This window comes from Pseudorhodoferax sp. Leaf274 (assembly GCF_001422445.1).
GTDB lineage: Bacteria > Pseudomonadota > Gammaproteobacteria > Burkholderiales > Burkholderiaceae_C > Pseudorhodoferax.
On the sequence record NZ_LMNA01000027.1, the window covers coordinates 279,142 to 333,240 of the forward strand.

Annotated in this window: 65 protein-coding genes (2 of these 65 cut by a window edge); 23 read left to right on the forward strand and 42 right to left on the reverse strand. The window is 67.1% G+C overall.

The window, feature by feature from the left end:
• Both ASF44_RS23605 and ASF44_RS23610 read left to right on the forward strand, forming a co-directional pair.
• Positions 1-1,290: the 3' portion of an MFS transporter gene (locus tag ASF44_RS23605; protein ID WP_056901692.1), read on the forward strand. The gene continues 306 nt to the left of window position 1, outside the view; 1,290 of the gene's 1,596 nt are visible here — the last part of the coding sequence; its start codon lies off the left edge, out of view; the stop codon is at positions 1,288-1,290.
• Positions 1,287-2,231: an ornithine cyclodeaminase family protein gene (locus tag ASF44_RS23610; protein ID WP_056901693.1), complete on the forward strand. Its 945-nt coding sequence runs from the start codon at positions 1,287-1,289 to the stop codon at positions 2,229-2,231. Before ASF44_RS23605 ends, ASF44_RS23610 begins: the two co-directional genes overlap by 4 nt.
• On the opposite strand, the gene ASF44_RS23615 is transcribed toward ASF44_RS23610, so the two are convergent.
• The gene (locus ASF44_RS23615; RefSeq protein ID WP_056901694.1) at positions 2,215-3,192 is read right to left on the reverse strand and encodes a tripartite tricarboxylate transporter substrate binding protein; all 978 of its coding nucleotides are present in this window, start codon (positions 3,190-3,192) and stop codon (positions 2,215-2,217) included. The genes ASF44_RS23610 and ASF44_RS23615 overlap by 17 nt on opposite strands.
• Before the next feature lie 37 nt (positions 3,193-3,229).
• Positions 3,230-4,471, reverse strand: coding sequence for an alanine--glyoxylate aminotransferase family protein (locus ASF44_RS23620; protein ID WP_056901695.1), 1,242 nt, complete (start codon positions 4,469-4,471; stop codon positions 3,230-3,232).
• Between the two features lie 125 nt (positions 4,472-4,596).
• On the opposite strand from ASF44_RS23620, the gene ASF44_RS23625 reads away from it, so the two are divergent.
• Together ASF44_RS23625 and ASF44_RS23630 are read left to right on the forward strand one after the other, a co-directional pair.
• Positions 4,597-5,295, forward strand: coding sequence for a GntR family transcriptional regulator (locus ASF44_RS23625; protein WP_056901776.1), 699 nt, complete (start codon positions 4,597-4,599; stop codon positions 5,293-5,295).
• Between the two features lie 9 nt (positions 5,296-5,304).
• Positions 5,305-8,358 (forward strand): FAD-binding and (Fe-S)-binding domain-containing protein, encoded by a 3,054-nt coding sequence (locus ASF44_RS23630; protein WP_056901696.1) that lies wholly within the window; start codon positions 5,305-5,307, stop codon positions 8,356-8,358.
• A 9-nt stretch (positions 8,359-8,367) separates the two neighbouring features.
• Here the strand turns inward: ASF44_RS23630 and ASF44_RS23635 are convergent, their stop codons facing one another.
• The 7 genes from ASF44_RS23635 to dusA form a co-directional block, all read right to left on the reverse strand.
• Positions 8,368-9,141 (reverse strand): enoyl-CoA hydratase, encoded by a 774-nt coding sequence (locus ASF44_RS23635; RefSeq protein ID WP_082524992.1) that lies wholly within the window; start codon positions 9,139-9,141, stop codon positions 8,368-8,370.
• An 87-nt stretch (positions 9,142-9,228) separates the two neighbouring features.
• Complete coding sequence (locus tag ASF44_RS23640; RefSeq protein ID WP_056901698.1) at positions 9,229-9,873, reverse strand: bifunctional 2-polyprenyl-6-hydroxyphenol methylase/3-demethylubiquinol 3-O-methyltransferase UbiG; 645 nt, start codon at positions 9,871-9,873, stop codon at positions 9,229-9,231.
• Between the two features lie 18 nt (positions 9,874-9,891).
• Complete coding sequence (locus ASF44_RS23645; protein ID WP_056901699.1) at positions 9,892-10,296, reverse strand: Zn-ribbon domain-containing OB-fold protein; 405 nt, start codon at positions 10,294-10,296, stop codon at positions 9,892-9,894.
• Between the two features lie 2 nt (positions 10,297-10,298).
• Complete coding sequence (locus tag ASF44_RS23650; protein WP_056901700.1) at positions 10,299-11,465, reverse strand: thiolase domain-containing protein; 1,167 nt, start codon at positions 11,463-11,465, stop codon at positions 10,299-10,301.
• A 100-nt stretch (positions 11,466-11,565) separates the two neighbouring features.
• Entirely contained in the window at positions 11,566-13,323 is a 1,758-nt protein-coding gene (locus tag ASF44_RS23655; protein WP_056901701.1) for a dipeptidase, read from the reverse strand.
• Between the two features lie 43 nt (positions 13,324-13,366).
• Positions 13,367-14,305, reverse strand: coding sequence for a 2-hydroxyacid dehydrogenase (locus ASF44_RS23660; RefSeq protein ID WP_056901702.1), 939 nt, complete (start codon positions 14,303-14,305; stop codon positions 13,367-13,369).
• A 41-nt stretch (positions 14,306-14,346) separates the two neighbouring features.
• Positions 14,347-15,330, reverse strand: a complete 984-nt coding sequence (gene dusA, locus ASF44_RS23665) for a tRNA dihydrouridine(20/20a) synthase DusA (protein WP_255358223.1) — start codon at positions 15,328-15,330, stop codon at positions 14,347-14,349.
• Between the two features lie 126 nt (positions 15,331-15,456).
• Here dusA and ASF44_RS23670 point away from each other — a divergent pair, with 126 nt between their 5' ends.
• The 3 genes from ASF44_RS23670 (at position 15,457) to ASF44_RS23675 (ending at position 18,636) form a co-directional block, all read left to right on the forward strand.
• On the forward strand, positions 15,457-16,524 hold the full coding sequence (locus ASF44_RS23670; RefSeq protein ID WP_235579321.1) for a tyrosine-type recombinase/integrase: 1,068 nt from the start codon (positions 15,457-15,459) through the stop codon (positions 16,522-16,524).
• Between the two features lie 37 nt (positions 16,525-16,561).
• The gene (locus ASF44_RS32035; RefSeq protein ID WP_156374643.1) at positions 16,562-18,010 is read left to right on the forward strand and encodes a PIN-like domain-containing protein; all 1,449 of its coding nucleotides are present in this window, start codon (positions 16,562-16,564) and stop codon (positions 18,008-18,010) included.
• 182 nt (positions 18,011-18,192) lie between these two features.
• Positions 18,193-18,636, forward strand: a complete 444-nt coding sequence (locus tag ASF44_RS23675; RefSeq protein WP_156374644.1) for a hypothetical protein — start codon at positions 18,193-18,195, stop codon at positions 18,634-18,636.
• A 29-nt stretch (positions 18,637-18,665) separates the two neighbouring features.
• Here ASF44_RS23675 and ASF44_RS23680 read toward each other — a convergent pair whose 3' ends face one another.
• The 32 genes from ASF44_RS23680 to ASF44_RS23830 all read right to left on the reverse strand — a co-directional run bounded on the left by ASF44_RS23680 (position 18,666) and on the right by ASF44_RS23830 (position 46,526).
• Positions 18,666-19,082, reverse strand: a complete 417-nt coding sequence (locus tag ASF44_RS23680) for a hypothetical protein (RefSeq protein ID WP_056901705.1) — start codon at positions 19,080-19,082, stop codon at positions 18,666-18,668.
• 111 nt (positions 19,083-19,193) lie between these two features.
• Positions 19,194-19,577 carry a hypothetical protein gene (locus ASF44_RS23685; RefSeq protein ID WP_056901706.1) on the reverse strand — a complete coding sequence of 128 codons (384 nt, stop codon included), beginning with the start codon at positions 19,575-19,577 and terminating at the stop codon, positions 19,194-19,196.
• Positions 19,570-20,031: a hypothetical protein gene (locus ASF44_RS23690; protein WP_056901707.1), complete on the reverse strand. Its 462-nt coding sequence runs from the start codon at positions 20,029-20,031 to the stop codon at positions 19,570-19,572. Before ASF44_RS23690 ends, ASF44_RS23685 begins: the two co-directional genes overlap by 8 nt.
• A gap of 38 nt (positions 20,032-20,069) precedes the next feature.
• Positions 20,070-20,603, reverse strand: coding sequence for a hypothetical protein (locus ASF44_RS23695; RefSeq protein WP_056901708.1), 534 nt, complete (start codon positions 20,601-20,603; stop codon positions 20,070-20,072).
• Positions 20,603-21,097: a hypothetical protein gene (locus ASF44_RS23700; protein ID WP_056901709.1), complete on the reverse strand. Its 495-nt coding sequence runs from the start codon at positions 21,095-21,097 to the stop codon at positions 20,603-20,605. Before ASF44_RS23700 ends, ASF44_RS23695 begins: the two co-directional genes overlap by 1 nt.
• Complete coding sequence (locus tag ASF44_RS23705; protein WP_056901710.1) at positions 21,081-21,590, reverse strand: hypothetical protein; 510 nt, start codon at positions 21,588-21,590, stop codon at positions 21,081-21,083. Before ASF44_RS23705 ends, ASF44_RS23700 begins: the two co-directional genes overlap by 17 nt.
• A 113-nt stretch (positions 21,591-21,703) precedes the next feature.
• The gene (locus ASF44_RS23710; RefSeq protein ID WP_056901711.1) at positions 21,704-22,306 is read right to left on the reverse strand and encodes a DUF4376 domain-containing protein; all 603 of its coding nucleotides are present in this window, start codon (positions 22,304-22,306) and stop codon (positions 21,704-21,706) included.
• Entirely contained in the window at positions 22,303-27,384 is a 5,082-nt protein-coding gene (locus tag ASF44_RS23715; protein ID WP_156374645.1) for a hypothetical protein, read from the reverse strand. Before ASF44_RS23715 ends, ASF44_RS23710 begins: the two co-directional genes overlap by 4 nt.
• A complete protein-coding gene (locus ASF44_RS23720; RefSeq protein WP_056901713.1) occupies positions 27,375-27,725 on the reverse strand; it encodes a hypothetical protein in 351 nt (116 codons plus the stop codon). The genes ASF44_RS23715 and ASF44_RS23720 overlap by 10 nt, the downstream gene beginning before the upstream one ends.
• Before the next feature lie 46 nt (positions 27,726-27,771).
• Positions 27,772-28,233, reverse strand: coding sequence for a DUF1833 family protein (locus tag ASF44_RS23725; protein ID WP_056901714.1), 462 nt, complete (start codon positions 28,231-28,233; stop codon positions 27,772-27,774).
• Positions 28,230-28,493, reverse strand: a complete 264-nt coding sequence (locus ASF44_RS23730) for a hypothetical protein (protein WP_235579322.1) — start codon at positions 28,491-28,493, stop codon at positions 28,230-28,232. Before ASF44_RS23730 ends, ASF44_RS23725 begins: the two co-directional genes overlap by 4 nt.
• A gap of 92 nt (positions 28,494-28,585) precedes the next feature.
• Positions 28,586-31,237: a phage tail length tape measure family protein gene (locus ASF44_RS23735; RefSeq protein ID WP_056901716.1), complete on the reverse strand. Its 2,652-nt coding sequence runs from the start codon at positions 31,235-31,237 to the stop codon at positions 28,586-28,588.
• Between the two features lie 61 nt (positions 31,238-31,298).
• Positions 31,299-31,535, reverse strand: coding sequence for a hypothetical protein (locus ASF44_RS23740; RefSeq protein WP_056901717.1), 237 nt, complete (start codon positions 31,533-31,535; stop codon positions 31,299-31,301).
• 14 nt (positions 31,536-31,549) lie between these two features.
• The gene (locus tag ASF44_RS23745; RefSeq protein ID WP_082524996.1) at positions 31,550-31,966 is read right to left on the reverse strand and encodes a phage tail assembly chaperone family protein, TAC; all 417 of its coding nucleotides are present in this window, start codon (positions 31,964-31,966) and stop codon (positions 31,550-31,552) included.
• A 74-nt stretch (positions 31,967-32,040) separates the two neighbouring features.
• A complete protein-coding gene (locus ASF44_RS23750) occupies positions 32,041-33,165 on the reverse strand; it encodes a glycoside hydrolase family 26 protein (protein WP_056901719.1) in 1,125 nt (374 codons plus the stop codon).
• Positions 33,162-35,006: a hypothetical protein gene (locus ASF44_RS23755; RefSeq protein ID WP_056901720.1), complete on the reverse strand. Its 1,845-nt coding sequence runs from the start codon at positions 35,004-35,006 to the stop codon at positions 33,162-33,164. Before ASF44_RS23755 ends, ASF44_RS23750 begins: the two co-directional genes overlap by 4 nt.
• 12 nt (positions 35,007-35,018) lie before the next feature.
• Complete coding sequence (locus ASF44_RS31280) at positions 35,019-35,891, reverse strand: phage tail tube protein (protein WP_082524997.1); 873 nt, start codon at positions 35,889-35,891, stop codon at positions 35,019-35,021.
• Positions 35,892-35,994: 103 nt separating this feature from the next.
• Complete coding sequence (locus tag ASF44_RS23765) at positions 35,995-36,372, reverse strand: DUF3168 domain-containing protein (RefSeq protein WP_056901721.1); 378 nt, start codon at positions 36,370-36,372, stop codon at positions 35,995-35,997.
• Positions 36,372-36,842, reverse strand: a complete 471-nt coding sequence (locus ASF44_RS23770) for an HK97-gp10 family putative phage morphogenesis protein (protein ID WP_056901722.1) — start codon at positions 36,840-36,842, stop codon at positions 36,372-36,374. Before ASF44_RS23770 ends, ASF44_RS23765 begins: the two co-directional genes overlap by 1 nt.
• Complete coding sequence (locus ASF44_RS23775) at positions 36,842-37,219, reverse strand: phage head closure protein (protein ID WP_156374646.1); 378 nt, start codon at positions 37,217-37,219, stop codon at positions 36,842-36,844. The genes ASF44_RS23770 and ASF44_RS23775 overlap by 1 nt, the downstream gene beginning before the upstream one ends.
• Entirely contained in the window at positions 37,219-37,818 is a 600-nt protein-coding gene (locus ASF44_RS23780) for a head-tail connector protein (RefSeq protein WP_156374647.1), read from the reverse strand. Before ASF44_RS23780 ends, ASF44_RS23775 begins: the two co-directional genes overlap by 1 nt.
• Before the next feature lie 8 nt (positions 37,819-37,826).
• Positions 37,827-38,129, reverse strand: coding sequence for a hypothetical protein (locus tag ASF44_RS23785; protein ID WP_056901724.1), 303 nt, complete (start codon positions 38,127-38,129; stop codon positions 37,827-37,829).
• Between the two features lie 57 nt (positions 38,130-38,186).
• Positions 38,187-39,530, reverse strand: a complete 1,344-nt coding sequence (locus ASF44_RS23790) for a phage major capsid protein (RefSeq protein WP_082524998.1) — start codon at positions 39,528-39,530, stop codon at positions 38,187-38,189.
• 10 nt (positions 39,531-39,540) lie between these two features.
• Complete coding sequence (locus ASF44_RS23795; RefSeq protein ID WP_056901725.1) at positions 39,541-40,422, reverse strand: head maturation protease, ClpP-related; 882 nt, start codon at positions 40,420-40,422, stop codon at positions 39,541-39,543.
• A gap of 3 nt (positions 40,423-40,425) precedes the next feature.
• Entirely contained in the window at positions 40,426-41,706 is a 1,281-nt protein-coding gene (locus tag ASF44_RS23800; protein WP_056901726.1) for a phage portal protein, read from the reverse strand.
• A 13-nt stretch (positions 41,707-41,719) separates the two neighbouring features.
• Positions 41,720-43,363: a terminase large subunit gene (locus ASF44_RS23805; protein WP_235579330.1), complete on the reverse strand. Its 1,644-nt coding sequence runs from the start codon at positions 43,361-43,363 to the stop codon at positions 41,720-41,722.
• Between the two features lie 77 nt (positions 43,364-43,440).
• Positions 43,441-43,926, reverse strand: a complete 486-nt coding sequence (locus ASF44_RS32980) for a P27 family phage terminase small subunit (protein WP_056901727.1) — start codon at positions 43,924-43,926, stop codon at positions 43,441-43,443.
• A gap of 124 nt (positions 43,927-44,050) precedes the next feature.
• On the reverse strand, positions 44,051-44,308 hold the full coding sequence (locus ASF44_RS23815; RefSeq protein WP_235579323.1) for an HNH endonuclease: 258 nt from the start codon (positions 44,306-44,308) through the stop codon (positions 44,051-44,053).
• 106 nt (positions 44,309-44,414) lie between these two features.
• Positions 44,415-44,603 carry a hypothetical protein gene (locus ASF44_RS23820; protein WP_056901729.1) on the reverse strand — a complete coding sequence of 63 codons (189 nt, stop codon included), beginning with the start codon at positions 44,601-44,603 and terminating at the stop codon, positions 44,415-44,417.
• Positions 44,604-44,807: 204 nt separating this feature from the next.
• Entirely contained in the window at positions 44,808-45,230 is a 423-nt protein-coding gene (locus ASF44_RS23825) for a hypothetical protein (RefSeq protein ID WP_056901730.1), read from the reverse strand.
• On the reverse strand, positions 45,224-46,039 hold the full coding sequence (locus ASF44_RS32040) for a helix-turn-helix domain-containing protein (RefSeq protein WP_235579324.1): 816 nt from the start codon (positions 46,037-46,039) through the stop codon (positions 45,224-45,226). The genes ASF44_RS23825 and ASF44_RS32040 overlap by 7 nt, the downstream gene beginning before the upstream one ends.
• Before the next feature lie 13 nt (positions 46,040-46,052).
• The gene (locus ASF44_RS23830) at positions 46,053-46,526 is read right to left on the reverse strand and encodes a phage regulatory CII family protein (RefSeq protein ID WP_056901731.1); all 474 of its coding nucleotides are present in this window, start codon (positions 46,524-46,526) and stop codon (positions 46,053-46,055) included.
• Positions 46,527-46,781: 255 nt separating this feature from the next.
• On the opposite strand from ASF44_RS23830, the gene ASF44_RS23835 reads away from it, so the two are divergent.
• Positions 46,782-47,018 carry a hypothetical protein gene (locus tag ASF44_RS23835; RefSeq protein WP_056901732.1) on the forward strand — a complete coding sequence of 79 codons (237 nt, stop codon included), beginning with the start codon at positions 46,782-46,784 and terminating at the stop codon, positions 47,016-47,018.
• Between the two features lie 104 nt (positions 47,019-47,122).
• Here ASF44_RS23835 and ASF44_RS33295 read toward each other — a convergent pair whose 3' ends face one another.
• Entirely contained in the window at positions 47,123-47,380 is a 258-nt protein-coding gene (locus ASF44_RS33295; RefSeq protein ID WP_082525000.1) for a Cro/CI family transcriptional regulator, read from the reverse strand.
• A 73-nt stretch (positions 47,381-47,453) separates the two neighbouring features.
• Here ASF44_RS33295 and ASF44_RS31290 point away from each other — a divergent pair, with 73 nt between their 5' ends.
• The 15 genes from ASF44_RS31290 to ASF44_RS23900 form a co-directional block, all read left to right on the forward strand.
• On the forward strand, positions 47,454-47,915 hold the full coding sequence (locus tag ASF44_RS31290; protein ID WP_162243865.1) for a helix-turn-helix domain-containing protein: 462 nt from the start codon (positions 47,454-47,456) through the stop codon (positions 47,913-47,915).
• Between the two features lie 395 nt (positions 47,916-48,310).
• Positions 48,311-48,664, forward strand: a complete 354-nt coding sequence (locus tag ASF44_RS32045) for a hypothetical protein (RefSeq protein WP_156374648.1) — start codon at positions 48,311-48,313, stop codon at positions 48,662-48,664.
• A gap of 89 nt (positions 48,665-48,753) precedes the next feature.
• Entirely contained in the window at positions 48,754-49,065 is a 312-nt protein-coding gene (locus tag ASF44_RS23845) for a hypothetical protein (protein ID WP_056901734.1), read from the forward strand.
• 102 nt (positions 49,066-49,167) lie between these two features.
• Complete coding sequence (locus ASF44_RS23850) at positions 49,168-49,485, forward strand: hypothetical protein (protein WP_056901735.1); 318 nt, start codon at positions 49,168-49,170, stop codon at positions 49,483-49,485.
• Positions 49,482-49,745: a hypothetical protein gene (locus ASF44_RS23855; RefSeq protein WP_056901736.1), complete on the forward strand. Its 264-nt coding sequence runs from the start codon at positions 49,482-49,484 to the stop codon at positions 49,743-49,745. Before ASF44_RS23850 ends, ASF44_RS23855 begins: the two co-directional genes overlap by 4 nt.
• 96 nt (positions 49,746-49,841) lie before the next feature.
• Positions 49,842-50,162, forward strand: coding sequence for a hypothetical protein (locus ASF44_RS23860; protein ID WP_056901737.1), 321 nt, complete (start codon positions 49,842-49,844; stop codon positions 50,160-50,162).
• Complete coding sequence (locus ASF44_RS23865; RefSeq protein ID WP_056901738.1) at positions 50,159-50,419, forward strand: hypothetical protein; 261 nt, start codon at positions 50,159-50,161, stop codon at positions 50,417-50,419. The genes ASF44_RS23860 and ASF44_RS23865 overlap by 4 nt, the downstream gene beginning before the upstream one ends.
• Before the next feature lie 52 nt (positions 50,420-50,471).
• A complete protein-coding gene (locus ASF44_RS23870) occupies positions 50,472-50,750 on the forward strand; it encodes a hypothetical protein (RefSeq protein ID WP_056901739.1) in 279 nt (92 codons plus the stop codon).
• Positions 50,747-51,235, forward strand: coding sequence for a hypothetical protein (locus tag ASF44_RS23875; RefSeq protein WP_056901740.1), 489 nt, complete (start codon positions 50,747-50,749; stop codon positions 51,233-51,235). The genes ASF44_RS23870 and ASF44_RS23875 overlap by 4 nt, the downstream gene beginning before the upstream one ends.
• 23 nt (positions 51,236-51,258) lie before the next feature.
• A complete protein-coding gene (locus ASF44_RS23880) occupies positions 51,259-52,167 on the forward strand; it encodes a DUF2303 family protein (protein ID WP_056901741.1) in 909 nt (302 codons plus the stop codon).
• Positions 52,121-52,309 carry a hypothetical protein gene (locus ASF44_RS23885; protein ID WP_056901742.1) on the forward strand — a complete coding sequence of 63 codons (189 nt, stop codon included), beginning with the start codon at positions 52,121-52,123 and terminating at the stop codon, positions 52,307-52,309. Before ASF44_RS23880 ends, ASF44_RS23885 begins: the two co-directional genes overlap by 47 nt.
• Positions 52,310-52,635: 326 nt before the next feature.
• Positions 52,636-52,761, forward strand: a complete 126-nt coding sequence (locus tag ASF44_RS33125; protein WP_255358219.1) for a hypothetical protein — start codon at positions 52,636-52,638, stop codon at positions 52,759-52,761.
• Positions 52,758-53,474 (forward strand): hypothetical protein, encoded by a 717-nt coding sequence (locus tag ASF44_RS23890; protein ID WP_156374649.1) that lies wholly within the window; start codon positions 52,758-52,760, stop codon positions 53,472-53,474. The genes ASF44_RS33125 and ASF44_RS23890 overlap by 4 nt, the downstream gene beginning before the upstream one ends.
• On the forward strand, positions 53,471-53,971 hold the full coding sequence (locus tag ASF44_RS23895) for a hypothetical protein (RefSeq protein ID WP_056901744.1): 501 nt from the start codon (positions 53,471-53,473) through the stop codon (positions 53,969-53,971). The genes ASF44_RS23890 and ASF44_RS23895 overlap by 4 nt, the downstream gene beginning before the upstream one ends.
• A protein-coding gene (locus tag ASF44_RS23900) for a hypothetical protein (protein ID WP_056901745.1) crosses the window boundary here: on the forward strand, positions 53,968-54,099 show its 5' portion. 351 nt of this gene lie beyond the right edge of the window; the window shows 132 of its 483 coding nt (coding positions 1-132); its start codon is at positions 53,968-53,970; its stop codon lies beyond the right edge, outside the window. Before ASF44_RS23895 ends, ASF44_RS23900 begins: the two co-directional genes overlap by 4 nt.

Here is a 54,099-nt window from a genome sequence, read left to right on the forward strand (position 1 = left end):
GTGCTGCTGCTGGCCGGCATCGGCGGGCCCGGCACGCTGCTGTTCATGATCTTCGTGGCGGGCTGCTGCACGGCACTGCTGTCGCCGGCCTGGAACTCCACCATCGCCGATTCGGTCACGCGTGCGGACCTGCCCCAGGCCATCACCTGCGTCTCCATCGCCTACAACGCGGCGCGCGCGGTCGGCCCGGCCCTGGCCGGCCTGGTGTTCACGCTGGTGGGCGGCGCCTGGAACTTCGCGCTGGCTGTTGTCGCCGTGGTGGTGATGGCGCTGGCCATCCGGCGCTATCCGCCCAAGCCGCACCCGCCCTCGCGGCTGCCGGCCGAACGCCTGTGGGGCGGCATGATGGCCGCGCTGCGATTCGCCTGGCATTCGCAGACGGTGCTGGCGCAGCTGGTGCGCACCGTGGCCTACGCCGGCGCGGGTTCGGCGCTGTGGGCGCTGCTGCCCACCATCGGCGCGCAGAAGCTGGGCCTGGGCGCCACCGGCTACGGCATGCTGATGGGCTGCCTGGGCACCGGTGCCGTGCTGATCGGCCTGGTGGTCGGCCAGCTGCGCCACCGCGTGGGGCTGGAGAAGCTGGTCGCCATCGGCTGCATCGTCTATGCCGTGGTGAACCTGATCGCCGCCTTCGCGCCCTGGCCGGCGCTGGTCTACCTCTCGCTGGTGGCCGGCGGCGCGGCCTGGATGGCCGTGATGTCCACCTTCAACACCGCCACCCAGACCAGCGTGCCGCCCTGGGTGCGCTCGCGTGCGGTGGCCATGCACACCTTGTGCGCGCTGGGCTCGTTCGCGCTGGGCTCGGCCTTCTGGGGCGCCATGGCCGACATCACGGGCTTGACCTTCACGCTGGTGGTGGCGGCAGCCACGATGGCCGGCGGCCTGCTGCTGGGCAAGCCCTTCCCGCTGCGCATGGGCGAGGCGCAGGAGGTGACGCAGACCACACCCTGGGACGAGCTCTACGTCTCCAAGGAGCCCGCGCCCGAGGCCGGCCCCGTGGCCATCGAGATCGGCTACCGCATCCGGCCCGAGGAGGCCGCCACCTTCCTGGAGGCCACCAGCCTGCTGCGCGCGCACCGCAAGCGCGATGGCGCCACCTTCTGGCGTGTCTACCGCGACCTGGCCGATCCCTCGCGCTACGTGGAGCGCTTCATCGTGAGTTCCTGGGCCGACTACTTGCACCAGCGCGCGCGCCACACGCAGGCCGACCACGAGCTGGAGGCCACGGTGCGTGCCTTCGTGCTGCCGGGCGAGGCGGTGGAGATGAAGCACTACCTGGCCGAGGCATGAGGTCCATCGACGCGGCCGCGGTCCACGCCGCCCTGCCCTTCGACCGCCTGATCCCCACGCTGCGCCAGGCCTTCGCGGAGCCCTGCACCGTGCCGCTGCGCCACACGCACGCGGTGGAGAGCGGCTTCACATCGCTGATCATGCCGGCCTGGACCGCGCGCCACTACGGCGTGAAGGTCATCAACATCGCGCCAGGCAATGCGGCGCGCGGCCTGCCCGGCCTGCACGCCAGCTACCTGCTGCACGACTCCGCCACGGGCGTGCCGCTGGCCCTGCTCGACGGCGACGCGATAACGGCGCGGCGCACGGTGGCGGCCTCGGCGCTGGCGGCCTCGTACCTGGCGCGCGAGGACGCGCAGCACCTGCTCGTGGTCGGCGCAGGCCGGCTCGCGCGGCTGCTGCCGGCGGCCTTCGCGGCCGTGCGGCCGATCCGCCGCGTGACGGTCTGGGCCCGCTCGGCCCCGCAGGCCACGGCCCTGGCGGCGAATCTGCGGGAGGACGGCTTCGACGCGCTGGCCGCGCACGACCTGCCCACCGCCTGCGCGGGCGCCGACATCGTGAGCTGCGCCACACTGGCCACCGCGCCCGTGGTGCACGGCGCCTGGCTGGCCCCGGGCAGCCACTTGGACCTGATCGGCAGCTTCTCGCCCCAGATGTGCGAGGCCGACGACGCCTGCTTCGCCGGTGCCGGCCTGTGGATCGACACGGCCGAGGCGCTGCAAAAGAGCGGCGACCTGCTGGGGCCGCTGGCGCGCGGCGTGTTCCGCGCCGAGGACGTGCGCGGCACGCTTTCCGATCTCGTGGCGGGCACCGCCCAGGGCCGCCGCACGGCCGGCGAGCGCACCGTGTTCAAGGCCGTGGGCACAGCGCTCGAAGACCTCGCTGCAGCGGTCGCCGTGCTGGATGCAGAGGAACAGGCCGACGCTACGCGTCGACCTTGACCTTGCCGTCGCGCACCACCTTGCCCCACTTGGCGGTCTCGCTGGCGATGAACTGCGTGAACTTCTCGCGCGTGCCACCGCCGTCCTCCGCACCGTAGGTGTCCATGCGCTCCTGCACGTCGGGCATGGCCAGCACGGTGTTGACGTCGCGGTTCACCTTGTCGGCGATCGGCGTGGGTAGCTTGCCAGGGCCGACCAAGCCGTACCAGGTGGTGGCCTCGAAGCCCTCGAAGCCCTGCTCCTGCATGGTCGGCACGCCCGGGTGGCCCTTGGCGCGGCGCGTGCGCGTCTGCGCCACGGCCACCACCTTGCCGCTCTTCACGTGCGGCGTGGCCGCCGTCATGGTCTCGAAGCTGTACTGGATCTGGTTGCCCATGAGGTCGGCCAGCAGCGGGCCGCTGCCCTTGTAGGGCACGTGCATGGCGTCCAGCCCGCCCTGCAGCTTGAACATCTCCAGCGCCAGGTGCTGGGCCGAGCCCGCGCCGGCCGAGCCGAAGCTGACCTTGCCGGGCTCGGCCTTGCACAGGGCCACGATGTCCTTGAGCGCCGTGGCCTTCTGGCCGGGGCCGGCGATCAGCAGGTTGGGCGTCACGCCCACCATCACGATGGGCACGAAGTCGCGCTGCACGTCGTAGCGCAGCTTGGGCTGCAGGCTGGGGGCCAGCGCGTGGCTGTTGATGTGCGCCATCAGCAACGTGCTGCCATCGCTGGGCTGCTGGGCCACGTACTCGGCCGCCAGCACGCCCGCCACGCCGGGCTTGTTCTCCACGATGACCGACTGGCCCCACATGGCCGTGAGCTTCTGCGCCACCACGCGCGCCAGCGCGTCTGTGCCGCCGCCGGGCGGAAAGCCCACCACGATGCGCACCGGCCCGGAAGGCCAGTCTTGCGCGAACAGCGAGGGGGCGCCGAGCGTGGCCGCCGCGGCGCCCACGGCCTGGATCAGGGAACGTCTTTGCATCGTGTGTCTCCGGATGTGTTGGGATGCCGCGAACGCTTCAGCTGACGTTCTTGAGGGGCGAGGGGGCGGGATGGCGCGCGAAGTGGTCCATGGTGGCCTGCACGCCGCTGCCGGCCAGCTTCACGCCGGCCAGCTGCAGGCCCATCTCGACGCCCGCCACCATGGCCACCAGCGTGAGGTCGTTGCTGTCGCCCAGGTGGCCCATGCGGAACATGCGGCCCTTGAGCTTGCCGAGGCCCGTGCCCAGCGACAGGTCGAAGCGCTCGTGGATCAGCTTGCGCAGCGCGTCGGCGTCCACGCCCTCGGGCGTGATCACGCCGGTCAGCACGGGCGAGTAGACGGCCGGGTCGGCGCACTGGATCGGCAGGCCCCAGGCGTTGACGCCTGCGCGCACGCCGGCGGCCCAGCGCTGGTGGCGTGCGAACACGTTCTCCAGGCCCTCGCTCAGCACCATGTCCAGCGCTTCCGACAGGCCATACAGCAGGTTGGTGCTGGGCGTGTAGGGCCAGTAGCCGGTCTTGTTCATCTCGACGATCTCGGCCCAGTCGAAGAAGGCGCGCGGCAGCTTCGCCGACTTCGATGCCTCCAGCGCGCGCGGCGACAAGGCGTTGAAGCTGATGCCGGGCGGCAGCATGAGGCCCTTCTGCGAGCCGCTGACCGTGACGTCCACGCCCCATTCGTCGTGCCGGTAGTCGGCACTGGCCAGACCCGAGATGCTGTCGACCATCAGCAGCGCCGGGTGGCCGGCCGCGTCGATGGCCTTGCGCACGGCGGCGATGTCCGACGTCACCCCCGTGGAGGTCTCGTTGTGCACCACGCACACGGCCTTGATCTTCTTGTCCACGTCCTTGCGCAGCCGCGCCTCGATGAGGTCGGCCTGCACGCCGCGGCGCCAGCTGCCGGCGTTCGGCAGGTGTTCGTCGCGCCCCTCCCAGGCCAGGAACTCGGTGGCGATGCCGAGCTTGGTCGCCATCTTGTTCCACAGGCTGGCGAAGTGCCCGGTCTCGTACATCAGCACGTGGTCGCCAGGGCTCAGCGTGTTGAGCAGTGCGGCCTCCCAGGCGCCGGTGCCCGAGGCCGGGTAGATCACCACCGGGTGTTGGGTCTTGAAGATCTGCTGGATGCCCGACAGCACCTTGCGCCCGAGGCCGGCGAACTCCGGGCCGCGGTGGTCGATGGTGGGCAGGCTCATGGCCCGCAGGATGCGGTCGGGCACCGGGCTGGGACCCGGGATCTGCAGGAAGTGGCGGCCGGTCGGGTGGATGTCGAGCTGGAGCATGTCGGGTCCTTGTTGCCTTTCGAATTTTTGCATTCAAAAAACATTGTCTAGGCATGGATAACCCTAGCTCTATGGCAACGACCAAGCAAAAATTTGAATGCAAAATCCATTTGTCCGAGGAAGACATGGCCGACATCATCGAAATCTCCCGTCTCGCGCTGCACGACCAGGTGGCCGCGCGGCTGCGCACCATGCTGGTGGAGGGCCGCATCGCGCCCGGTGCCAAGCTCAACGAACGCGAACTGTGCGAGCAGCTGCGCGTCTCGCGCACCCCGCTGCGCGAGGCCATCAAGCTGCTGGCGGCCGAGGGCCTGGTGGACCTGCTGCCCAACCGCGGCGCCGTGGCCGTCAAGCTGACCGAGGCCGATGTGCTGAACACCTTCGAGGTGCTGGCCATGCTGGAAGGCCAGTCGGGCGAGCTGGCGGCGCAGCGCATCACGGATGCGGAGCTGGCCGAGCTGCGCGCGCTGCACTACGAGATGCTGGCCTGCCATGCGCGGCGCGACCTGTCGGGCTACTACCGGCTCAATGCGCTGATCCACACCGGCATCAACGCCGCCGCACGCAACCCGGTGCTGGCCAGCACCTACCGCGCGATCAACGCGCGCGTGCAGTCGCTGCGCTTTCGCACCAACCAGGACGAAGCCAAGTGGCAGCACGCCGTGCAGGAGCACGAGCAGATGGTCGCGGCGCTGCAGGCGCGCGACGCCGCTGCGCTGCGCGATGTGCTGGTGGCCCACGTGCTGCGCAAGCGCGACACCGTGCTCGCACTGCTGCGCGCGGGCGAGATCTACCCGATCGCCGCCGCAGCCCGGAAAAACTAGGAACACCCCATGCACATCGACCCCGCAAGCGCCCTGCTCCCGGCTGGCACCGTGCTGCCACCCAACGAAACCTGCGAGGCGCTGGCGCGCCGGCTGCGCGCGGAGACCGAGGGCGAGGTGCTGTTCGACGCCGGATCGCGCGGGCGCTACGCCACCGATGCGTCGATCTACCAGATCATGCCGGTCGGCGTGCTGGTGCCCAAGACCGCGCGCGACGTGGCGCTGGCCATCGACATCGCACGCGACCTCAAGGTGCCGGTGCTCGCGCGCGGCGGCGGCACCAGCCAGTGCGGCCAGACCACGGGCGCCGCGCTGGTCATCGACAACAGCAAGCACCTGCGCCGCGTGCTCGACATCGACGTGCAGGCCCGCACCGCCACGGTGGAGCCCGGCCTGGTGCTGGACCACCTCAACGCGCAGCTCAAGCCGCACGGCCTGTGGTACCCGGTGGACGTGTCGACCAGCGCCCAGGCCACGCTGGGCGGCATGGCCGGCAACAACTCCTGCGGCTCGCGCTCGATCGCCTACGGCAACATGGTGCACAACGTGCTGGGCGCGCAGGCCTGGCTGTCGGACGGCGAACTCGTCAACTTCGGGCCGGTCGCCGGCCTCGGCGGCCGCGCGGCGGCGATCGCCGACCACGTGCGCAAGCTGGCGGCGCAGCACAGCGCGGAGATCGCCGCGCGCTGGCCCAAGGTCATGCGCCGCGTGGCCGGCTACAACCTGGACATCTTCTACAACCAGAGCGAGAAGCCCTACACAGCCGACGGCAGCGTGAACCTGGCGCACCTGCTGGTCGGCTCCGAAGGCACGCTGGCCGTCACGCGCAGCCTCACGCTGCAATTGAGTGAGCTGCCGCGCGCCAAGGTGCTGGGCATCGTGAACTTCCCGAGCTTCCACGCCGCCATGGACGCGGCGCAGCACATCGTCAAGCTCGGCCCCACGGCGGTCGAACTGGTGGACCGCACCATGATCGAACTGGCGCTGGCCAACCCAGCCTTCCGCCCCACGGTGGAGACCGCGCTGATCGGCAAGCCCGCCGCCATCCTGCTCGTGGAGTTCGCGGGCAGCGAGAAGGCCGCGCTGCTGCCGCAGCTGCGCCAGCTGGTAGAGCTGATGGGCGACCTGGGCCTGCCCGGCAGCGTGGTGCAGATGCCCGACGACGCACCGCAGAAGAACCTGTGGGACGTGCGCAAGGCCGGCCTCAACATCATGATGAGCCTGAAGGGCGACGGCAAACCCGTGAGCTTCATCGAGGACTGCGCCGTGCCGCTCGAGCACCTGGCCGAGTACACCGACGCGCTGACCGAGGTGTTCGCGAAGTACGGCAGCCGCGGCACCTGGTACGCGCACGCTTCCGTGGGCACGCTGCACGTGCGGCCCATCCTGGACATGCGGACCGACGGCGGTGCCAAGATGCGCGCGATCGCCGAAGAGGCCAGCGCGCTCGTGCGCAAATACAAGGGCGCCTTCAGCGGAGAGCACGGCGACGGCCTGTGCCGCGGCGAGTGGATCGAATGGCAGTTCGGCCCGGCCATCAACGCGGCCTTTCGCAGCATCAAGCAGCACCTCGACCCGATCGGCCTGCTCAACCCCGGCAAGATCATCGACCCGCCCAAGATGGACGACGCGGCGCTGCTGCGCTTTGCGCCGCCCGCGTCGCCACGGCCCTACCAGCGCATCGAACTGAAGCCCGTGCTCGACTGGTCGGCCTGGAACGTGCAGGCCGATCCGGTCACCGAGGTGACCACCGCACCCGGCACCGGCGGCGACAGCACGGGCGGCTTCGCCAAGGCCGTGGAGATGTGCAACAACAACGGCCACTGCCGCAAGTTCGACGCCGGCACCATGTGCCCCAGCTACCGTGTGACGCGCGACGAGCAGCACCTCACGCGCGGCCGGGCCAACACCTTGCGCCTCGCGCTCTCGGGCCAGCTGGGCCCCGATGCACTGGCCAGCGAAGAGCTGCACGCCACCATGGACCTGTGCGTGGGATGCAAGGGCTGCAAGCGCGACTGCCCGACCGGTGTGGACATGGCCAAGATGAAGATCGAGTTCCTGGCCCACTACAAGACCCAGCACGGCCACACGCTCAAGGACCGGCTCATCGCGCGCCTGCCCGACTACGCGCACCGCGCCAGCCGCCTGCCCTGGCTCATGAACCTGCGCAACCGGGTGCCGGGCGCGGCCTGGCTGGGCGAGAAGGCGCTGGGCCTGTCGGCGAGGCGTTCACTGCCCGCCTGGCGCAGCGACACCTTCTGGCGCGCGCGCGATGCCCAGCTGTTCGCCGGCCGCGAGGCCACGCTGGCCGCAGCCCAGGCCGGCCAGAAGACCGCCGTGCTGTTCGTCGACACCTTCAACGGCACGTTCGAGACCGAGAACGCGCTGGCCGCCGCGCGCGTGCTCAAGGCCGCCGGCTACCTGCTGCACACGGTCGAGAAGGCCGGCGGCCACCATTGCTGCGGCCGCACCTACCTGGCCAGCGGCATGGTGGACGAAGCGCGCGCCAAGGCCGCGGCGCTGGTCGACGCGCTGGCACCGTTCGCGCAGGCCGGCATCGCCATCGTGGGCCTGGAGCCCTCGTGCCTGCTCACGCTGCGCGACGAGGCGTTGGTCATGGGCCTGGGCGACAAAGCCGTCAGCGTGTCGCAGCAGGCGCTGCTGTTCGAGGAGTTCGTCGCGCGCGAGGCCAAGGCCGGCCGCTTTTCCATCGCGCTACAGCCCGCCGGCAAGCCCATCCTGCTGCACGGCCACTGCCACCAGAAGGCCTTCGGCGCGGTCACGCCGATCCTGGATGTGCTCAGGCTGATCCCGGGCGCCCAGCCCGAGCTGATCGAGAGCAGCTGCTGCGGCATGGCCGGCAGCTTCGGCTACGAGGCTGCGCACTACGCGGTATCCATGCAGATGGCCGAGGCCAGCCTGTTGCCTGCCGTGCGCCAGCAGCCCGACGCCATCGTCGTGGCCGACGGCACCAGCTGCCGCCACCAGATCGCCGACGGCGCTCAGCGCGAAGCCGTGCACGTGGCGGTGCTGCTGGACCGGTTGCGCGCGGCGCGCGCCTGACGCCCGGGCTCAGGCGTTGCGCTTGCGGTCGAAGAAGTGCTGCATGTAGGCAGCCGGCTCGCCGCCCGCATAGGACTGGCCGAACACCGCGATGCTTTGCTGGAGCCCGCGCTCCAGGTGCGGCGCCTCCCAGGCACGCAGCAGCGCCTTCTGCGCGCGCACGCTCTCGGGGCCGTTGGCCAGGATCTCGCGCAGCGTGGCGGCGACGTCCTCGTCCAGTGCCTCGGGCGCCACGCAGTTGGTCAGGTAGCCCCAGCGCTCGGCCTGCGCGCCGTCGATGGCCGCGCCGGTCAGCAGCAGCCAGCGCGTGCGGCCTTCGCCGACCAGGCGCGCCAGCAGGTTGGCGTGGATCACCGACGGGATGCCGATGCGCACCTCCGGCATGGAGAAGTGGCTGGCGGTGCTGCCGATGCGGATGTCGCAGGCCGCTGCCAGCTCCATGCCGCCGCCCATGCACCAGCCGGCCAGGCGCGCGATGGTGGGCACGGGGAAATCGCGCACGGCCTCGCACAGGTCGTGCAGCCGCGTGATGAAGGCGACCGCCGTGTCGGGGTCGAGCCGGGCCAGCTCATGGATGTTGGCGCCGCCGACGAAGGCCTTCTCGCCGCTGCCACGCAGCACCAGCGCGCGCAGCCGCGCATCGCGCGCCAGGCTGCGCAGGGCCTGGGTCATCTCCACGATGGTGGGCGTGTCCAGGATGTTCAGCGCCGTGCCGTTGGCGATCTGCAGCGTGGCGACGCCGGCGTCGTCCAGGTGCAGCTGGGCGTGTTGCAAGGGGTTCATGGCAGGTTCCATCGACGGTGTTGGCGCATCGGAGCATGCGGCAGGCGCCAGGCGATGCGGTCCGCAGTCCGCGCCGTCCGCCCTGTGCTACAGCACGTACTCGAGCGCCCAGTAATGCGGCCACGCATGCATGCGCACCTGGCGCGCCGCGCCTTCGAGCGCGCTGCGCAGCGCCTGCTCCGACGGAAAGTTCTTCAGCACGCGGTGCGTGGAGCCATCCTGCAGGCGGCGCAGCTGGTATGTGTTGCCGAACGCATCCGTCTCTGCGATGGGCGTGCTGCTGCCCTCGACATAGCGGTTGTCGAGGAACACCACCCGTGCGCCCGGGGCAAGCGTGGCGTGCAGCCCCTGCAGGAACAGGGCCACGCGCTCCTGCGGGATGTGCGAGAACCAGAAGCCCGCAAACGCCGCGGAGAAACCGCCCGGACAGGCCGGCAGCCGGTAGGCATCGCCCACCGCGAACAGGGCATGCGCGGCGGTGACACGGCGCCGCGCGATGGACAGTGTTTCCACCGACGCATCGATCCCCAGCATCTCCTGCACGACGGGGGCGAGGAAGCGGCTCCAGTAGCCGGTGCCGCAGGCGACCTCGACCAGCCTGCTGCCGTGGAACACCGTGGGCAGCCAGGCCTCGATCGCACGCAGGTCCGCCTGCCGTTCGGGCTTGTCGTAGACGCGGTCGTACTCCGGCGCCCTGGCGGCGTAGTAGCCCTGCATGGCGTCCGTGCCCATCCGGTTAGCCGCCCCGGCCTAGGCGGCCGGCTTGAACATCGGCAGCATGGCTCCGCCCTCGGCCGCCTTGAACACCAGCTCCACGCGCTGGCCGATGGCCAGGGCATCGAGGTCGCAGTCGACGATGTTGGTCATCATGGTCACGCCCTCGTCCAGCCGCACGTAGGCGATGGCGAATGGGACCGGGCCGACGCGGCGGCACACGGTGAAGCTGTAGATCGCACCCTTGCCCGCCGAGGGCTTGAACGCCGTGCGGTCGGACATGCAGAACGGGCATTGCGTGCGCGGGTACCAGTGCGGCTTGCCGCATTCCTCGCAGTGGCGCACCAGCAGTTGGCCCGCGGCGGTGCCGGCCCAGAACTCGGCGTTGTCGGGGTAGACGACGGGCGCCGGCCAGGTGCGGTCTTGTGCAAGCGTGGTCATGTTCAGGCCCTTTCCATGATGAGCGTGGCACTGCCGTGGCGCGAACCCAGCAGGCCGCCCGTGCCCTGCGCGAGCGCCAGGCCGCAGTTCTTCACCTGCACCGCGGGGTGCGCCTCGCCACGCAACTGGCGCACGGCCTCGATCACCTTGGTGATGCCGCCGCGGTTGGCCGGGTGGTTGTTGCACAGGCCGCCGCCGTCGGTGTTGACGGGCAGCTTGCCGCTGCCCGAGATCAGGTTGCCATCGGCCACGAAGCGGCCGCCCTCGCCGCGCTTGCAGAAACCCAGGTCTTCCAGCTGCATGAGCACGGTGATGGTGAAGCTGTCGTAGATGGAGGCGTACTGGATGTCGGCCGGCTTCACGCCAGCCTCTTCGAACGCACGCGGGCCGGACCACACGGCGCCCGAGTACGACAGGTCGATGTTGCCGCCCTCCTGGCCCTTGAGCGCCTCGCCCGCGCCGAGCACGTTGACGATGGGCCGCTTCAGGCTGCGCGCGATCTCGGGCCGCGTGACGACCAGCGCGCCGCCGCCGTCGCTGACCACGCAGCAGTCGAGCTTGTGCAGCGGGTCGGAGATCATGGGCGAGTTGACGACGTCCTCCACCGTGACCACGTCGCGCAGCATGGCGTGCGGGTTGTGCTGGGCGTGGTGCGACATCGCCACCTTGATCCAGGCCAGCTGCTCGGCCGTCGTGCCCCAGTCGTGCATGTGGCGCATGGCGACCATGGCGTACATGTTCACCGTGACCGGGCCGAACGGCGCCTCGAAGGGCTGGTCGGGCAGGTTGGGCCCCCAGTTGCGCGGCTGCGTGCCGCTGGAAGCCTCGGAGCGCGGGCGCCCGGCCAGCGTGATCAGCGCCACGTTGCACTTGCCGGCAGCAATCGCCTGCGCGGCATGGCCCACGTGGGCCAGGTAGGACGAGCCGCCCATGTCGGTCGAGTCCACATGGCGCGGGTGCAGGCCGATGTGGTCTGCGATGTTCAGCGCGCCCAGGCCCGGCGCGTCGCCGGCGCAGAAGTAGCCATCCACGTCGCCAAGCGTGAGCCCGGCGTCGAGCAGTGCACCGCGCGCCACTTCGGCGTGGAGCTGGGCCACGGTCTTGTCGGGCGCCTTGCGCGTGGGATGTTCGTAGGCGCCGACGATGCAGGCCTGGCGTTTGATGCTCATGGGTCGTGTTCTCCCTCGGTCGGACTTGTTGCAGCGCGGGATCTTCGCAGCGGCCGCGTGGCGCGGCCGTCTCCGTCGGGACAAGGCGCAGCCGTGCCCACTACTGCATCTGCGGCAGGTTGCCGATGCGCAGCAGCATCTCGGTGAACATCTGCATGTCGGCGTCCAGGTCCGCCACTTCCTTGAACTCGTTGGCGTTGTGCGCCGTGTACTTCTTGCCCGGCATGGCGGGGCCGAAGTTGATGGCGTTGGGCATCTGCTTGGCCGTGGTGCTGCCGGCCGTGGACACCGGCGCGGCCGGCAGGCCCGTGGTGTCGCCGAAGATGTTGAGCAGCGTCGCGAGCCAGGCGCCCTTGGGGTCGCGCGCCATCCAGTTGCCCTGGGTGTGGGCCACCTCCACCGCGATGCCGTTGGCCGCGCCCCATGCGCGCACCCTGGCCTGCGTGGCCGCGCTGAGCGCCTCGGGCGTGTTGCCGCGCGGCATGCGCACGTTGGCCGTGACCTCGACCTTGCCCGCGTTCTCGCGCACCAGCGTGGGCGAGGCCGTCAGCGGGCCCATGAAGCTGTCGGCATAGGCCAGGCCCATCCTGTTGCCCAGGTAGTCCAGGCCGAACAGGTCGGCGATGTAGCGCGTGGCCTGGGCGTAGCCGTTGTCGGCCAGTGGCACGCCGGCCGTCTGCAGGAACAGCGCCAGGCGCGGCAGCGGGTTCACGCCCTCCTCGGGCCGCGAACCGTGGGCCGAGGTGCCGGTGACCTTGATGTCCACGCCATCGGCGCGCGGCGCCACCTCGATGGCGAACTTGCCCTGCGCGGTGTACTGCTGCACGAATGCGGTGGCGGCAGCCTTCAGCCTGCTGGCCAGCGCCGCCGGATCAGCAGCCTGCAGCCGCGCCGTGGCGGTCTGCGGAATTGCGTTGGCGGATGCCGCGCCGGCCAGCGCCGTGATCGTGGCGGCACCCGCTGCAGCCGGGCGTGCCAGGCCCACGGCAAAGCCTGCACGCAGCGCGCCCGTGCCCTTCTCGGCCACCACCGCTGGGTAGCGGCTGTCGAGCACGATGTTGTACTGGGGCAGCTGCGTGCGCTGCTGGTAGTAGCGGATCGCGTCGCCGCCGGTTTCCTCGGTCGTGTCGACCATGAGGCGGATGGTGCGGGCCAGCGGCAGGCCGCTGTCCTTCACCGCCTTCATGGCGTAGAGCACGGTGGCGATCGAGCCCTTGTCGTCGATGCTGCCGCGGCCATAGAGAAGGTCACCCGCGGGGCCGCCCACGCGCGTGAGCTTGAACGGATCGAGCCTGGTGCCGTCTTCGAGCACCCATTCGCTGGCGACCACGGGCACCACGTCGGCGTGCGTGAGGATGCCGAACTCCTCGCCACCGCTGCCCGCCAGCCGCACCTCGAAGACGCGGTTGTCGACGTTGCGGTATTGCAGGCCGAAGTCCGTGGCCATGCGGCCGAGCAGCTGGCCGAAGGCGATGATCTGCGGGTCTTCGTGCGGCGGCATGCTGCCGCGCACCGTGGGCAACGCCACCATGCGCGCGGTGGCGTCGATGACGCCGGCCTGGTTCGACAGCCTGTTGTGCAGGCCCAGCAGGCGCGCGGCCTGCAGCGATTCAGCGTCCGTCAGCGCCTCGCGCCGCTGCACGCGCTGGGCCAGCGGCGCCAGCGCAGGCCGGTCCTGTGCCACCTGGGCCAGGAATGCTGCGAACGATGCCGGCACGCGGCCCTGCTGCTGCGCAGCGATCTGGTCGAGTTCGGGCTTCTTGAGCGGGCTTGCCGGCGCTGTGCCGGTGGAGGTGGCGCAGCCGGCGAAGGCCAGCACGGCGGCGATGCTCGCCAGCCGGAAAGGAAGGGGGGTCATGGGGGCTCCTCGGGTCAAGCGCCCAAGCTTAGCCCCATGCGGCTCAGGGAACGGCGACGGCCACCTGGCCCGTGGCGAAGAAGCTGCGCAGGTTCTCCAGCACCAGGTCGCCCATGGCCTTGCGCGTCTCGTGCGTGCCGCTGGCCAGGTGCGGCAGCAGCACGGCGTTCTCGCAGGCGATCAGGCGGGCGGGCACGCGCGGCTCGTCTTCATAGACGTCCAGGCCGGCACCGGCGATGGTCTTGTTCTCCAGCGCCTCGACCAGCGCCGCTTCGTCCACCACCGTGCCGCGCGCGATGTTGACGAGGAAGCCCTTGGGGCCCAGCGCGGCGAGGATCTCGCGCGAGATCAAGTGGCGCGATTCGGCACCACCCGCGGCCGCCACGACCAGGAAGTCGGCCCAGCGCGCCAGGCCTTCGAGCGTGGCCTCGTAGCCTTCGACGCCCTCGACCGGACGCCGGTTGTGGTAGCGCACCTCCATGTCGAAGCCGCTCGCGCGGTGTGCGATCACGCGGCCGATGCGGCCCAGGCCCACGATGCCGAGCTTCTTGCCGCTCACGCGCGTGGCCAGCGGGTACGGACCCTTGAGCCAGTCGCCGCGGCGCAGGTAGCGGTCGGAATCGCTGAAGCGGCGCGCCGCGTCGATCACCAGGCCGAACGCCGTGTCGGCCACGCAGTCGTTCAGCACGTCAGGCGTGTAGCCCACGGGGATATTGCGCGCGCGGGCGGCGGCCACGTCGACCTTGTCGAAACCGACGCCGAAGCTGGAGATGACCTTCAGGTTGGGCAGCGCCGCGATGGTGGCACCGTCGATGCCGACACCGGCGCTCGTGGCCACGCCCACGAAGCCGGCGCCTTCCCGCGCGAGATAGGCCTTGGGATCGGCCTCGCCGGCCAGCAGGTGGATGTCGTACTGGGCGGCCAAGGCTTGCTCGGTGGCGGGCAGCAGCTTGCCGATCTGGAGGATGCGTGGTCGGGTCATGGAGCAGAAGTCCGGTCGGTTGAAAGGAGGGTCGATGCGGCTCAGACAGCGTGGGCCGACTCCGGCGAGGATACGGGAGCGTGCGCCAGCGCCGCGACCTCGGCAGGCGCAAGCGCTTTCATGCGGTGGTCGCTCCAGACCTGGCGCCAGCGCCGCGCGCCAGGCAGGCCGTGGCGCAGGCCCATCATGTGGCGCGCGATCGCGTGCCAGTGGGTGCCGTGCGCGCGCGCCTCGCGTTCCATGTAGCGCAGCATCTCTTCTTCGACCCATTCGCGCGTGCGCGCAGGCTCGTCGGGCAGGCCGAAGAAGGCGCTGTCCCACTCGGCCAGCCACCAGGGGTTGTGGTAGGCCTCCCGGCCCAGCATGGCGCCGTCCAGCATGGCGAGTTGCTCACCCACCTGCGCCGTGGTCTTGAGGCCGCCGTTGATGACGATGGCGAGCGCCGGGAAGTCGCGCTTGAGCTGGTGCACGAGTTCGTAGCGCAGCGGCGGGATCTCGCGGTTCTCCTTGGGAGACAGGCCCTTGAGCCAGGCATTGCGCGCGTGCACGATGAAGGTGCGGCAGCCGGCTTCGCTGACGGTGCCGACGAAGTCCCGCACGAAGCCGTAGTCCTCGCCGCGGTCGATACCGACGCGGTGCTTGACGGTCACCGGCACGCTGACGGCATCGACCATCGCCTTCACGCCATCGGCCACCAGCTGCGGCTCGGCCATCAGGCAGGCCCCGAAGGCACCGCGCTGCACGCGTTCGGAAGGGCAGCCGCAGTTGAGGTTGATCTCGTCGTAGCCCCACTGCTCGCCCAAGCGGGCGCAGTGCGCCAGATCGGCCGGTTCGCTGCCACCCAGCTGCAAGGCAACCGGGTGCTCGCTCGCGTCCAACCGCAGATGCCGCGCCACATCGCCATGCAACAGCGCCCCTGTCGTCACCATCTCCGTGTACAGGCGCGCGCGCCGCGACAGCAGGCGGTGGAAGTAGCGGCAATGCCGGTCGGTCCAGTCCAGCATCGGGGCAACAGAAATGTGCAGCTCCGAGGGAAAACCCCTTTTCTCTGTGAAAACGCTGTCTGCGCTTGATGTTGGATTCAACTTGGTTCGCCTGAATTTGCCGTGATTTTTGGGGTCGAGTGCTACATTTGGTGCAACACAAATTTCATGTTGCACCGACCCATGGGAACAATTATCCGTCGCCGCCGGAAAGACGGCTCGATCGGGCACACCGCCCAGATCCGCATCAAGAAGGACGGCAAGGTGGTGCACACCGAAACCCAGACGTTCGACCGGGAATCGCCGGCGCGGCTTTGGATGGCCCAGCGCGAGGAGGCCCTCGCCAAGCCTGGGGCGCTAGTCAAGAAGGAAGATCCGACGCTGGCCGGCGTGATCAACACCTACCTGGCCGACAAGCTCAAGCCGCACGGCGTGACGAAAGACCAGGTACTGCGCACGATCAAGAACTCGTGGCTCGGCCAGCTGCGCTGCTCGGAGATCAAGAGCACCACGATCATCCGCTACCTGCAGGAACTGGAATCGCAGCCGCAGACCAGGGGCAACTACCTCTCGCACCTGTCGGCAGTGTTCAAGGTGGCCAGGCCCGCCTGGGGCTACCCGCTGGATGTGGCCGCCGTGGAAGACGCGCGCGTGGTCGCTGACAAGCTGGGCCTGATCGCCCGCTCGCGCTCGCGCACGCGCCGGCCCACCCTGGCCGAGCTGGAAAAGCTCTTAGCTCACTACTCCGTGTACGAGCGAAAGCGGTCCGACTCGATCCCGATGACACAACTGATCCTTTTCAGCATTTTCTCGACGCGCCGGCAGGAAGAAACATGTCGGATTCTCGCCGAGGACGTAAACGAGCAGCAAAGCCAGGTGATTGTGCGCGACATGAAAAACCCCGGCGAGAAGATCGGCAATGACGTGCACACGACATTAACTCCAGAGGCGCTGCAGCTGATCAAGGCGCGCGGCGTGACGAAGGGAAGGATCTGGCCCTACAACGCGGAGTCTGTCAGCTCATCGTTTACCCGAGCGTGCAAGTTTTTAGGGATAGAGGATCTGCATTTCCATGATCTTCGACATGAAGGAGTCAGCCGCCTCTTTGAAATGGGATGGACCATACCGCATGTTGCTATGGTTTCAGGCCATCGCTCATGGAAAGGGCTCCAGCGATACACCCATGTCAAACAAACCGGCGACAAGTATGAAGGCTGGCAATCCCGGCTCAAATAATCACTTGAGATCCAATAGCACTACCAGTTCAACCCACATGAAATCTCTTTTTCCAGGTTATTACCCACTATCAGACGAGCAATATAAGCTGCTCTGGAAAGAAGCAATCATTGTTCCAGACACAAATGTACTCTTAAATCTCTATCGTTATCCGGAGCGCGCCAGAGAGGATTTCTTGAATGCACTAAATTTACTCCGAGATCGCCTTTGGATCCCCCATCAAGTGGCCCTCGAGTTTCAACGTAACCGTCTAAAAGTGATCGAGGCAGCTTGGAGCCTGTCAGGAAATGAACAGGCAAAGTCAAGCGAACAACTGAGCAGTATTGTTGCAGGTTTTCAGAAACTTGAAATTGAAAAGCGCTCGAAATCTATCGATGTTGACAAAATACTCTCGGACCTCCGAGTTGCACATGCCCGCTTGGTCGATTCAATAGTGGAAATACATCGCAGTCAACTGGAGGTTTCTTCCTCCGATCCAATAAGGGATCGAATTGACGATCTACTGTACGGATCGATAGGCGAAGGCCCTAAGACGCAGCAGGAGTTAGACAGCCTTACGGAGGGCGGAGAGGATCGGTACAGCAAGGAAATTCCACCTGGCTATCACGATGCTGATAAAGAGAAAAACCCTAAGTTCGCGGAGTTCATCCACAACCATTTGGTTTATAAAGCCAAGTTCGGCGATTTGATTCTTTGGCGGCAAATAATTAATCACGCAAAAGGCCGGAACATCAAGCACCTGATTATCGTCACAGGAGACCAGAAGCCGGATTGGTGGTGGCGAGAGCATGGAAAGACTATGGGCCCACATCAAGAATTGGTGTCCGAAATTCTGAGGAACACCCCCGTTGAACTATTCTGGATGTATTCGTCCGACCAGTTCCTCGCTAATGCGCACAAGCAGTTGAATGCGCCCATTGCCGATCAATCGGTTCAGCAGGTTCAGCAGGTTCAGCTGGTAGAGTCCGAGCACGACAGAATCGAAGCTGCAAATCGTCTATTTGAGAATAGTGCCACCTTAACGAGTTATTTGGGACTTGACGATATAGAGCCCGTTCGATATCCAATGAGCCAAATAACGAGAATAGTACAAAATTGGCTATCGTCTCAGTTTGGCGAAGTGATAGAAATTAGCAAGGGAATTCAAAAGAGACTGCTAGCCCACAGAGGCGACGGACTTGAGACGTTTGATGTCATCCGACTATCTTCGCTTAATACTGGCGTATTAATGGAGAAAATTAAGTACAGTAATTGGGAGCAGGACGAAATAATACTTGATGACGAGGATTTCAAGCGAACTTTGATTGTCGTTCTTGGCCAAGAACCTCAAAACGCTCTTTTCTCTAACAATAGAGGGAGACGGTTTCTCAACCATTTGCAAGAATTAGTCAATAATTCGAAGATTGAGACGGTCCTAATCGGAACGATAGTTAAGCAAGAGTTCGAATTGATCCTTCGAATTCACCGAGATACGCAGCGCCCCTAGAAGCTGTGAATTGGGAAACGAAGCGCGCCACTTGACTCATCCAAATGCAGATGATGGCGCTGGGCTGTCACCCGGAAAAGATCGTGTTGCGCGCACCCGGCCTCCGCTGACGGCTACGCCGCTGCACATCCGAGCTCGGCCCGCTTATACTGTTTGCATGAACAGTGCTCTAGACGAAGAACGTGAGCGACGTCACACCATGGTTTGAACCTGGCAGCGGCTTCTATCGCATGGGCCAATGGGCACCCGGAAGCATTGCCGACAAGGAAGCTCGCCCGAAAGCAGCTTACCGCTGCGTCATCTACCGCATGCGCCGGCCACGCACCGGCGCCAAGCTCGCGCCGGGCGAGGTGCTACTCCAGACACCGGTCAGCGCCGGCATCATCTGCACTGACCGCTTCACAGGGCCGCACTGGCATGCCGAGGCCCTTGAGCTGCCAGGCCTTGATCGCCAACTGCTGCAGATGCACGAGGTGCGCCTGGTGCGCGTCCGCGGCGGATTTCGCCAGTACCAGGGCATTGAGTACGGCGAGAAGGCACTGACGAGTTGGAACCAGACGTGGTTTTGCGCGCCCAATCAGGCCGCCGCCATAGCAGTGCTGGATCAGATGGCCGCATCCAGATAGCCGCCGCTCCGACCCTCGAACAACGCGGATCAGTCCGGCAGCTCAACGAATCCCGTGACCGGCGCGGCCGGGTTGGCTTTGATGTCGGCCAGGTCGATGTACTGCCAGCCTGGCTGCAGTGGGTCGGTCTTCGCATAGGGAAGCAGCTTGCCGGGCCCGCGCAGGGCCCAGACCCTGGCCGCCCCTTCACGCTGCATCTCGGCGGCCATGTCGCGCCAGTGCGCGCGGTTCATTTCAGCCTTCAGCCCGCGAATCTCGCACTGGTCCTGCGGCTGGCCGAAGTGCGGCTGCCGCCACACGACCGTGCCAGCGCCGATGTAGGGATCGCCCGGCAACGCGCCGGGGCGGAAGATGCGGATCAGACCCGTGAGCTTGCGGTAGACCAGCGAGCGGCCGACGAACTCCAGGAAGCCGGCGACCTTCTCGTAGCGGACGAGGCCGGTCATCGCGGCCAAGCCTCCACGAGGCCGGCGCGCTTCGCGCGCTCGCACCCGTAGGCGCCGATCCACTCCACCGTCCAGGCCGACAACTGCTGCGCGCTGGCGTTGCTTTCCAAGTCAGCGGGTGTCGAGCACGGCGTCGACAGCGCCACAGGCGGCGGGTCGATCTTCGCGGGCACAGCGCGCGGCGTCGTTGAGCAGCCGGACAGCGTCAGCAGGCACAGGGCAAACAGCCAGGGGTTGAGTCGCACGTTCGATCTCCTTGACAGTCTTGGTGAGGTAGCGGTCCCGGTACACCGTCTGCACAACGATGCGCTCCTCAACCTGGGCAGAACGCCCTCGGTTCTCATCGGCCTGGCGGACGGCCGCCCGATCCGCCGCGGCCACATGGGCGTCGAACCTGATCTGGACAGCTTGGGCGCCCTGGCGGTAGGCGTACCAGTGCGTGCCGGCCAGCGCCGCCGCCAGCAGCGCTGCGCCGACTATGCGAAGGTCAATCACGGCTGCACCTCACGATCTCGGACGGCCAAGGTGTGGGCCATGGACCGCCGACGCGCTTGAACGCGCACGGCCACAGCCTCGGGCCCATGGCCACGAAGAGGCCGCCCGTCCAGCGCCAGCTGTCGGGCAGCCCCAGCGCCTCGGCAGTCGCCTCATGGCAATACCAACGGTCGGCGGTCTGGCTCAGCACTCCGAGCGCGAAGCGCGCGGGGCCCAGCACGTCGTAGCGCGCGCCGGCGTTGTCCGCGAACCATCGGCGCGCGGGCGCCTCAAGGTGGTCCGGCAGGTCGAAGAAGTCCCAGCGGTCGGCCGCGTAGTGCTCAGGCGGCATGCGCCGCAGTTGCACGCCGCCATCCATCCAGGCCGAACCGGTGATGCGGTCGCTGAAGATCAATTCGCCGTGGCTCCAGCGCGTGTGATCGAGCTTGGCGCCGAGCTTGTGGGCCAGAGCCATGCGCCATCCAGGCAGCGGGGCGCGCAAGAGGGCGAGCCTCATGCGACCCCCAGGAACTGCCGCACGCGCGCGTGGTTGCGGCCCCACTTGGCCCGCAGCTCGGCGCGCTCCGCGGGCGTGCCGCGTGTCCATGCACCCGGCCGCCAGGCGCGCAGGTACAGCAGCCACGCGCCCTCCTCGTCGGCAGGCGTGGGCAGCGCAGCAGGCTCAGACCACAGCAGCAGGCGCGCCAGGCCGGCGGCCAGCACATCGTCCCGCTCGATCGCGTCCCAGATCGCCGCATCGGTCGCCGCCACGCCGCGCGCACGGTAGAGCGATGCCGCCAGACTGGCCGTGGCCACATGCAGCCGCACGCCGCGCACCATGCCACCGCCGATCTCCGCCTGCCAAAACGACTTGGCCGGCCCGGTTGGTCGCGGCGGGCTGCCGACCAGCTGACGGCGCTCCGTGAAGCGGCTCTCCTGCAGGCCGATGGCGAGAAGCATGATGCGTGCGCGCGGCGTGTCCATGGTTGCAGGCAGCAACGCTAGCGCTGGCCCAATGCCTTGGGCCGAGATTTCGTCAAGGGTCATCAGCGGTCTCCGAGGGGCGCGGGCATCGAGGCCGCGGGTTCAGGCGGCGCCGCGCCGCGCAGGCGCTGGCGCGCGTTGGCAATGGCGTCGGCCGTGAAGCGATCGACGATGCCGAGCCAGCGGCCGCGGCTGGCGCCGGCGGCCACGATGATCAGCACGCGGAAGTCGCGGGTGATGGCCGGCAGCTCCATGGACGTGAGCCCGGCTGACCAGCTGTTGTAGCCCTGGATCAGCAAAAAGGCCGCGGCGCCACCGAACAGCGCCACCACCATGTCCTTGACGAGCACGAGGCGCACATTGCCGACCAATTGCTCGTTGGAAACCAGGGTCAGGATGGTGCGAGCCGCGCCACCCACCAGACCGGCCGCGAAGGCCAGCAGCAGGGACACCCAGTCGTAGCCCGCCAGGTCCTGGGCCAGCGTGGACTGCGCGTAGCAGAGCGCGCTGTACGTCGTGAGCCATGCCAGGATGAAGAGGTCAACGCGTCTGCGCATTGATGCACTCCCGCAGTTGTTGGGCGTTGAGCGACACGCCGTAGGCACCGCCCACCAGCAACGAGCCCATGGCGCGCAGCCCATAGGCCCACTCCACCGCGCCAAGGTCGAGCGGCGTGGCCAGCGCCGCGAGGTAGAGCCAGACGACCGCAGCACCGACCGCGCCACGGGCAGCCATCCGGCGCGGCCAGGCCATGTGCAGCGTGCGTGGAAAGCAAAGCAGCGCGACGAGGTGTGGCAGCGTGAGCAGCAGGCAGGCCGAGAATGCGGCCGCCACCAGGTACACCGACGGCGCCATGCCTGCCACTCGGGACACGAGCGACTCAGGCACCAGGAACAGGTAGAACAGCGGCTCGGCCATGGACACTAGGAAGCCAGCGGTCACGATGGCTGCCAAGGTACGCACTTCGGCCTTGTCTTGGTTGCGCGGCAGCGCACAGGTGTCCTCGACCCACCTGCGCAGGTCAACGACGATCGGTGTGGCCTTGCTCATGGCATTTGCCGGGCTTGCGCAGGGACCGGTCTGGCTTGGGCATGTGTCATCGGGAGCCTTTCGGGCAAAAGAAAGCCGCCTCGGTGGGCGGCTTGGTGCGGGAACTGGAAGGACTATTCGGATGGCCAGGCGACAGCGGCAACGGACGACTCGGTTGCGTCCTCGGCAAAGATCTGCGCTCGCAGACCGCGCGACACCTGATGCACTTGGTCCGCGTGGTTCGCCAGCGCGACCAGCATGCCCACCATCTGCGCGGCGTCGAGCTCCAGGACGCTGTTGTCCTGGCAGGTCCATGCGATGCTGAACGGCGCCCCGATGGCCAGCGCGGCCTGCGCGGCCGATGTGGCGCCCGTGATCCGCAGCGCGCTCTCCGCATCGCTGTCCACCATGCGCCCCAGGTACTCAAAGCCGGCTTTCTCCACCCTGTCGCGCTCGGCCTTGATTTCGACCCACTTCGCCGCCTGGAGGACTTGCAGGGCAGAGCCGCCTGGCGGCGTCCACAGCACCCATTCGCATGTCGCGAAGTCCAGCACATGCTGCGGACTCGGCCGCGGCCCCAGCTCGTGCAGCTCATCCGCGATGAAGACCGAGCGCGTCGGGTCGACAGCGTCGGGCGTCTCGATGACCGTACCGCCGCGCTGGGGCGCCGGAAGCGCAAGGCTGCGCCCGGCAAAGTAGATCTCACCGTCAGCGCTGTACTCGATCCAATACTTCATCGGTGGCTCGCAAGAATGGTCAGGCGCTGGTCCATGTGCGTCACCCACTGCTGGCGGTGCATGGTCTGCAGCAGGTAAGTGTTGGCGCCGATTACGGGATTGAAGTCCACCAGAGTGATTTCGGTGTCCCGCACGTTGCTCTGGTCTTCTTCGAACAGCTTCTTGCCCATCCACCGCTTGATCTCTTGACCGGTTGTCTGGTTGAACAGACGGAACTCGGGTATCTGGGTAATTGCTGTTGTGGGGACTTCCATGTGCGAGATGAAGGCGACGACACCGTTGCCACCGGATTTCAGGGTCACGGCCAGCGAGAGCATCGTGATCCAGTTGTCCGCGTTGTCGCCGCCGTAGTAGTTGCTGGAGCCGCTGCGCACCAGCGCAAGCGTCGTGGCCCCTTGCCCCGCGATGTTGAGCGTATTGACGGCGTTGATCGCATCCGCGGTGAAAGACCCATTCAGAAGCATCGCACCCGAGTCGAGGTTGTACTCGAGCCGGTTGCCCACCCCGTCGTCGGCACCCATGTATATGCCGCTGGGACTGATCTGAACGCGCCGGCCGTTCTTCAGCATGTGGATGGACTTGTTGTCCAGATCCACGCTCATCATTCCGTCAGCCGACACCAGACGACCGTAAACCACGATACCCAGGTTGGGAACAATCGAAGACAGGCTGCCGACAGAGATTTTCTCGGCAGTGACGGCCAGCGCCTTGAGGTGCCGCGTCTCGATCTCCAGGCTTCGGATGTGGTACGCGTAGATCTGGTCCGCATCGAGCATCCGCGCCTTGAGCACGCCGTCAAGGAACATGTTTCCGGTGAAGCCGAAGCTGGCGACGCCGCCAATGGAACCGAACACCACTGGGTACTTGATCTCGCCGCCGGCGCCTTCCATCGCCCAGGCGAAGCGGTCGGACAGCACGACGAAGTTGCTTTGCGTGCCGTCGTTGTTCTGGATGAAGCCGCTGACCTTGCCGTCCACGGTCAAGCGCACGCCGTACTTGGCGAACAGCTGGCCATCCGCCTGGGCGCGCACGGAAGCCTCAGTGGTCACGCTGGCCGCAACCTGGCCCACTTGAGCCGCCAACGTCTCGCGCGCCAGCGCCTCGGCCGCATCGCCATTGGCACGCGCCGTGCGCTCGGTCTGGATCGCCGCCAGCGTGCCAGCGTCGGGGGCCCCGGTGATGTAGCTGGTGATTGGCTTGCGGCCGACCTCCACCTTTGCACGCGCAAAGCCAAGCACGCTGCCTGAGGCATTGATCCAGTCAACACTGAACCGGAGAAACGCAGCGCCCGCAGGGGCTTGCGCCTCGATAGCGGTGGCTTGACGCACGGCAGCAGTGAAGTTGGAGAAATCGGTCGGGCCATTCCAGGGCCCAACGACCCCTGAAATGTCTGCGTGCGCGGCGTTGTAGAACTGGATGCGCAAGCGCCATTGGCCGCCCGCCGCGTGCATCTGCACCTCCATCGCGGCGGCGTACCACAACCCCTGCCCAGCCTGCGCTTCAGAGGTGAAGAGAATGCCGCTGGCTGGATGCGTCACGCTCTGGGTAATGCGGCCGACCACGCTGTCGTAAGCAACAAACGAACTGACGTTCCCGCCCCACCCGTCCATGCCGTACTCGAAGCCGCCGTTGTAGAGCACATTGGCGCGCACGTAGCCTGTGCTCGACGCCGAGATGTTCTCGATTTGCTGGGCCAGCTGCTCGTCGCCCTCGGTGATGAGCTGCGTGACCGCCTCGATCGCGGTGCCGCGCGCAGCCGCCTCGGCCAGGATCTTTTGGTCCGTGTCTTGCCCCAGCTCGACCAGATCCTGCACGACTTCGTCCAAGCCCTCCTGCAGTTCCTGGATCGCCTCGGAGATATCGGGCAGCACGGTGACCAGAACGGTTCCCGGCGCCCCGCGGTTGCCGCCCAGATCGATCGCGGCCACCCAGTAGCGGTAGTTCCCAGCAGCGGACACGGTTTGGCTGAAGGACAGGGCATCGAGCGTGCTCAACAGCTGCGCGCCGGCATAGACGTCACCCAGGCGCACCTCGTAGCCACGCAGAGGCTGCGTGGCCGACACAGCGTCCCATGCCAGCTCGACAAGCGATTGCCACGCGAGCCCTGTCACCACAGGCTGGCCTGGCGGCACGATCGAGATGGAGGTGAACACTGGCGCGGACGTGTCCCCGGCAGAGTTGACGTGCACCGCGTAGAACATCAGCTGGCCGGCCTGCAACCATCCGAGGTTGCAGGTGTTGGCCTTGCCCTCGAAGACGGGCGATGCGGTCTCCCACGAACCGCCGGCCAGGCCCAAGCGGATCCGCGTTGCCGCATAGTCGATGGAGTCGATGTCTTGCGGCGTGTTCCAGCGCAGCACCACACCGTTGGTTTCCACGGCGGCGGTCAGGCCCAGTACGCCACCGACCAGCACGCTCGGGTCGGTGAAGATCACCGACGCGACGGTGCCCATGCGTCCCAGACCGTCGAAGGGGCGGACCTCGACGGACCACGTCTGGTCGGAAGGCACGCGCCAGGCCAACCGGGTGCCGTACACGTTGCTGTCAATCAGCACCAGGGGCTGGCCAGCAGGCGCGGCCCACACCTGGGCATGGTCGTAGTTGCCGGTCACATCCCAGGTTGCCGACAGCTCATGCTCCCAGCCGGCTCCTACCTTCACGCGGGACCGAGTGATCTGCAGGTTGCTCGCGACAGGCAGGTTGGCGGTCAAGGACGAGCCGTTCGGCGCCGGAACGTAGTTCCCATTCAGCACATAGTCCCAGAACTCGGGGCCCTCGGGCACGCAGGAAATGCGCGCACCCTTCAGGTCGGCCTCGGGCTCCATGCTCACCACTCGAACGCGGTAGCCGGGCGTTGGCTTGAAGTCGTAGCACCACAGCGTGTCGTGCGCTGGATCGTCTTCCGTCGCGCCGGGCAGCGGGAGGCCTGAAGGCCACGGGTCGGCCAGGGTCACCTGGTCCCCGGCGATGGACAGCGCCTCGACCTGGAACACCCGGTAGTCGCGGTAGCCCGGAAGCCGCAAGCCGATGAAGGCCTGTGCCAGGGGCGGCACTGCCTCATCCAACTGCAGGACCACCTTGCCGGCCACCCGCTGCGCCGAGACGAGCCGCCCGCCGAATCCCCACTGCGTGAGGTCGTGGCTGATGGACAGCAACGACAGGCGCCGGTAGTCCAGGTGCTCGATGTCTGCCGTGTAGCCGATCGTCTTGAACTGGTACAGGCTCTGGGCGAGGTGGTAGCGCGCCATGATGGCGGCGTGGGCCTCGCTGGTGACGCCCTCACCCGTGATGCGGGCCGGGTTGAGCATCGTGGTCACGCCGGGCGCGGACACGCGCAGCGTCTGCGTCTCCCAGTTCCGCTCGCGGTCCAGGTACTGGTACTCGATGCCGTCGGCGGCGTTGCTCAGGCTGTAGGAGACCTCGAACGACGCCTTCAGCATGTTGGCCATGTTGACCACGCCCGACAGCGGCTGGCCGCTGGAGACGAAGACCGCCGTCGGCCGGCTGCCATCCGTCCAGCTGAACTCGCCCATGCCGGCCAGCGCCACCTCCTGGCAGAACTGGCCGAGCGACACGGCATCGGTCACCCACTTGTCGTAGGTGTAGCCGTTCGCCGTGCAGTGGAGCATGAAGGCCTTCAGGCCCTCGATGTCGATCTGTTCGTCCGGCAGACCGAAGCCGAACTGCAGCTCGCCATTGGCGTACACACCGCGCATGGTCTGCAGCAGGATGGCGCCGGGGTTGGACAGCCCGTTGTCCCGCGCTGTGGCCGTGACCCAGGCCGACCCGTTCCAGATGGGCATCGGACGGGCGCGGTAGGTGGCGCGCACGGTGTCCAGGCTGCCGGACAGCTGGCCCGACGCGCGGATCTTGATGCCGATGCGCCCCCAGCCGCTGTAGTCGGTTTGGTCCGGCTGGATGCTTTTGAGGACGTTCCAGCCGATCTTGCACTGGTCCTTGCCCTCGCCCTCGTCCCAGGTCGGCGGGCCCAGGCGCACGCGAACGTCGTACTGGCCCTGCGCGACCTGCAGCGTGAACGTGCGGCGCAGCACGTCGGCCGTGCTGTTGGTCAGCGTGGGCGAAGATGCCGGCACCCAGTTGTCCGAGCCCACGGGGCGTGTCTCGATGAACAGCTGCACGCTGTTGGGCAGCGTGTTGCCCTTGACGCCCACGTCGTACAGCTGGCCCTCGAAGTCCAGCTGCAGCGCCACCACGTCGGGCGAGCTGGTGCGCACGACCCAAGGCCCGTTCTTCTCCAACTCGGCGCCCGAGATCGTATCGGCGTTGCTGTACAGCGGAATGTCCTGGCTGGCCATGCCCGGAAAGCCGCTGTAGAACAGGCTGACGTCCGAGTAGCCGCTGAACGGCGTGTCGCCCACGGCGAGGTCGGCCGCGCTGTGCACGTTGATGCCGCCCAGCAGGATCAGGCTCAGGTACTGGTCGTCGCCCTCGAACCAGGTGTAAGCCGCGCTGGCCACGTCAGGCGTGACGCGCATCTCGCCCCAGAGCGTCGGGATCGGCTGATTGGGGCGCGCGCTGTTGCGCTGGCCGCTCAGGCTGTAGACGGCACGCGCCGCCTCGGCCGATTGAGCCTTTGGAACCTTTGGGGCGAGCACTTTGTTGATCAGCACCGACCCGGCCACAAACGCACCGACCCCCACCATGGTGACACTCAGGCCTGTCGTCGCCGCAATTGCCGTGGCCGTCGTGCCCCAGGCGGCCAAGCCGGCACCCAGCGTGAAGTAGGACAGCACAGCCAGCGCGACGATGGCAACAACCTGCTTCCCGCCCGTCGCGCGGCAGGCTATCAACATCCCGTGCTTTGGGAAGGTGGTGCGCCACATGGCCTGCGGCACGGCGGCGCCCGCGATGCTCACCGACCAGGCGCCGGACTGGATGCCTGGCACGTGGCGCTCCAGGAAGGCCGCCAGCGACTCACCAGGCCGCAGATCCGCCGGGACGTTACGCTGGCCTTCCAGCGTCGCAAAGTTCGGCGTGACGACCAGCCGACCGCCGGCGTCGATCAGTTCGGCAGGCACGCCGTTGACTGCGGCAAGCTCAGCGCGGTTCACTTCCATCGGTAGTACCCCATGACCGTCAGGCCCATGGCCGGCAGGTCTTTGATCTTGTGCAGCGAGCTGCCGCCCTGCATCCATGCCGCGGCGTGCAGGACACAGGGCGCGTAGCCCGTAAAAAAGTAGGTTCCGACGTGGCCAGCCATCGTCTTGCCGCCCTCGCGCATGAGCACCACGTCGCCATCCACCGGCTCGGCCACCGGCAAGGCCAACTCGGCACAGTAGGCCGCCAGCGCGGCGTCCTGCGCGGCGCTGTCCAGAGGCCGCGGGCGCTTGCCGGCGAACACCACCTCGCGGCCAAACAACTCGCGCTGCACCAGCATCACGAGGTCGGCGCAGTCCATCCGCCGAGGGCAATACGGGATGCCAAGGAACCGATCGGTGTGCACGCTAGAAGATGCCCGGCAAGGTAAAAGGGTTGGCGATCTGCTTGCAGGCAGCTTGGTCCATCAGGTCCTGAACACTCGCGGTTGCACTCGCGGTGGTGCCGGTGATGACAACCCCAGTGATCGGCATCCAGAACACGTGCTCGTGCACGTCGGGCGTGTCGCGCGCGGCGATGATCAGCCTCGCCATGGTGGTGCTTCCCGGCAGACGCCGCTCAAGCTCGGTGCTGATGTCTCGCCCGACGTTGTCCATCACCAGCTGCATGCGCGGAGACTGCCCGCTCACGTCGTCGGGCAGTGTGAAACCGAACGGCAAGGCGATGTAAGTGATCCCCTTGCTGGTGAAGTCCTGCACGTCGTTGCAGATATGCATAGGGCCTGTGAAGCCGGGGTTCGTCACTTCCAGTAGCTCGACGTGGCCGACCGTGTTGGTCAGGCGCTGGTTGCGCTCGCGGAACTGGGTCATCGCAGGTACTGCAGGGTGACGTCGCGCTTGGCCAGCGCGTAGCCAGACGTGACGGGCACCAGCTTGCCGATGTCGCCGCCCTTGAAGCGCACGCTCAGCAACTGCCCAGTACGCGGGTTGGGCCAGTCGAAGAACCCGATGCGTTTGATGGTCTGGAAGTACCAGGTCTCGAAGCTGATCGTGTCCTGCTGGGCGTAGAACATCAGGGTCGCCGGGATCTCCACGATCACCCGGCTCTGCCCGACGCGCATCTTGGACATGCCCCGCTCCATCTCAGAGACCACAACGCCGGGATCAAACTCTTCGCCGGCACCCTCCAAAAGGATGCAGACGTAACTTGGAAGTGCAGCCATCACATACCTCGCCTGCTGCGCGCCTGCATCGCCTGACCGACCGGGCCGTAGTTGCCTGCGATCTGGCCGGCTACAGCGATTGCAGCCTGGTTGACGAACACATCGACGATCTCTTGACCACCGCTCCCGCGCCTCGTCTTCTGCTCCACAGTCGATCCAGCCGGCACGTGGACATTCACCACCGTGCTCGGGCCGTTGGCCGCGGGGGAAAACGGCACGCTGCTCGAGCCGCCCACGCCGCCGCTGGCGTGGCTGCGCCCGCTGCGGATGGTGGACACCAGCTGCGCGAAGCCCGCCGGGCCGCCGATCTTGGCCATGTCGCCCTGGTTCAGGACGCCCTCGCCTCGGTGCACGATGCCCGCTGGCTGGTACTTGCCGCCGGCGCCGGTGTAGCCGCCGTCCACGAATCCAAAGAGGCTCATGAACCCGGTCACCAGGGAGCCCCAGCCGCCGCCGGCGGCGCCACCGCTCGAGCCCTTGGCCCCGAACAGCGAGTTCACCATCTGCTGCCCGAGCTGCTTGCTGATGAGGTTGTTGAACTCGTTCAACACGGACTTGCCGAAGTCCTTCACCGCATCCTTGGCGGTCTTGGAGCGGTCTGCGATGTCGGAGAACAGGTTGGAGAACGAGCCCTCGAAGGTGGAGCGAAGCTTGTCGCCGAGCGGGTCGATGGACGCATTGAGCTCCTCCATCTGCAGCTTGAGACGGTTGAAGGCCTGCTGTTGCTCAGGGGTGAGTACGGCGACGGCCTGCAGCTGCACGAACTTGTCGATCTCCTGCTGCAGCAGCCCGATCCGCTCGCGCCGCGCGGCGCCTGTGCGCTGCAGGGCCTCCATCTCGCTGATGGTGCCGGCCTCGCGGTCGAGCGCGATGCGCTTCTCGGCGTCGCCCAGGTCGCCTTGGATCAGCGAGAAGCGCTGCGTCAGCTCGTTGAGCTGCGCCTGCGCCACGGTCGACTCCTTCAGCTTCGCCAGCGTGTCGAGGCCCTGCTGGTTGCCGTTGGCCTGAAACAGCTTCTTCAAGCCCTCGTTCGCCTTGTCGAAGTTCAGCGCGGCCGCCTCGGCGGTCTGGCCGCGCAGCTCCATCAGCCGCACGTTCACATCCTGCAGCGAGTCGGCCAGTTCCTTGGCGGCCTGCTGCTGCTTCACGTCCAGCTCGATGGCGGCCAGGCCGGCGTCCTGCTGCACCTTGGCGCGCTTGGCGACCAGTTCGGCGATCTTGCCCTCGGCGTCGGCGCGGTCGGTCTTCTTTTCGGCTGCGTTGCGGTACTTCTCCAGTGCGGCGATCTGCGCGTCGTAGGCCTTCACCTGGCCCGCGGTTGCCTCCTCCAGGATGGCGCGCTGGGCGTCGTAGAAGCCCTGGACCGACACCAGCCCCTGGCCGTTGTACAGGTCCAGCATGCGGTTGCGGTCGGCCATGATGCCGGTCTGCTCCTGCACCAGGCGGTCGAACTCCTTGAGTTGGTTGGCCAGCAGCGCCTTGGTCGGATCGTCGCTGCCGTCACCCTTAGTCGGAATGCGCGGGGGCTTTGGCCGATCCTTGACGGGGCCGGCGCTCGCGGCTGGCCTGTTGGCATCAGCGACCAGGCCGGCGCGCATCTTGCGAAGCTGCTCAAGCTTCGCCGTTGTCTCCTCGACGTACTTGCCGTATTCCCTGAAGCCCTCCGCGCGGGGGTCTGTCGTCTTGAGCGCCCGCTGCGCTGTGACCAACCCGGTCTCCAGCGACGCGATCTGCTCGTTCAGCCGCTCGATGGGATCGGCCGAGCCGTGCGCCATACTGCCCAGCGCCTCGCCCACGAACCGGCTGAAGTTGATCACGTGCGTGGTCGCCGACGCGAGGAAGGAGATGACCGACGCCAGGCCGGCCGTGAGCGCGGCGAAGGCCTGTTTCGTCTCCGACGAGTTCATCTGCTTCGTCAGATCCTGGATGGACTCGGTTGCTCCCTGCAGGCTGCCGTCATCGCCGGTCATGAGGCTGTTCAGGCTGTGCTGCAGCTCGGAGATCGCGCCGCCGAAGGTGTTGCGCGCGGCCTCGGCGGCCCCGCCATACGAGGACTTCAGCTCTGCAAGGACGATGGCCTGCGCCTCTGCCGTCCTCCCCGTTTCCTGGAGTCTCTGCGCTAGCTTTACCTGCTGTTCCGTGAAACTGAAGCCCTGCTTCTTCAGCGCGCTCATGCCTTCCGAAGGCACGTTGAGCGCCTTGCCGACCGTCTCAGCGGCCTGCTCTACCGTCATACCCATTCGCGCGGCCATGTCGACAGCCGCCTGCAGCGCTTCGGGGAACTCGTTCCCCACGACGTTGGTGTAGGCGAGTAGGCGCGTCTGTGCGCGGTTGATGTCGCCGTCGCTGAACACGCCGGCCATGGCCGAAGCCATCTCGTTGAGCTCTTCGGCGGAGTAGCCGGCCGCCTCCTTCGTGCTCTTGAGCACGGCGACCAGCTGGGCCTGCTCGGCCTGGGCATCCTTCGATTCCTGGATGAACTTGCCGAAGGTCGATCCGATCGTGATGCCGGCGAAGCCCGCCGCGATCGCGGTGCCCAGCGTCGACCACTCCTTCTCGATCTCCTTCTTGCGCTTTGACAGCTCGCGCGCGGTGCGCCCGGCCTGCCGCTCGGCCTGCGTTGCGCCCTGCGTGAAGCCGCCGATCTTCATAATTAAGTCGAGCGTGAGGGTGCCAAGGCTCCTGCTCATCTGGCCCCTCCATCAGCGTTCATCATCTGCGTACCTCCACCGGCGCACCGAACATGCGCGCGATCATTTCCAGGGATGCTGCGGACGCCTCAGCTGGCTTTTCTTGCGGCGGCTCGTCGTAGTACCGCAGGAACTTGTCCAGCGGCTCCTTGCCGCCGTGGCTGGCATGGCGCACCCAATCAGACCGACCGAAAAGGAACTCCAGCCGATGGCCAAGGTTGAGGGTGCCAAAGCGGGCCCGGTACTCGGCCCACACCATCACCTCTTCGGCGCTCAGGCGCTCACGGGCTTCTGCGAGGGTTCGGCCGCCGATTCCGTTGAGGACGAGTTCGCAGAGGAGCTCTTCCGCGGCCGAGAGTTTTTTGCTTCACCTGCCATGGCTTGGTTGATGGCCGTGAGCAGCTTGAAGCCCAGCTGCGAGTTCAGCGCGCGCGCGTTGTCGGTGCCCAGCGGCACCAGCTTGCCGGCCTCCTCGACCAGGATCATCTGGCCGATGGCGGCTGCGCGCTTGTCGGGCGAGTCCTCCAGCTGCAGGTCCATCGCCATGCCGAAGGCCATTGGCTTGACGTGCACGTCAATGGAGTAGTCCTCGCCGTCGTCGCCCCGCCAGTCGATGGTCTTCATGACCGGCGCGAGGTCGCGGATCGCTCCGGCCGACTTCATGCCGGCCAGGCCTCTGAGTTTTTTCATGGGAGCCTTTCAGAAACGAAAAAGCCGCCTCGGTGGGCGGCTTTGATGGGCGATCAGCCCGGCAAGGGGCCGGATCAGACGTAGACGCCCGTTAGCCGATCAGCCGTCATTGCGTAGGGGCTGATCGCCATCGCTGAGAAGCTGGCCTTCGCTGCCCCGCCGTCTGAAGCCTGGGGTCCGTAGGGCGCCGGCCAAAGCGCTGCCAGTGCGGACTCGTAGAACGTCGTTGCCAGGTAGCGGCCGGTCTTCTGGTCCCAGATCCCGCTCAACGTGGCGCAGTACTGGTAGCCCAACTCCGGGATGCATAAAGGCTTGTTGTGGGTGGAGGCCAAGACCTTAATACTGGACCAGCAGCCCGCAGGCCTATTGTTCTGGCCAAGCAGCGACACCGAGGCGTCATTGCGGTTGTCATAGGTGTCCATCGAAATGATGTCCACGTACGAGGAGCCAGGCCAGAACAGGTTTGGGTCGACGCCTGTGCTGCCATCAACGTTCCAGCAGTAGAGGACATGCGTGAGGCCTTTGACATCGCGCAGGTAGTTCACGAAGTCGCGCCACAGCAGGATGAAGTCGGATGCACGATCCACCCCATTCCACCAAAACCAGTCGCCGGTCGCCTCATGCCACCAGCGAAGGATCACGGGGATCTTGCGCCCCTTGCTGTCCACCAGGCTCGCCAGGAAGTCGGCAAGGCGGTCCAGGTATGCCAAGTATTCGGCCCGCTTCGATCCGCCCGGCTTGATCACGCTCAACGGGGAGCCGGTCCGATCCTTGAACGTCCCCTCGCCGGTGGCCGTCGTCGGGCTGACCGTGCCATTGCGCGACAGGTTGCCCGTGTCAGGGTTCCCGGGATGGTTGTGGAGCGTGAGGATTGCCCCTTGCTCGTAGGCCTCGATCATGACCCGCCGGCACTCGGCGGTGCCGGCAGAGCCCCAGCGGTTCGCCCACTGCGGATCGTGCCACTCGACCCCCAGCACGCCAGGGTTCTTGCCCGTGACGGCGCGGAAGTTGTCGAAGGCGCCAGTCCACACCGGAACAGAGCTCTGGGCCGGCATGTTGATGAACTGGTCGCTGGTGCCGAGCGCGTACCGGAAGCTCTTCTTCTGCGTCATCAGCCAGCGGTACAGACTGATCGTCTGCGCCGTGGCGCCTGTCGAGACGGGCAGCGCCAGGCTGGGCTTCAGCGTGTTGCGCCTCATACGTTGCGCCCGAGTGCAGTCATGAAGGTCTGCATGCTGTTCTTGAATTTCAGGGCGTTGGCAGTGTTGATCACGCCGCCTTGGAACGCGTAGCCGACCGACGAACCCGGAACCAGACCGCCAGCAGCGGCGCCATCCGCGTTGCTTGCACCGATGTAGGTGTTGCGGCCCGGGCTTGCAGCAGCGACGGTGGCGGTAATGTAGGCCACCTCGACCGCGTTCTTCAGCATGATCAGCAGGCTAGCCGACGTGCGGCAAAGGTGCCACAGGCCGGCAGTCAGACCGCCGGTGACGGCGGCGTATGGGGCAACGGTGTTGTCGCCGTAGACCCCGTACACAGAGCCGGATTGCGCGGCCCCCGCACTGCTGCCGTTGCCTGTGATCCGGTATGGCTGAGAGCCAGAGTTGCGAACGCCAAAGATAGTGCGCTGAGTCGTGTCGCTGGGTTGCGTGTCTCGCAAGTAGGCGCCGATGGTGCCGGTGATGGATGGCGCAAACGTCATGTCCACGAACTGCGTGACAGCGTTGAACACCCAGCCCTTCGCAGCCTCGTAGGTGACACCGGCACTCCAGACATCCAGCGCGGCGCCGCCGCCGACAAGCAGCGGGACCTTCTGGGCATTGGCGTCGCCCATGGGCACCATCAGGCGAGGGTTCCAAGCCGGCAGGTAACCGTCTGCGTTGGCCGCCGTGAAGAACGCATCTGCAGCGTCGCGCTCGGTGTTGCTCACCGAGCCACCATTGGCTGCCACGCGGTTCAGGTAGTCCGTGGTCTGGGCCTGCAGGCCACCGGCTGCAACGACCACGAAGGCCGCGCTTGCCGCACTGTCCACGGCGCCCGCGGTGTTCGTCGCGGTCTCGATGAGGCGGATCGATTTCCCAATGTCTGCGGAGATTGGGGTGTACGGGGTGTTGGCCGTGCCGATGGGGGAGCCGTCCAGCGTGGTGCGGAATGTCTTGGTCGGCGTCGGGCTTCCGGATGCAGTGCCTGACGTGAACATCACAGCCGAGCCGACCATTGCCGACGTGACCACCGGAGCGCTACTCCAGGACGGTGCTACCGGGATCACCGCAGCCGCTTGAGCGTCCGGAACGGTGTAGGTCAACGTTGCCTGAGTGCCGTCGTACTCGAAGTAGGCGTACGTCCTGTAGCCGGCCTGGCGATTGTCGAAGCCGTACGACGCAACCTCGGCAGCGCCCACCGCCGTCGGCACGTTGACGCCGTTCGCCAGTAGGGTAACTCGCGTGCCTTTGCCAGGGATAGCGCCCGCCAAGTCGAACGTGAACGCCAGCGGGCCGGCGATCTGGTACGCACCCATGTCGTAATCGCCGCGGAAATTGATCGCTGGCGAGAACGGGATGGACGTGCTTCCCCCGCCACCGAACGCATTCTCCTGAGCCCACGCGCCGGTTGCCTTGCGGTAGACGATGCCCGCCGCCTCGTCCAGCGCGAGGTCGCCGTTGTCACCGATGCCGGAGCCGGGCGCGCCTGTCGTAGAGTGCACGCGGCTGTCGTCGTTGGGCAGGGTGAACTTCTTGAACGCGATCACCACAGCGCGGCCGTGGCTGGCCGCAGCGTTGGCCGACGCCGAGCCCGCCGATGTCGATAGCGTCCACAGGCGCTTCACCGCGGCGGGCTCGGCCAGCACCTGCAGGTCGATGCCGTCGTACCAGACGGGCAGACCCATGGCGATGCAGGCGCGCTCGTCGGCGACGCCCTGGAGGAAGGCTGCGCGGTCGGCGTACACCTTCTTTGTGCCCGGGATCGCATCAGGTGCACTGCGGTCCAGGGCAGCGATGTAGCGTTGGGTGGTGCCGGCGGGGGTAGTGAACTTGGGCATGTCGGCCTCCGATCAGGAAGTGGTCCAGTCGCCAGCGGTGGGCTGCGAGTGCGGGTAGTCCATGCGGAACAGGCGCCACACCACGCCATCGGCATCGGTGAAGGTCACCGTCGACTGCTCGGGCGACGGGCTGCTGCCGGTGTTGGCGCCCGACAGGCCGGCGCCGTTCCAGTCGCCCGGCGTGTTGGTGTCGTCGCGGAAGGTGACGCCGGATGCGGCGACATCGGCCGGGAAGGCAGCCCAGCCGTAGTTGCCGGTGGTGGTCTGCAGGTTGTCGATCGTGCCGACCTTGCTGCCGGGCGAGCCGAACACGGTGGCGGCATTCAGGAGGGCCTGCGTTCCGCTGGTGTGCGCGTTGGCCGGGCCGACGAACCAGCGCGGCCGCGGTCCGGTGCCAGAGGCCTTCGGGATCAGCACCTGCGTGCCGCTGATCTGGATGCCGACGGCGGACTTCACCACGTCGTTCAGGTTGAAGCTGAACGGGAAGGAGTTCATGAAGCCCTCGAACAGCAGCCAGGACCGGCCGTCGGGCAAGTCGAAGTCATCGTTCACGACCTCGGGCGGCAGGTCGATGGTGCCGTCGGGTTGCATCGGACCGTCGCCCCAGCCGATCGCCCACTTGAGCGTCAGGCCCAGCTGCTTGAGCTGGTACAGCTTCAGGTGCGAGGCGTCGGACGGATCGATGTTGATGCCGAAGGAGGCCGCGCCCGGCTGGCCCATGCCGGCCCGGTACTTGCGGTCCTTGCCCGAGTTGAGGCAAGTGGTCTCGATCTGTTCGACCGACGAGTCGATGCCGTCGATGGTGGTGACGCAGCCGACGTTGATCAGGCTGTTGTCGCGCGGGTCGATGGCGAACAGGTCGGTGCCTTGGGTGGTAACGGACATGGCATGGGCCTTTGCAAAAGAAAAGGCCGCGAAGGCGGCCGACAGGTTGGAAAACGAGGAAGGCCGCGGTGAGCGGCCTTCGGGGTGGGTGGCGGCCTTGCGGCTACCGGAAGACGATCCAGGACACGTCGAACCCGACGTGCAAGTTCTTGGTCTGCGGGTCGACGCTTTCGCCGCGCCAGGCGGTCACGTAGGCATGGCCTTCGATGGCGTCGCGCAGTGCGATGGCCACGGCGCGCACGGTGTCGACGCCCTGCGATGGCTTGGCGTAGACGTCGATCTGAAACAGGCCGGCGTCGTGGTCCGGCCTCTTGGACAGGGTGTTGCCCGGCGTGCCGGCGGCGGTGCGCCAGACGGCGTACGGGTACTGCACGTCCTGCGGCGCCATGCCGAAGGCGTAGAAGCGCAGCGGGCCGCGCAGCGCGCGCAGGTGCGCCTGCACGGCCGGGACGTTGACGGCCTTGAAGATGGGCGGGGTCATCAGGCGCCAGCCTTCTTCGCGATCCGGTCCAGCTCGCGTTCCAGGTGGGTGGCCGTGGCCGCGGTCACCTGGTCGATGTTGCTTTCCAGGGCCGGCCGCAGGAACGGCTCGGCCGCCGCCTTCTCGGTGCCGAGCTCCACCAAGTGCCAGTGCGGCGTGTTGCCCTTCGGCCCCGTGTCTGGGTTGCCCTTCGGAATGGGGCCGCGCTCGGTGACCACGCCCACGCTGATCATGATGTCGCCGGTGCGCTTCTGGTAGCCCGAGCGCACGCGCTGCACCACGTTGTCTGCGATCTTGCGGCCGGTGTCGGGGTCGTTGATGCGCTCGGCATTGCTCTTGGCCGCATTGGTCACCAGCCGCGCAGCCTTGCCCAGTGCCGACCGACCGGCCTTGCCACGCAGTTGCACTGGCAGCGCGCGCAGCTTGGCCATCGCGCCGTCGAAGCCCTTGAGGTCGAAGGTGTCGGCCATCACTGCCCCTCGCTCACGCCGCGCGAGCAAGGCGCGGTCAGGTACTCCAGCCCGGAATCCCTGTCGGGCAGGAACTCGGCGGGGCTGTAGATCACGCCACGGCCGCCGGCGCGCAGGTGCACGAGCCGCATGGAAGCATCCAGGCCATCGCGGTAGCGGATCACGATGCGCGCCACGATCTCGGCTTGCGTTTTGGCGCTCTGGATGAACTCCCGCGCGCTCAGCGGCTCGATGGACGCCCACACGGTGGCCACCTCGACCCACTGCTGGGAGGTGGCGCCGGTCTCGGGGTCTTGGATGACCGCACCTGTCTCGTCGCGCATGTCGTCCAGGCGCTCGATGCGCACGCGGTGGCGGAGATTGCCTGCGCGCAGCATCAGACGCCCAGCCCACGGCGGTAGGGCCAAAGGAGCGCCTTGGCACCCTCGGGCAGTTGCGTCGCGGTCGTGCCGGTCACGACCTCTTCGCGGTTATCGTACAGGTGGCCCAGCGTCAATAGCATGGCATGCACGACTGCACGAGGGACCGGATTGCCCGGACCGTGCCCGCCCTTGAACCGCACACGCACAGCACCAGGCATGTCCAGCAGAGACGGCATCGCAACGCCTGGCGTGCTGTACAGGCCCGGCTGGTCCGGATGGGCATACAGCCGGTAGATGCCCGCGGCAAGATCAGCCGGCTGCCCATCCTCGCCGATGTATTGCACGCCCAGCAACTCGCCCACGGGCGCCACTGGGAAGCGGACGATGCAGGGCAGCTCGTCGAGCAGCAGCTCGTAGGTGCCGTTCGTGAATAGGCGCTCCGTGAACTGCTCGGCAGCCTGGCGCGCCGCCGTCACCATGGACAGAAGTTTCGAGTCGTCCGGATGCGATTCGCCCTCTGCGGCATCTACGCGGACGTGCGCACGCGCCTCGGCTAGCGTGATCGGCTCGTCGAAGGCGCCAGGCATGGCGACCATGGGCAACACGCGCGGCATGGACCAGTTCACTTCTTCTTGGCCGGGGCGGAGGGCTTGGCGGGCGCCGCCTCGTCTGCAGCTGCGGCCGCGGCGTCGGCGGCGGGCACGGACACCGGCTCCGGCGCAGGAGCGGGAGCGGGCGCAACAGCCGAGAGAGCAGCTGCCGGCGCCGAAGGCGGTGGCGGCGGCGCGAGAGGGGCCGCGGCGGGCGCGGCGTCTTCGCGGTGCGCATCGGCGGCACCCTGGTCGATGAGCTGCTGGCCGCGCTGGCTGTCCATCTGCGCGACGACGCCCGCACGCGGGTCAGGCGCCTTGAACTTGATGAGCATGGTGTTTCTCCTGCGTTGGGAGGCCCCGCGATGGGGCCTCCGTTCAGCCGATGGCGATCAGGTGACGTTGCCGAAGTCGCCGTAGATGAAGGCCTCGGGACGGTAGACGGCCAGCGCCAGACGCTCTTCGGCCAGCACGGTGACCATGTTCTTGACGAAGTCGTCTTCGTTCTCGGTGGCCACCTCCACGCGGGCGAGCCAGCGGTCGAACACCTGCGCACCCAGCTGGAAGGCGCCGACCAGGAACTTGTCCACGGTGATGGCGGGGGTGCCCACCACGGGGCGGTTCCACAGCGTGGGCGACAGCGTGCCCTGGGGGTTGCCGATGATGTAGCGGCCGGTGGTGTCTTTCAGCAGCTCGATGCGGGCCCAGTCGATGGGGTTCATCACCACGCCGCTGGCGGGGTATTCGGCCAGCTCGGCCTGGAGCATGGCCAGACGGATGTTGTCGATGTTGGTCTCGGTGCCGGGAGGATCGAACGGCGCGGAGAATGCCGAGGCCTGGGGGATGATGCCCAACAGGTTCTGGCCGGTGCCGTTGCCGTTCAACAGCTGCTGCTCTTCGACATAGGCCAGGCCGTAGCGCAGGCGGCCGTCGATGAGGCTGGCGAGCTGGGAGGCATCGCTCAGGATCTGGCGCGAGGCCTTGACGAAGTGGGCGATGACCCGCGCATTGGTGCTCACCAGGTCGAACTTCATCGAGGACTCGGGCTTCTTCGCGCCTTCGGCCACGGTTGCCGCGCTGTTGGTGAAGCCGGTTTCCTTCACGTATTCCAGCGCGCTGCCGTCCATCTGGCCCGGGGTGATCAGGTCGCGCACGGTCATGCGGCGCTGGGGCATCTGCAGCACGCCGGGCAGCCGGGTGCTGCGGACCAGGTCGCCAGCGGAGCCGTCGGCATCCGTGGTAAGCGAGGTGATGGCGGCCTTGACCTCCATGTCCACGCGGCCGCGCGGGCGGGCCTGGCTGGCGAACGCCTTGTAGTTTTCGGCGTTGACGAACTGGTGGCCCAGCGAGTGCTGCACGTCACCGCCGGCGCCATTGGCCTCGACCTTGGCGATGGCCTGCTGGGCGGCCTGCAGGCTCGCCTGCAGTTCACCCTGCTTCATGAGCAGTTCGTCGACCTTGGCGCGCGTCTCGGTGCCGAGCTGGCCGGTCTTTTGCACGGCCTCGGCGTAGGTCTTCAGGTTGTCGCCGACGCCTTTCAGGTCGGCCTGCACCTGCTTGTATTCGGCTTCGAGGTTGACCGTGGTGCCGGCCGCGCCGGCGAGCGCGACGCCGGCGAGCAGGTCGCCGTGGGGCGCGAGCAGCGCGGCCACGTCGAAGCCCGCGGCCTGGGCGGCGAGGGATGCGAGCGCCAGACCGGCCAGGCCGACGAGCGCGAGGATGCGAGAGGTTTTCATGGGTTGCCTTTCAGATGGTGGGCAGGAGGGAACGAAGGGACGCCGACAGGGCCGAGGCGGCACCGCTGGCAAATGCGGCATCGCTGCCGCGCTCGGTGGGATCGCCCTCACCGCCGCCAGCAGGGTCACCCTGGCTGGACTTGAGATCGCTGATGAGGCGCATGGCCTCGGACTTGGGCATGCCGCTGGCGCGCAGCGCGGCCTCCACGCGGCGGGCTGCGGCCGCGTTGGCCTTGCCTTCGCCGCGCCCGACTTCGTCGGAGGGCAGCAGCTCGTCGGCCAGGCCCAGCTCGATCGCAGCGCTGCCATTGATCCAGGACTCGGCATCCATGAGCTTGGCGGCGGCGTCGGCCTTCATGCCGGAGCGGGCGACGTAGATGTCGGCCATGGCGGCGTCGAACGGCTCCAGCCACGTGGCGATCTCGCGCAGGTCGTTGCGGTTGCCGGCTGCCAGCACCCAGCTGTTGTGCACCATGAAGAAGCCGGCGCGGGCGATCTGCACCTTGTCGCCGGCCATGGCGATGATGGAGCCGGCCGAGGCGGCCAGGCTGAGCACCTTGACCGTGACTTCGCCCTTGTGCTCGCGCAGCAGGTTGTAGATGGCCAGGCCTTCGAACATGTCGCCGCCCGGCGAGTTGAGGTTCACGGTCACGGGGCCGGCGCCCATGCTGCGCAGCGCGGCCGCCACGCGCTTGGCGGTCACACCCTCGCCGGTCCAGTAGTCCAGGCCGATCACGTCGTAGATGCTGATGCTGCGCTCGTCGTCGGCGTCGGCGGCCACAGCCGCCTGGATGTCGCGGCTCCAACGCTCCAGGGCGCGCGGCTGCAGTTCGCTGCGCACGGCGGCGGTCGGGCGGCCCGTGGGGGCGCCCGGCAGGGTTCTCATGCTCATGGATCAGTCCTTGTTGTCCTCGAACCCGAGGAGGTTGCGGATGGCGGCGCGGGCCTGGTTGGCGTCGTTCGATGTGCCCAGGGCATCGAGCGTGGTCATGGCGGACTGCACCGTCAACTTTGCGGCGTTGCCGCCCATGGGCTCACGGTCTTCGAGCTCGCGGATCTCGTCGCGGGTGAGGATGCCTTTGTCGACCATCGCGCCGTAGAAGGCTGCGCGGCCCGCGCTGTCGGCGCGCAGCAGGCCCTCCACCGCGAACTTGGGGTAGTAGCGCGTGCGCTCGGCCGGCGTGAGCAGGTCTTTGCTGATGGCCTGCTCGATGCGGCGCAGCCAGGGCCCCAGCGTGAAGGTGAGGAAGCCGATCATCTGTTGCTCGATGCCCGAGCCCCAGCTGGTCGACTTTTCGGTGTGGCCAACCATCCAGGGCGGCACGCGAAACCACCGGCAGACGGTCTCGACGCCGTAGCCGCGCGACTGCAGGAGCTGCGCGTCGGCCGGGCTGATGCCCACCGCCTGGGCGTCCATGCCGCCCTCCAGGATGGGCGCTTCGCCACGCTCGATCGAGCCGGCGATGTTGGCCTTGAACTCCTCACGCTGCGCTGGCTTGAGGAACGCGCTGAGCTTGTAGTAGACCCGGGGCAACAGGCCGCGGCGGAAGGTGTTGGCCGCCGACTTCTCTGCGGCGATGGCGGTGCCGAACACCTTGGCGCCGTAGCCGATGACCGAGACACCGTCGACACCGTCCAGCGTGAAGCCGGGCACCGTCCAGATGCGCGCCGCAGGGATGTCGCGCATGGTGCCGTTGGCCCGCGGGTAGCTGTAGATGCGCCGCCCCGCCAGATCGCGCGACACGACGAGCCTGTCGGGCGCGAGAAAGGCCAGACCGACCAGCGACGCGCCGACGTAGAGCTTTTCTGCACGGCCGCAGCCACGCAGCAGCATGGCGGCGACCATGGCCTCCCAGAACACCGCCGCGGTGGAGTCGATGTTGGGCTGATCATGGATGACGAAGTGCAGCGGGTGCTGGCTGGCCATGCGCCGGCTGCCGCCGGTGCGCTCGTGCATCGACAGCGGCAAGGTGGCGATGGTCTCCGAGATTAGCCGCACGCAGCTCCACGCGGCATCCAGCTGCATCACGGCCTTGGCCGTGACCGCGACGCCGGCGTCGCTGTCGGACTCCCGGTCACGGTACAGCTCAGCGTCGCGCGGCGAGAACGATCGCACCCAGCCATTGATGGCAGCACGCACGCGCTGCAGCGCTCCGGCAGGTCGAGAAGGTTTCATGCGTGTCCCATGGTCATGCTGCCCGCCCGGTCATCACCGGGTTGGCCAATGCCGCATCGAGTCCGAGCGACGGGTCGACCGCGACTGCGCGGCTCAACGCCATCACCTTTGCCACCACGCCGTCGATCCGACCGGCCTGCTGGCTCTTTTTCTTGTCCGGCCTGTAGTTGCCGTTGGTGTCGAACAGCAGTGCCACGCTCATGGCGCAGTACCGCAACACCGGGTTGCCGCCATGCGCCATGCGCCGGCCATAGACGAGCTCTTCCAGCGCCTTGCTGCCCGGGTACATGCCGCCGGTGTTCTGCGGGATCTCCACCAGCGGCACGCCGTCTTCCATCAGCTCGTTGCACAGCTGCTGCGCGTTCCAGCGGTCGAAGCCGATCTCTGCGACGTCGAATTCCTGCATGGACCAGCGCACTTTCTCCCGCACCGGGCCGTAGTCGGTCACGTCGCCGGGCGTGGCCACCAGCCAGCCCTCCTCCACCCAGCGCTTGTACGGCGCTGCGTCGTCATGCTCCTGCAGGTCGACCTTGGCTTGCGGGCACCAGAAGAAGGCCAGCACGTGCCAGGTGCCGCCCAGGTCGTCGGGCGGGAACACCAGGACATAGGCGGTCAAGTCGCGCGTGCTGGCCAGATCGAGGCCGCCGAAGCAGCGACGGCCGCGCAGAAGCCGCCAATCGAATGGCTTGCCGCCTTGGTCCCACACCTGCATGTCGAACCAGCCGTTGGCGGTGTTGCACCAGACGTTCAGGTCTTTGGTCAGGAAGTTGACCTTCGCGCCTGGTAGCGCCGCCGCCTTGCGGGCGACACCGCGCATGTACTCCACCGTCTTTGACTTGCCCAGGCCAGGGTTGGCCTTGATCCAGACCCGTTCGTCGAACGGGTCGTCGCCCTCGTCGATGGTGTAGACGTAGCCGAAGAACGAGTCGTCCTGCCGCTTGCCCTCCAACACCGACTGCAGGTAGCCGCGCACCTCGGTGCAGATGCCGTCGAGGATGAACCCGGCGGTGGTGATCGCGCTGAGCAGCGGCTGCGCGCGGGCACCGAAGCCGGACTCCATCACATCCCACTGGTCGCGCGACTTCGCGGCGTGCAGCTCGTCGTACAGCACAGCGGACGGGTTGCGCCCGTCCTGGTTCTCCGCATTGGAGGGCAGCGGCTCGAACACACTGCCGTCCGTCATCTCGATCCGCTCCTGGTTCAGCCCCGCGAAGATGCGGAACGACCTGGCGATGCCGGGCGACACGCGCGCCCAGCGCTGGAAGTTGGACAGCGCCGGCTTGAACACCGTCATGGCCTGTGCCCGGGTGGTGGCCATGGCGTAGACCTCGGCTCCGACCTCGCCATCCATCGAGAACAGGTAGGCCCCTTGCGGCGCCTTCCACGTGCTCTTGCCGTTCTTGCGGGCCACCTCCTCATAGGCCTTCGAAAAGCGCCGCAGGCCGGTACCGGCCCGCAGCCAGCCGTACAGCACGGCCGTCCAGAACTTCTGCCACGGGTCCAGCAGGATCGGCGTGCGCGCCAGCGGCCCTTTCGTGTGAACGAAGAACTTCTCGATGTACGTGATCACATGCCAGGCCTGGGCCGGCATGAATTCCAAACCGCGCTTTGGCCCGTCGATCAGGTCCTGGTAGTGCCGCTGCACCGCCAGGTACACAAGTCGCCCCGTGACGATCTCGCCGCGCAGAACGGGCAGGCCGTAGGCCTCATCCCACTCGTGCAGCTCGGCCGGCGTCAGTGCCGCGAGGCGCTTGCGGGTGAGGTGATAGCGTGGCCGACGACTTCGGCGAACAGGTCGTCCTGCTTGCCCTGGTCGCCCGTGTCCTTTCGAACCCTGGCCAGCGACGGGATCGTGAGACACGCTTTTGGCAACCATTGGCCCAACTCCATCTTCAGCCGCTTCTCGTCGTCGGCCCACGGCGTGGGCGTGGCCCAACCGGTCTTGCTGGTCTGCGTGCGGCCTTTGTCATCGCACTCCGCGCACGCCTTCAGCCAGTCGGCAAAGGTGCGCACGATGATCGCGATCGGCATGCTGGCCGTGAGGTGCTCGATGCCGGCCTCGCGCAGCGTGCCGCAGATGTGCTCGTACAGCGCCAGCTCGTCCGGCGACAGATCCAGCATCGGCGGCGGCTTCGGCGAAGTGATCGCGCCAGGCGCAGACACAACACGGGCCCCACCGACAGCTGGAAGCGCCGCGGTGAAGTTCGTCTTGCCATCCATCGCTTTCAACCTCAAACCCCCGGGGGGTAGTTTTCACTCCGCATAAAAATGGCCCTGGAGGCGCGGTTTCCGCTGGGCACCGGTCAGACTTTCGACCCACCCCTCCCCATGATCCATGCACCGATCAGGTGCGCCGACGGCCGCGCCACCGGCCACGCGTCGACTCGGTCCGACTCTTGGCCTCATGGCAGTCATCGCACAACGCCTGCACGTTGCTGTCGTCATCGGCACCACCTTCAGCCAAGGGCTTGATGTGGTCACGCTGGGTGGCCTCGGTGACGCGGCCGAGCCTCTCGCACTCCACGCACAACGGGCACCGCGCGAACAACTCGGCGCGCATGCGCTGGAGCTTGCGGCCCGTCGTGCGCGGCGTCGCCTTCACGGGCTTGGCCCATGGGTCGCGCTGATGCTCGGCGCATCTACCCGCCTGCACAGCCAGCTTGCGGCAACCTGCGTGGCCACATGGCCTCGGCGCTGCAGTCGGCATATCAGCGCACGCGACCACTCAGGTATGACGTGGGCTCTTCCTCACCATTCGATTCAGTCGCCGCCTCGCCCATCGCTGTGACCAGCGCCTCGTTGCTGGCTGCCAGTCGGTTGATGGCCTGGGTCTGCAGGTGCATAGCCTGGACCAGCCTGGCGATGTTCAGGTTCAAGGATTGATCGGGCTCGCTCATACGCCACCTTGGTCCACTTGGTCAGCCAGGCACGACGTGCGGCGCATCCGGTGCATGGCATAGGACCCCTGCTGTTCAACGCTGCGACCTGGCGCACCAACGAAAAAGCCCGCCGGTCTTGCGACTTGGCGGGCTTTCTGTGGGCGCACCTATCCCCCACGGGGGCGGACGATATCAGAAAAATCGCGCACGTCCACAATTTTTTTAAAGAACGCCGGCCACGACGAGCCGGCGGGTCAAGAGCCTGCGCGCCTCCAGCAACACCGCGCCGCGCTCCATCGGATCACGCGGCAGCCGAGGCGACAGCCACACCTTGCGGCCCGTGTAGCAGTTGCGCGCGATGCAGTACACGGCGGCGCGATACGGCTCCGGCAGGCCACCCTGACCGCGCTCGTCGCCGCTCACATGGAAGTCGACCGCCCGCATCAGCCGCACCTCCAGTTCGCGGTCCAGGATGTCGTCGGCCGAATCCCAGCCGCTGCGGGTGGCCACCTCGCGGAAGGCCGGGTCATCGAGCCTGTCCACGCCGTTGATCGGCTTGTCCTTCATCCAGTGATGCCAGCGCGACAGCACATCGTCGAGCACTGCGTCGGTGTCATGGCCCTCGGAGTCGGCGCGCATCAGCATTGCGGTCCTTTGGTGGTGGCGGCCTGGTCTTTCGCAGCCTCGACAGCAGCGATGACCCGGGCCCGGTATGTACGGAACGGCTCGCCCTGCCCTCGGTTGTATGCCTGCTCGTCCCATGGGCCAACGCCGTGAACGCGGCCCTGCTGCTCCACGCCGCAGCGCTTCTCGGACCAGCGCCATGGCGGTCCTTCAGGCGCGGGCTTGCTGGTGACGGCTGTTGCGCGGCCTGCGTGCTCGGCCTGCGCTCGATCGTGGCGCCGGCTGTTCGGCTGTTCGGGCTTGGATGAGTTATCAACATGCCCCCCGCGACAGCGGGGGGTAAGGGGGGTATTGGTTCTTGATGGTTCTGAAGATTCGGGTGTCATAGCTGTGACACCCTTCTTGTCTTGGTTGACACCCATATTGTTCTGGTTGACACCCATGTGGATAACGTTATCCACAGATTCAGGGTCTGTAACAGAGCCTTCGTCTTCATCAGGAATGGGTGTCAAACTGACACCCATGGTTGGCAGTTCGCCCCCAGCGATCCAGGCTCTGCAGATGCGGTACTCGGCCGTGTCACCGCGCCCACCGCCGCCACCCTTGCGCACAACCTCAAGCCAACCGCGCTCCAGCATCTTGCGAAGCAGCCGCTGCACAGTGGAACGACTCATCTTGGCCTTGTGCGCGAGCAGGTCCAGACTTGGCCATATGTTCGAACCATCATCATGCGCGTGGTCGGCCAAGGCCAAGGCCAGCATGCCCTCGTTGCCGCCGAACGGGTAGCGCTCGAACACAGCATTCATCACACGCACGCTCACGGCCAGCACCTCACCTGCTTGCTCATGACGCCCGCACCGCCGCAGGCTTGCCCGCCATGTTGCTGGCCACGAACGCCGCGTTCAGCTGGTGCAGTGCGCGCATCAGTTCGCCCGTGCTGCGCGTCACGCGGTCCAACTCGTTGTCGGTCGTGCGCCCATCTGCCCGAGCAGCCATCACCTCGGTCATCAGCTCGCCAAACTCGCGTGCAGCGGAGGTCGCGGCGCGCATGCAGTCGTCGTCGTCCACATCCAGCCCCTCGGGCAGCGGCAGCAGCATCTGACCGCAGGCACCCGCAAAGGCAAGCAGGATGCGCAGGTCGCCGGTACGCTGCGTGATCTTCACGGCCGTGGCCAAACCCAGTTTGGCCTGCGGCGTGCCGTTGACCTCCTGCGTCAACGTCGACGCCGCCTTGTCGATGCGCGGCGCAAGCGAGGCAGCGCCGCCGGGATAGTCGGACACGACGTTGAACGCCGCATCCAGGACGCACTGAGGCATCACCAGTCTCCTGTAACGAAGTGAGAGACGCGCGCCCGCGGGCTGTGCACACTGCGCGCATGAAAAGAGAAGAGCCCCCGCACCCCGGCGCCGCCAACACCACGCACCGTCCCGTGCGTGGCAACCATGGCAGCGGAGGAGACAACACCCGCAAGCGGGCGGCACCGGCTGTGGCGGCGCGGAGGCAAAAAGGCGCCCGCCCACCCCTGGCATACGATGGAAGCTCCTACACAACCATCGCCAAGGAGGGCGGACATGGAATATCTTGGGCAGCCGTTCACGATTCAGAACACCGCAGAGCACGGCTGGCAGGTCACCTGGCCAGACTCAGTGATACGGCGCATCAATGGCGAGCCGGTGGAGTCCATTTCGTTCACGGTGCTGATTCCGCGGAATCCGAACCTGACGATGGAGGACGTAGTGGCGTTTTCGAGGAAGCGCGCGGTGGAGCTTCTTCAAGAGGCGATTCGGCCGAACGGCGACGCCCCATAGCGCCGCAATCGCAGATCCACCGCTCATCACTGTCTGCGATCGTGGTCACCCAGATCTGCGCGGTGCGCGCGCATCGCGGGCACGCAAGCGGCGCTTCTGACGGCTCAGGCATGGGCGCCCTCCGACACAGAGGGAGACAAGCAATGCGCGGCGCCTCCCGGACTCAACCCGAGCGCGGCCGCTCGGTCGGCGGGCCTATCGGCCACCAACTCGCCGTTGGTTGCCAACTGCGCTTGGTACTGCCTCCCCTCAGGCACGGAATCCTTTTCAAACCACTCATTGACAGACGGCTGGGAACACCCGAGCGTTCGGGCAATGGCGGCCTGTGACCCGAAGTACGCAAGAAGAGCGGAAGGTTTCATGGGTCAGCATTTTAGGAATACCGATTGTAAAAGCAATAGGTTTACCGAAAACCCACCGAGCCATGATCGACGCGTGCCGAAAAAGCTGGAGCCCGCCCCCCTGTCCACGTTTGGTGGCCGGCTCGCCCATTGGCGGAGGCTGAGGGGCTTCGCAAGCCAAGGCGCGTTTGCCGCAGAGCTGGGGATTCGACAGGGGAGCCTCAGCGAACTTGAGTCAGGCAGATCGAAAAGCCCTTCAGCGGAAGTGCTCGTGCGCGCATGCGAGCTGCTTCAACTCCGCCCGCGCTATCTCTGGCTGGGCGAAGAGCCCGCTGAGCTGCTCAACTTTTCCGACTTGTCGGGCCCAGAAGCTCAGCTGGTGATGATGTTTCGCGGGCTGGCTACCGACGCGGCGCGGCAGGGCCTGCTGATTGATCTGCACGCCAAACAACAGGCTCGAGGGAACACTCCCGCCGCACCTCAGAAGGCGACCGCGTTGGGGGGATCGTCCTTCAATTCGGCAAGCCTCAAAGGCACCGGCACCGAAGGCAAATGACCCCCGAGGGGCGATGCTATCGGCCGGCCCTTCATTTGCAACAAGTCGTAACCCTAAATGGGGTTCAACTTGACGGCGCCTGCAAGGTCGACGAGCGGTGGTTCTGCTCACTGGGAGGTTACGAACACTGCCCTGGCGACGCGAGCGGCTGTCCAAACGCCCTAAAGCGTTGCGATTGACGCATCAGCAAAACTGCTGAAACCGCCGAATGGCACCGTGCCCACGCTGCAACAATTGGCCCTTTTACACAAGGGGGATACATGCCTGGCATTTCTCGATTCAGCCACGTTCTCGCTGTGACTCTGGGTCTGGTGGGATGCGCCACACAGGCGCCTACGAGGCCTGACGGCTCCCCGGTAACACCTGCCGATGCAGGACCACCGCCGACCGATCCGATGGAAGTCATTGGCCCACTACTACGGAACTACTTGAAAGATCCGCACAGCGCTCAGGTGCAAATCGTTGCTGGGCCTGCATTCTTCTTCCATAAAGGCGGGCTCTTTGGTGCGCCAATTTATGGCTGGGGGATTTGCTTTGAAGTCAATGCCAAGAATGGCTTCGGCGCATACACCGGCTTCCGCCGAATGGCTGTTGCCTGGCGTCACGGCACCGTCCAGCGCGTCTATGGCGACATGCGCGACAACGTTTTTGACCAAGCGCTCACGTCCGCCGCCTGCCAGACGATCCGCGACAGCATGACCGCAAACCCACCGAACTCCGCGACCGGTCTGCCACGGTCCAGTCTCTAGTTCTAAACAGAACGCGAGAAAGTTTTCGGTTTACCTATTGACGAAAGTTTAGGTTTACCGATAATTGAGTCTCCTACCCAGGAGGCTCAATGTCCGCATCCCTCGCCACCCGCAACCCAGCTGACGCCAGCACCTGCGCCAGCCGCACCCCCAAGGCCCAGGCCGCCCGCCTGCGCCGCCTGGACGCCCGGATCGTCCGCCGCGCGATGGCCGCCATGGCCATCCACGCCGAAGGCGATGCCCATGCCACCGCCGCAGCACAGGCCCTCACCGAGGCTGAACGCCAGCGCCTTGAAGCACTGGTCGACGCCACCTGCCCGCGCTTCGACCACGCTCTCCAGCAGATGGCCATTGCCTGCCGCCTGCGTGCTGTCATTCAACGCGATGGCGGTGCAGCATGAACACGGCACAGCTTTCCTACCCTCTCACGCTGCCCGCAGGCGCCAGTGAACCAGCGAAGACCGCCAGCGCTTCGCGGCCCCTCGGCACCCTCGACAAGCAGCTTGCGCACTTCTATCAACCCTCTCACGCTGCCCGCAGGCGCCAGTGAACCAGCGAAGACCGCCAGCGCTTCGCGGCCCCTCGGCACCCTCGACAAGCAGCTTGCGCACTTCTATCTCGTCCAGATCGAGCAGAAGCAGCAGCACAAGACGCACCTGAACGCGCTCCTGGACCGCCGCAAGCGCACGCGCGGCCACCGGGATTGGCAGACCGAAGATGCCATGCGCGCCGGCGCCTACGCGCTGGAATATGTGATTGAGTCGTACGTCGACACCGTGCGGGCCCGCGGCTGTCTGCTCCACGTCGGGTGCCTGCCATGATCGGCACCCAGCCTACCGGCGCGATCGCGGGCGCCGTCGTCTCCACCGTGTCGCACGAGGGTCTGTCGGTCCACGTCGACGGCAAGCCCGCGCGTCTGGCCATCGTGCTCGATGACGGCACGATAGTGAGCGCAGGCCCCGCCGTGGCGCGGGAGGTCGAGGCAGTGGCCATCAACGGCTACCGCGCCATGCTCAAGGCGCAGGGCTTCCTGCGCACCTACGGCCAGCCGATTGCGGTCGGCGCAGGAGGCGCAGCATGACGCGCAGCCCCACCCTCCCAGTTGGTGGGCGCGGCAGGCGCAGGGCTTCCTGCGCACCTACGGCCAGCCGATTGCGGTCGGCGCAGGAGGCGCAGCATGACGCGCAGCCCCACCCTCCCAGTTGGTGGGCGCGACGCCCTGGCCCAGGTCGCGCGCTACATCCTGGCGGCCCTCATCGGCATCGCCCTGGGCAGCGTCTACCGCCTCGACGCGGTGTCGGCCCGCCCGACCGCAGACGCTGAGCCGGCCGCGCGCCTGCAGCACGCCATGCTGTTGGTCCAACAGGCCGAGCGCGAACGCGCAGAGGCCTTGCGCGATGCGCAGCGCGCCTGCCGGGCCGCGCGCGGCACCGATGCCGTGATGTTCACCACACCCGAGGGCCACCTCGTGTGCCGCCGCCGGACGCCCGCGCTATGACCGCCTTCCTCATCGATCCCAACGTGGTGGCCTTGGCCATCGCCATCGTGGTGGTTGGCGCCCTGCTCGCGCTGCTGCTGATGCTCACCCTGGAGCCAACGGCCGGCGACCGCTTCGAGCGCGCCGCCGCCCAGGAGCGCGCCGAGACGGACGCCATGCACCGCCTGCTCGACCGCCTGGACTACGACCACCGCGTGAAGAGGCCTTGCGCGATGCGCAGCGCGCCTGCCGGGCCGCGCGCGGCACCGATGCCGTGATGTTCACCACACCCGAGGGCCACCTCGTGTGCCGCCGCCGGACGCCCGCGCTATGACCGCCTTCCTCATCGATCCCAACGTGGTGGCTTTGAGCATCGCCATCGTGGTGGTTGGCGCCCTGCTCGCGCTGCTGCTGCTGCTCACCCTGGAGCCCACGGCCGGCGACCGCTTCGAGCGCGCCGCCGCCCAGGAGCGCGCCGAGACGGACGCCATGCACCGCCTGCTCGACCGCCTGGACTACGACCACCGCGTGCTGCTGCCGCCCGAGTCGGCGCGCCAGCTGCCGCCCTTGCTTTCCAACCAAAGCGCCGCCGCGCGCACACGCCAATGAGACCTTTCAACCTCCTGCTGGTCGACCTGAACGCCGGCCAGACCAACGCCACGCTGTCCGCCCACATGGAAGAGCTGCTGCAGGCCGTGAAGAAGCACGGCCGGCCCGGCACGCTGACCGTGAAGCTGAAAGTGGCGCCCGCCGGCAAGGGCCAGGCTGACGTGGACAAGGTGCTGGTGGCGTGCGAGTCCCAGATCTCGTTGCCCAAGCCCGAGCAACCGACCGACTTCTTCTGGATGACCGACGACGCCGAGYTGTCGCGCAAACACCCCAAGCAGCGCGAGCTGCAGCTGCAGGACGTGTCCTCGCACGGCGCCACCAATGCGCCGCTGACGGCCGCCGCCACTGCGGCCGTCGCAGCCGCAGAGCCCAGCAGCTTCACGCCAGCCACACCCGTGGCCGCACTCGTCCAGGCCGTCGCCAACGGCGCGCCGACCACCTTCACGCCGCCCGATGACGACGGTGTGATCCAACCCCTGGCCTGAATGGCCKCCACCCAGGAAGCACCATGACGCCCACCCCCCAAGACGGCAACGACAACACCGCCAGCACGCTGCAGATTGCCGCCGTGCTCACCGAACTCACGGCAGCCGCCATCGCACCCGTGCAGGTCGGCAACAACCACTTCGTGATCTTGCCGCCGGGCTACGAGCACAAGGACATCACCGACCTGGTGGCCAAGACCAAGGACACGCCCGCGCGCAAGAGCGGCACGACCGTGGTGCATGACGTGCCCAGCCTGCTGCTGCTGTGCGCTGACCGCGCGCAGGAGCACGCCGACGCTCAGGGCTACATCTACGCCGACCTCACCGGCCGCGCCATCACCGCGGTGTGGAACGACCAGCGCCAGGCACACACGCCCGGCTGGCGCGATCACCGCGCGGTCTTCAAGGCCGAGCTGACGCCCGAGTTCAAGCGCTGGATCGAAAACGACCGCAAGCAGATGTCGCAAGAGACGTTCGCCGAGTTCATCGAGGACAACGCTGTCGATCTCCCCGAGGCGACGCTGCTGCTGGAGGTGGCCGGCACCCTGCAGGCCAAGACCGACGTGCAGTTCCGCAGCGCTCGCCGGCTGGACAACGGCCAGGTGCAGCTCGGCTACACCGAGACGATCAACACCACCGCCGGCGCCGAAGGCGCTCTCACCGTGCCGAAGGAGTTCAAGGTCGGCGTGCGCATCTTCAAGAACGGCAGCGGCTACCTGATCAACGCACGCCTGAAGTACCGGCTGCTGCAGGGCGCCGTGAAGTTCTTCTACGAGCTGGACCGCCCCGAGCGTGCCGTGGAACTGGCCTTCGAGGGCTACGTAAAAGAGGTGCGCGAGAAGTCCGGGTACACCCCGATCCTGGCCGGCGCATCAGGACCACACCATGAGCAAAACGTTTCAGATCGAACTCGGCGCGCGCGTGCGCATTGACTGCAGCGGCGAGGAAGGCGAAGTTCGCGGCCGCGCTGAGTATGTCGACGCGGAGAGCACCTACTTCGTGCACTACAAGGCCGCCGACGGCCGCGCAACCGAAGCCTGGTGGCGCGAGACCGCGCTGACCACCATCAGCTGACAGGAGACACGCCATGACCATGCGTCATACCGGCATCGTGCACATGCGCAAGTCCAAGCCCACAGGCATCGTGTCGGCATCGGGCACGTTCGTCGCCACGCTTCCGGTGCTGGACGCATGGGGAACCCATGCACGCGAGCCCTGGCGGCTCATCTGGGCGGGCGACGAGGCCCGCGCCTGGTGGGACCGCGAGGGCCACACGCTGCAACCCGGCGACACCCTGCAGGTGGAGCTGGAGAAGGTGCGCGTGGATCTGGGCGGGCGACGAGGCCCGCGCCTGGTGGGACCGCGAGGGCCACACGCTGCAACCCGGCGACACCCTGCAGGTGGAGCTGGAGAAGGTGCGCGTGCACGCCGAAGGCAAGGGCTGGGACGCCAAAACCGAGATCCACGCGCACGTCCTGACGGCGCATCTGGTCAAGCGCGCCAAGAACGAAATGGCGACCGCGTGATCGCGCGGCCCGCCCACACACATCACCACATGTCACACCACGCGACCCCCACCATCATCGCCCTCGCGGGCTACGCCGGCGCGGGCAAGGACTCCGCCGCCGACATCCTGGTGAAGCATGCCGGCTTCCACAAGATCGCCTTCGCCGACGCGCTGCGCGGCGAGGTGGCGCGAGGCTTCAACGTATCACGCGACTTGCTGGAAGACCGATCCAAGAAGGAGCTGCCGCAGGCCGCGCTCGCCCTGCGCTACGCGCCCGCCGAATTCCTGGGCTCACTGTTGCGCACCGAGCACGGCAATCTGCATCTGGACGAGCCCCGCACGCCGCGCACGATCCTCCAGCTATGGGGGACCGAGTACCGCCGCAGCCAGCACCCGGAGTACTGGGTGCGGCAGATGACGGCCGAGCTGCGCACGCGCGCCATGTGGGGGCTGCGCCGCTTCGTGATCACCGACTGCCGGTTCGCAAACGAGGCGGCGTATGTGCGCCGCGCGGCCGGCTTGGTCTGGCAGATCGCGCGCCCCGGACTGAACGCCGGTACCACGCCCGAGGGCCAGCACCAGAGCGCCGCGGACGGCAGCGGGTTCGCACCCGAAGTGGTGCTGCACAACTTCGGCACGCTGGCCGATCTGCGCGACAGAGTTCTGTCGGCCTGGTGGTCGCACGAGGCCGGCGCATCGGTGACAGCCGTGGTCGCGGGAGCCACGGCATGAGCCACCCATCCCTTAACGCGATCTTCGAGCGCTGCACCGAAGAAGGCGACTGCTGGCTTTGGCAGGACGGCGTGAACGGCGCTGGCTGGCCCTCGATCAGCATCGGCGGCCGCACACAGTACGTGCGCCGGGTGGTTCGCGGCATGATGGACGGCGAGCCCGTGCCAGCGCGCATGCGCGTGCCGGCCAAGTGCGGCCAGCGCCTGTGCGTCTCGCCCTACTGCTCCATCGTCTGCACGCACCGCACCTCGCACAGGATGGCCGCCGAGCGCGGCGCCTTCGGCCGGCCAGACGCCATCCTGCGCACCACCTTGCGCCAGCGGGCGCAGTCAGCCTACAGCGACGAGCTGGTCTCTCAGATTCGGACATCCGAGGAAGACACCGCGACGGTGTGTCAACGCACCGGCATGTCATCCAGCCACGTGCGCCGCATTCGCTCCGGCGAAGCGCGCCGGGACCTGTCGAACCCACTGAATGGACTGGGGGCCCGCGCATGAAAACCGCTCATCGCCTCGCGTCCATCGCCAAGCGCAACGCACCGGTGCAACCTTCCAAGTTCTGGCGCGCGCCGCTCCCCGCCTCCAAGCAGACCGACGCCAAGATCATCCACTGGGACCTGATCGAC

What these genes read in the sequence shown, in the direction of transcription:
- ASF44_RS23610 (WP_056901693.1), top strand. Translation starts at nt 1,287, where the DNA reads ATGAGGTCCATCGACGCGGCCGCGGTCCACGCCGCCCTGCCCTTCGAC.
- ASF44_RS23615 (WP_056901694.1), bottom strand. Translation starts at nt 3,192, where the DNA reads ATGCAAAGACGTTCCCTGATCCAGGCCGTGGGCGCCGCGGCGGCCACG.
- ASF44_RS23620 (WP_056901695.1), bottom strand. Translation starts at nt 4,471, where the DNA reads ATGCTCCAGCTCGACATCCACCCGACCGGCCGCCACTTCCTGCAGATC.
- ASF44_RS23625 (WP_056901776.1), top strand. Translation starts at nt 4,597, where the DNA reads ATGGCCGACATCATCGAAATCTCCCGTCTCGCGCTGCACGACCAGGTG.
- ASF44_RS23630 (WP_056901696.1), top strand. Translation starts at nt 5,305, where the DNA reads ATGCACATCGACCCCGCAAGCGCCCTGCTCCCGGCTGGCACCGTGCTG.
- ASF44_RS23635 (WP_082524992.1), bottom strand. Translation starts at nt 9,141, where the DNA reads ATGAACCCCTTGCAACACGCCCAGCTGCACCTGGACGACGCCGGCGTC.
- ASF44_RS23640 (WP_056901698.1), bottom strand. Translation starts at nt 9,873, where the DNA reads ATGGGCACGGACGCCATGCAGGGCTACTACGCCGCCAGGGCGCCGGAG.
- ASF44_RS23645 (WP_056901699.1), bottom strand. Translation starts at nt 10,296, where the DNA reads ATGACCACGCTTGCACAAGACCGCACCTGGCCGGCGCCCGTCGTCTAC.
- ASF44_RS23650 (WP_056901700.1), bottom strand. Translation starts at nt 11,465, where the DNA reads ATGAGCATCAAACGCCAGGCCTGCATCGTCGGCGCCTACGAACATCCC.
- ASF44_RS23655 (WP_056901701.1), bottom strand. Translation starts at nt 13,323, where the DNA reads ATGACCCCCCTTCCTTTCCGGCTGGCGAGCATCGCCGCCGTGCTGGCC.
- ASF44_RS23660 (WP_056901702.1), bottom strand. Translation starts at nt 14,305, where the DNA reads ATGACCCGACCACGCATCCTCCAGATCGGCAAGCTGCTGCCCGCCACC.
- ASF44_RS23670 (WP_235579321.1), top strand. Translation starts at nt 15,457, where the DNA reads ATGTTGCACCGACCCATGGGAACAATTATCCGTCGCCGCCGGAAAGAC.
- ASF44_RS32035 (WP_156374643.1), top strand. Translation starts at nt 16,562, where the DNA reads ATGAAATCTCTTTTTCCAGGTTATTACCCACTATCAGACGAGCAATAT.
- ASF44_RS23680 (WP_056901705.1), bottom strand. Translation starts at nt 19,082, where the DNA reads ATGACCGGCCTCGTCCGCTACGAGAAGGTCGCCGGCTTCCTGGAGTTC.
- ASF44_RS23690 (WP_056901707.1), bottom strand. Translation starts at nt 20,031, where the DNA reads ATGGCTCTGGCCCACAAGCTCGGCGCCAAGCTCGATCACACGCGCTGG.
- ASF44_RS23695 (WP_056901708.1), bottom strand. Translation starts at nt 20,603, where the DNA reads ATGACCCTTGACGAAATCTCGGCCCAAGGCATTGGGCCAGCGCTAGCG.
- ASF44_RS23700 (WP_056901709.1), bottom strand. Translation starts at nt 21,097, where the DNA reads ATGCGCAGACGCGTTGACCTCTTCATCCTGGCATGGCTCACGACGTAC.
- ASF44_RS23705 (WP_056901710.1), bottom strand. Translation starts at nt 21,590, where the DNA reads ATGAGCAAGGCCACACCGATCGTCGTTGACCTGCGCAGGTGGGTCGAG.
- ASF44_RS23710 (WP_056901711.1), bottom strand. Translation starts at nt 22,306, where the DNA reads ATGAAGTATTGGATCGAGTACAGCGCTGACGGTGAGATCTACTTTGCC.
- ASF44_RS23715 (WP_156374645.1), bottom strand. Translation starts at nt 27,384, where the DNA reads ATGGAAGTGAACCGCGCTGAGCTTGCCGCAGTCAACGGCGTGCCTGCC.
- ASF44_RS23720 (WP_056901713.1), bottom strand. Translation starts at nt 27,725, where the DNA reads ATGGACTGCGCCGACCTCGTGATGCTGGTGCAGCGCGAGTTGTTTGGC.
- ASF44_RS23725 (WP_056901714.1), bottom strand. Translation starts at nt 28,233, where the DNA reads ATGACCCAGTTCCGCGAGCGCAACCAGCGCCTGACCAACACGGTCGGC.
- ASF44_RS23730 (WP_235579322.1), bottom strand. Translation starts at nt 28,493, where the DNA reads ATGTCCAAGATGCGCGTCGGGCAGAGCCGGGTGATCGTGGAGATCCCG.
- ASF44_RS23735 (WP_056901716.1), bottom strand. Translation starts at nt 31,237, where the DNA reads ATGAAGATCGGCGGCTTCACGCAGGGCGCAACGCAGGCCGAGCGGCAG.
- ASF44_RS23740 (WP_056901717.1), bottom strand. Translation starts at nt 31,535, where the DNA reads ATGGTGTGGGCCGAGTACCGGGCCCGCTTTGGCACCCTCAACCTTGGC.
- ASF44_RS23745 (WP_082524996.1), bottom strand. Translation starts at nt 31,966, where the DNA reads ATGAAAAAACTCAGAGGCCTGGCCGGCATGAAGTCGGCCGGAGCGATC.
- ASF44_RS23750 (WP_056901719.1), bottom strand. Translation starts at nt 33,165, where the DNA reads ATGAGGCGCAACACGCTGAAGCCCAGCCTGGCGCTGCCCGTCTCGACA.
- ASF44_RS23755 (WP_056901720.1), bottom strand. Translation starts at nt 35,006, where the DNA reads ATGCCCAAGTTCACTACCCCCGCCGGCACCACCCAACGCTACATCGCT.
- ASF44_RS31280 (WP_082524997.1), bottom strand. Translation starts at nt 35,891, where the DNA reads ATGTCCGTTACCACCCAAGGCACCGACCTGTTCGCCATCGACCCGCGC.
- ASF44_RS23765 (WP_056901721.1), bottom strand. Translation starts at nt 36,372, where the DNA reads ATGACCCCGCCCATCTTCAAGGCCGTCAACGTCCCGGCCGTGCAGGCG.
- ASF44_RS23770 (WP_056901722.1), bottom strand. Translation starts at nt 36,842, where the DNA reads ATGGCCGACACCTTCGACCTCAAGGGCTTCGACGGCGCGATGGCCAAG.
- ASF44_RS23775 (WP_156374646.1), bottom strand. Translation starts at nt 37,219, where the DNA reads ATGCTGCGCGCAGGCAATCTCCGCCACCGCGTGCGCATCGAGCGCCTG.
- ASF44_RS23780 (WP_156374647.1), bottom strand. Translation starts at nt 37,818, where the DNA reads ATGCCGCGCGTGTTGCCCATGGTCGCCATGCCTGGCGCCTTCGACGAG.
- ASF44_RS23785 (WP_056901724.1), bottom strand. Translation starts at nt 38,129, where the DNA reads ATGCTCATCAAGTTCAAGGCGCCTGACCCGCGTGCGGGCGTCGTCGCG.
- ASF44_RS23790 (WP_082524998.1), bottom strand. Translation starts at nt 39,530, where the DNA reads ATGAAAACCTCTCGCATCCTCGCGCTCGTCGGCCTGGCCGGTCTGGCG.
- ASF44_RS23795 (WP_056901725.1), bottom strand. Translation starts at nt 40,422, where the DNA reads ATGAGCATGAGAACCCTGCCGGGCGCCCCCACGGGCCGCCCGACCGCC.
- ASF44_RS23800 (WP_056901726.1), bottom strand. Translation starts at nt 41,706, where the DNA reads ATGAAACCTTCTCGACCTGCCGGAGCGCTGCAGCGCGTGCGTGCTGCC.
- ASF44_RS32980 (WP_056901727.1), bottom strand. Translation starts at nt 43,926, where the DNA reads ATGGATGGCAAGACGAACTTCACCGCGGCGCTTCCAGCTGTCGGTGGG.
- ASF44_RS23820 (WP_056901729.1), bottom strand. Translation starts at nt 44,603, where the DNA reads ATGAGCGAGCCCGATCAATCCTTGAACCTGAACATCGCCAGGCTGGTC.
- ASF44_RS23825 (WP_056901730.1), bottom strand. Translation starts at nt 45,230, where the DNA reads ATGCTGATGCGCGCCGACTCCGAGGGCCATGACACCGACGCAGTGCTC.
- ASF44_RS23830 (WP_056901731.1), bottom strand. Translation starts at nt 46,526, where the DNA reads ATGCCTCAGTGCGTCCTGGATGCGGCGTTCAACGTCGTGTCCGACTAT.
- ASF44_RS23835 (WP_056901732.1), top strand. Translation starts at nt 46,782, where the DNA reads ATGGAATATCTTGGGCAGCCGTTCACGATTCAGAACACCGCAGAGCAC.
- ASF44_RS33295 (WP_082525000.1), bottom strand. Translation starts at nt 47,380, where the DNA reads ATGAAACCTTCCGCTCTTCTTGCGTACTTCGGGTCACAGGCCGCCATT.
- ASF44_RS32045 (WP_156374648.1), top strand. Translation starts at nt 48,311, where the DNA reads ATGGAAGTCATTGGCCCACTACTACGGAACTACTTGAAAGATCCGCAC.
- ASF44_RS23845 (WP_056901734.1), top strand. Translation starts at nt 48,754, where the DNA reads ATGTCCGCATCCCTCGCCACCCGCAACCCAGCTGACGCCAGCACCTGC.
- ASF44_RS23855 (WP_056901736.1), top strand. Translation starts at nt 49,482, where the DNA reads ATGATCGGCACCCAGCCTACCGGCGCGATCGCGGGCGCCGTCGTCTCC.
- ASF44_RS23860 (WP_056901737.1), top strand. Translation starts at nt 49,842, where the DNA reads ATGACGCGCAGCCCCACCCTCCCAGTTGGTGGGCGCGACGCCCTGGCC.
- ASF44_RS23865 (WP_056901738.1), top strand. Translation starts at nt 50,159, where the DNA reads ATGACCGCCTTCCTCATCGATCCCAACGTGGTGGCCTTGGCCATCGCC.
- ASF44_RS23870 (WP_056901739.1), top strand. Translation starts at nt 50,472, where the DNA reads ATGACCGCCTTCCTCATCGATCCCAACGTGGTGGCTTTGAGCATCGCC.
- ASF44_RS23880 (WP_056901741.1), top strand. Translation starts at nt 51,259, where the DNA reads ATGACGCCCACCCCCCAAGACGGCAACGACAACACCGCCAGCACGCTG.
- ASF44_RS23885 (WP_056901742.1), top strand. Translation starts at nt 52,121, where the DNA reads ATGAGCAAAACGTTTCAGATCGAACTCGGCGCGCGCGTGCGCATTGAC.
- ASF44_RS23895 (WP_056901744.1), top strand. Translation starts at nt 53,471, where the DNA reads ATGAGCCACCCATCCCTTAACGCGATCTTCGAGCGCTGCACCGAAGAA.